This is a genomic window from Treponema rectale (assembly GCF_014202035.1).
Lineage (GTDB): Bacteria > Spirochaetota > Spirochaetia > Treponematales > Treponemataceae > Treponema_D > Treponema_D rectale.
Genome location: NZ_JACHFR010000005.1, coordinates 57,672 through 115,191, shown reverse-complemented (window position 1 = coordinate 115,191; position 57,520 = coordinate 57,672). Strand labels below are relative to the sequence as shown.

Here is a 57,520-nt window from a genome sequence, read left to right as displayed (position 1 = left end):
CCGTCATCAACAGTATATTCTCTTGTAAAAGGAACGATGCTCATGTCAGAAATACCTGAACCTGGAGCAAAAGCACCGGCTACTACATAAACCAGCGGATAAAATACTGCTATGGAAATCAAAACAAATACAACGTAAATAACCGTCTTATTAACAATATTACCTGCACGTGTCATTACAGTTCTCCTTCTTTGTAAGCCTTAGTATTCTTAAACTGATAGATTGCAAACGGCGCAAGTACGACAAAGATAAGTACGGCTATTACCGAAGCAAAATCGTAACGCATAAGATTCATTGTAAGTTTATAAATCCACGTTACCAGAATATCAGTTCCACCGGCCCTGGTTGTCGTCGTATCGGCAACAGTCGGTTCTCCGCCTGTAAGGAAGTAAATGATTCCGAAGTTATTAATGTTGTGGGTAAAGCTCATGATGATAAGAGGCATAGTCTGGAACAAAACAAGTGGAAGAGTAATGTGGCGCATTACCTGAGCATTGTTTGCACCGTCAATGCGGGCAGCTTCATACAGATCCTTTGGAATTGCCGTCATAGTTCCCATTGAGAGCATCATAAAGTAACCGAATCCGGCCCAGAGATTTACGACAATACACATTATCTGGGCAAGAGTTGCATCTCCAAGCCACGGAATTACCGTACCGTGCTTTACAATACCGAGAGCCCACAAAGTTCTGTTAATGGTACCGAAAGTTCCGTTAAGCATGTTCTTCCATACAAGCATCGTTATTACGGAAGGAACTGCGTACGGGAGGATAAAAATAAACCTGAATACCGGAGAAAATCTGATTCCGCTTTCCTGCAGCTGAATTGCAACGATAAGCCCTCCAAAGTAACAGGTAAAAGTAGAAAGCACGGCCCAGACTAAAGTCCATACTGCAATGCGTGCAAATCCTGCAGACCAGCCTGTTCCGCCAAAAATCAGGCTTATGAAATTATCAGCTCCTACCCAGTCTACAGTTTTTGCCGGAGTCAAATGATAAGGCGAACTGTAGTTTGTAAAAGCTACGGCAATACTAAATACCAGAGGAACTACAACAAATATAAGAAGCATTACTACACAAGGAGCAATGCCAAACGTAGGGAATGCGTTGTTAAGGCTCTCCGATATTTTCTGACTGGAATACCTGCCTGTCCTGCAGTAAATTCCATATGATTTTTTTGCACTCCGTACCGAAATAACATACAGGGCAACGAAAATGAAAATAAACGCAAGCACAAGAATTCCGTCAATAAGCATGTATGTAGAATTATCACGATAGCGGGCTGCAAGTTCCGGATGCGGATCTCCCAAAGTAATAAGATCTTTTATCTTACCTGCAATAAAAGGAATGCATCCGATAAATCCGATTTCAATAAGGGCAAAAATAATTCCCTTAAGGTATTCTTTCAAATAAAGCAGATGAGAAAGTCCCATAAAGCACACTGCTGTTCTTGTCACTTTCTTTTCTGAACTGCCGTTTAAAGCCAAAGTCATTGTGTTCCTCCGGAAAAAATTTTAATCACTTAGACAAAATCGTACGGTCACAGGCATTAAGTTCTGTCTGTACATCTGCACCGTCCCAGATGTTTTTTGATGCACTGTCCATGGAAGCCCAGAAAGCAGACATACGGTCAATGGAAGGCATCGGGAATGAATAATCAAGCTGTCTGAGGAATCCGCTGATATATGGACTTTCTACAGCTACATCTATTGAAGGGAGCGCACCGGTAATTTCAAACCTGAGCTGCTGCATTTCTGGAGAAATAAGGAATTTTGCAAAATCAGCAGCTATCTTTTCATGATTAGAAAAAGCACTTACATACATTGCACGGGTTCCGCTGAAAGAAGGAGAAGGAGTATCTTCCCCGGGAAGTGCAGGAAGACTAGCTACACCAAAATCAAGACCGGCTTCCTCAAAACTTTTTACATTCCACAAACCAGTTATATACATTGCAACTTTTCCAGAGCGGAATGAATCATCACAAGTGGCAGTTGTTAAATCCGCAGCAGGAACATCAAGAATCGCACTCCTCATATCCTGAAAAAAAGTCATTCCCTGTACGGCATCCTGAGTATTAAGATATGTATGTTCTGAATCCCGACCGTCTGCACCAAAAAGCCTGTTTCCGTTTTTAGACGCAAAAGTAATCGTATAGTATCCGGAACCTGCATCCATCATAAAACCGTATTTACCTGGATTTTTTGCATTAAACTCCCTGCACCAGTTAAGAAGGCTGCTCCACTTCTGAGGAACATCCTTCTCAGAAATATATTTTTTATTGTAGAAAAGCGCATAAGTTTCTGCACTGACAGGATAACCGAACATAATATCGTTGTACGTAACAGCCTGGGAACAGGAAGCAAGAACCTGTTCCTTTAATCTGTCCGGATCTTCCACGGCAAAAACCAGGCCCATATTATAAAGTTCACCAAGTTTATCATGAGGCGCTGCAAAAAGATCAGGTCCTACCCCTGCAGGAGCATCCAAAGCAACCTGACTTACCGCATCACCAAGTTCTACATTTACAAATTTAATCTTTACATCCGGATGAAGTTCTGAATAAGCTTCCCCCGCTTTTTTTATAAACTCATCCGGGCCGCCTAAAGATTCCCAGACTGTAATGGTAATCCTGCCGTCATCAGTTTTTTTCATATCCGGCAAAGAAAGCCATACAAGGGCAGCAAGAAAAATCACAGAAACAACTATAAACCTTCTGCTCATAATCTCCTCCATAAAGCAGATTTTTTAAATCAACACGTTTATTTTACACGTGTTGATTAAGAATTGTCAAATTTAAAATTATTTTTTTTTATTTCCTGAACGTATGAAAAGGTTTTCCTTGTATTCTGAAAAATTCTGGCATACAATTATAGAAAACCTAATTAAAAATACATGGATTTTTTTTGGAGGCTATATATATGGCGGAAGCAAGCATATCTCTTTCACAGGATGACCTGGATAAACTTTTTAGGGCTCACACTGCTGAAAAAAAAACTTCCGGAATTGTAACTGACTTTTGTGCAAAAATTCGCAAGAATATTAAACGGAATACAGCCAGGGCAGGAGTTACGGCTCCATCTGAAATAACCGGCTGCCGCGTAACCCAGGAAGAAGTTGATTCTCTTTTTAAGACCTGCATCTAAAAAAAATCCCGGAAACCTGAACTGATTTCCGGGAAAGTAATAATTCCTTCTATAAATAAAGTTAAAAAACCTTACTTTGACTGACCGTAATATGCATTAGGTCCGTGCTTTCTCAGATAATGCTTCTGAATGATGTAATCAGGAAGAGGAGCTGCAGCAGGATTAATTGCAAGAGTATTCATTGCCATGTGGCTTACTTCTTCAAGAACTGCCGCATTGTATACAGACTTATCTGCAGTAGCACCCCAGCAGAACGGACCGTGACCGCCTACAAGAACCATGTTTACTTCATTTGGATTAAGCTTAAGTGAACGGAAATGACTTACGATAAGGTTTCCTGTTTCTTTTTCATAATCATTCTGAACTGCTTCCTTTGAAAGATATGGAGTACATGGTACTTCAGTCTGAATGTGGTCAGCATGGGTTGTTCCGAAAAGCGGAACCGGCTTTAAAGCCTGAGCCCAGGATACTGCATAAGTTGAATGAGTATGAATGATTCCGCGGATATTTGCCTTATCTGCAACAGCAAATTCCTTATACAAAACTGCATGAGTAGGAGTGTCAGAAGAAGGCCTCAAGGTTCCTTCGACAACTTTTCCTTCAAGATCAACAACAACCATACTGTCTGCAGTAAGTTCCGGGTAAGGAACTCCGCTTGGCTTTATGGCAAATACACCCAGTGCAGGATCAAAGGCACTTACGTTTCCCCATGTATAAAGGGCAAGATGCTGTGCAGGAATCTGCATGTTTGCTTCAAATGCTTCTTCTTTTAAACTCTGATATTTTGACATTTTTTTCTTACCTCCGTCATTAAAGATTTTCTACGGCAGCTCTTTCTGCAGCAAGTCCCTTCTTATAGTTTTCAAGGAATGCATTGAATCCTTCAACATCTGCAGCTTCCGGTTTTACAGTTTCTATCTTTGCAGATGCAAATACTTTTGATTCAAGATAACTGCTAAGGGATTCTCCGCCTCCGTTAAGGACATAAGAAGCAAGAACTGCCATTCCCCATGGACCGCCTTCACCGGCAGTACTCATTGCACTTACAGGAGTGTGCATTGCAGCAGCCATAAACGGAAGACCGACGCCTTCTGTCTTAAAATAGCCGCCATGTCCCGTAAGACGTTCAAGAGGAACCTTTTCTTCAAAAAGAACATCCATTCCAACTCTGAGGGCTGCAAGAGCAGTAAAAAGCTGGCTTCTCATAAAATTGGCAAGGTTAAGCTTTGCATTCTGAGTGCGGACAAAAAGCGGACGGCCTTCAGTAAAGCCCGTAATGCTTTCTCCGGAAATATAATTGTATGGAACACATCCGCCGCAATCCTTGTCTCCGCTAAGAGCCGCTGTAAGCATGGCCTGATAAAGTTCGCCCTTATCAAATTTGGCACCAAGAAGCGTTGCAGCTTCTCCAAACATCTTAATCCATTTATCATATTCACCGGTACAGTTGTTTCCGTGAACCATGGCAACAGGTTTTCCGTCCGGAGTTGTAACAACATCTATAAGCCCCAGATATGTCTTTGCAAGAGGCTTTTCCAGAACAACCATGCTGAAAATTGAAGTTCCGGCACTTACATTACCAGTGCGTGGTGCTACGGAATTTGTAGCAGCCATACCTGTTCCGGCATCTCCTTCAGGAGGAGCAAGAACACAACCGGCTTCAAGAGTTCCGTCACGGTCAAGCCATGCAGCACCTTCCTTTGTAAGAACACCGGCTTCCTTTCCGGCAGGAAGAACTTCAGGAAGAATTCCCTCAAGTTTCCAGCTGAAATTTTTATCTGCAACAAGATTATCAAACTGAGCAATCATTGCACTGTTAAAGTTTCCTGTTTTGTCATCAATAGGGAACATTCCGGAAGCATCTCCTACTCCCAGAACTTTCTTACCTGTAAGGATCCAGTGAACATAACCTGCAAGAGTTGTAAAGAAAGCAACATCCTTAACATGAGGCTCATTATTAAGTATTGCCTGATAAAGATGAGCAATGCTCCAGCGTTCAGGAATCGGGAAATTAAAAAGCTCAGTAAGGGCTTTTGAAGCTTCACCGGTAATAGTATTGCGCCAGGTTCTGAATGGAACCAGAAGTTTATCGTTTGAATCAAAGGCAAGATATCCGTGCATCATGGCACTGATACCGAGAGCTGCAAGTTTTGTAAGCTTTACACCGTATTTTTCTGCCACATCTTTTTTCATTTCTGCAAAGGCAGTAGAAATTCCGTTATGGATTTCATCCAGTGAATAAGTCCAGATACCGTCTACAAGAGAGTTTTCCCAGTCAAAAGCTCCCCCTGCAACAGGTTCATGCTCACTGTTAATAAGAACAGCCTTAATTCTTGTTGAACCGAATTCAATTCCCAGAACAGCTTTTCCGCCGGAAATTTCCTCGATGATTTTTTCTTTAGTCATAAATCCCCCGTAAAATCAAAAAGTGACTGAAAATTTACTGCAGCCATTTTATGAAAACCTTTTCTTAGATTTTAATCCGTATAAAAATTTCCTTCAATATTAATTTTGAGTTTTCTTTACAGGAATATCAAAAAAAATCACTTTCCGGAGACTGATTTAAGGTATTTACAAAATAAGTTTCTTCCTCTATTTTACCCCTATGGAAGCTACAGTAAAAACAGGTCTGGTTCTTGAAGGCGGTGCAATGCGCGGTCTTTTTACAAGCGGTTGTCTTGATGTATTCATCGAAAACAACATCACCTTTGACATGACTACGGGAGTATCTGCCGGAGCTGCTTTCGGCTGCAACTTTAAATCCCGACAGACCGGAAGGGCATTACGGTATAACCTTAAATATGCCAGAGACAAACGCTACTCCAGCTGGCAGTCTTTCCTGAAAACCGGAAACCTTTTTAATGCAGAATTCTGTTACCATACCCTTCCAGAAAAACTTGACCCTTTTGATTTTGAAACCTACAGAAACAATCCCATGGAATTTTTTGCCGTTACAACAGACATTCTGAGGGGAACTCCAAGATATCACAAACTTTCTTCCTGTAATTATGAAGAGCTTGAACTTATGCGCGCATCTGCCTCAATGCCTCTTGTGTCAGTACCGGTAAAGGCGGAAGGAACCCTTCTTCTTGACGGAGGAATTACTGATTCAATTCCACTGAAATTTTCAGAAGGAGCCGGCTGTAAAAAAAATGTAGTCATACTTACCCAGCCGGAAAACTACAGAAAAAAGCCGTCAAAACTTTCTGCAGTAATGAACATAGCATTAAGGAAATACCCGGAACTTATAAAAGCCATTAAAAACCGCCCCGCAATGTATAATGCCCAGACCGAATACGCATTTCAGGCTCAGAAAGAAGGCAGGGCTCTTGTAATCTGTCCCGAAACCTCCCTTGGAATCAGCAGAACCTGCAAAAATGAATCTGAACTGAAGAGAGTATACAAGGAAGGTCGTAAAGCAGCAGAAAAGAACCTTAACAGAATAAAAGACTTTCTTTCCGCCAGTTAAATTCATTCCTCCAGCTCTTTTAAGGTGAAAATTAAAAAAAATACCTAAATTTCCTATTGACAAACTAGGTAATAGGGATTATATTTTTCTCATCAGGAGATTTCTGAAGCTTTATAACTTTTGAAATCTTAAGCATATCTACAAATTTAAGGAGGCACAGAAATGAAGTTTTATTTTGAAAAATTAGTTCGTGAAAATTTCCGCAACGGCGTCATGTGCCTCTGCTGTTCCCGCTAAGAAAAAATTACTCAATCAACAGATTATTACTCAAATTACGCACAGGCATACCGTACAGGAATGTCTTATGCAAAAAAATTAAACTTTATTCTATATAATGCACAATGATACGGCATTTAGAAAACAGGAGATAAAACTATGGCAGACAAGAAATTACATTTTGAAACATTACAGCTTCACGTAGGACAGGAACAGGCAGACCCGGCAACAGATTCAAGGGCTGTACCTATTTACCAGACGACTTCTTATGTATTCCACAATTCAAAGCATGCAGCAGACAGATTCGGACTTGCCGATGCAGGAAACATTTACGGCCGCCTTACAAACTCAACCCAGGATGTTCTTGAAAAACGCATCGCAGCCCTGGAAGGTGGTGTTGCAGCCCTTGCCCTTGCTTCAGGAGCAGCAGCAATTACTTACACGATTCAGGCCCTTGCTCAGAAAGGAGATCACATCGTAGCTCAGAAAACCATTTACGGAGGAAGCTACAATCTTCTGGCCCATACTTTAAGTCAGTTTGGTATCGAAACAACTTTTGTTGATGCCCATAATCTTGCAGAAGTAGAAGGAGCCATTAAAGAAAATACGAAAGCCGTTTACCTGGAAACCCTGGGAAATCCTAACTCAGACATTCCTGATATTGATGCAATCAGCGCAATAGCCCATAAACACGGTCTTCCTGTTGCAGTAGACAATACCTTCGGAACACCTTATCTTTTCAGGCCGATTGAACACGGGGCAGACATCGTAGTTCATTCTGCAACTAAGTTTATCGGAGGACACGGAACCACACTGGGAGGCATAATCGTTGATTCCGGAAAATTTGACTGGAAAAAATCAGGAAAATACGCTCCTATTGCAGCACCAAACCCAAGCTACCACGGAATCAGCTTTGCAGATGCCGTAGGACCTGCAGCATTCGTAACATATATCCGTGCAATCCTCCTGAGAGACCAGGGAGCTACAATTTCTCCGTTCAACGCCTTCCTTCTTCTTCAGGGAACAGAAACTCTTTCTCTTCGTCTTGACCGTCATGCAGAAAACACGAAAAAAGTAGTTGAATTCCTTAAAAACCATCCTAAGGTTGCAAAGGTAAATCATCCTTCCCTTGAAAACCATCCGGATCATGCCCTTTATCAGAAGTACTTTCCAAACGGAGGCGCTTCAATCTTTACATTTGAAATAAAAGGCGGAAAAGAAGCTGCATGGAATTTCATAGATCATCTTGAAATCTTCAGTCTTCTTGCCAATGTTGCAGACGTAAAGTCTCTTGTAATACACCCGGCAACCACAACACACTCTCAGCTTACAGATGAAGAGCTGGCTGACCAGGGAATCACCCAGAGTACGATACGCCTTTCTATCGGAACGGAACATATTGACGACATCATTGCAGATCTTGAAAAAGGATTTGCAGCAGTATAAACCGTTACAGGTGCGCAGTCACATTTAATGCAGTTTAATACGCTTTAATGTATTAAACTGCATTTTTTTACAAAAAAACTATCACCATAAACCTTAATTTTTCTTGACAAATATTTATGCCGAACATAGAATAAAACCATGGACTTAAGAACAGTATTAACACCAGAAACAGTAGATCTCCATCTGAAGGGAACTACAAAAGAAGAGATTATCGACGAATTGCTTGACATCCTCGTTAAAGCAGGAAAAGTTACAGATAAAGCTTCTGCAAAAGAAGTTGTACTCGACAGAGAGCGCAAGATGTCTACAGGTATGAAGCACGGCATCGCCATTCCTCACGGAAAGACAGATGCAGTTTCTGACCTTGTTGCATGTATCGGTATTTCAGACAATCCTGTTGATTTTGACAGTCTTGATCAGGAGCCATGCCGTATCTTTATCATGACTTTATCTCCTGTAAACAAGACAGGTCCTCACCTTCAGTTCCTTGCTGAAGTAAGCCTCCTCTTTAAATCAGCAGACAAACGTGCTCAGATCCTGAATACACAGGACAAAGCTGAAATCATTAAGATTTTAACAGAGTAGTTTCTGGCACAGAGAAAGAGAGCCTGCCTGACGTGGCGGGCTTTTTTTATTTTAAATCGTATAAAAAAAATCCGGCCGTTATAATAAAACAGACCGGATTTCAGAAACTCAGGTTTCAAAAATTAAATTCAGTTTATACAATCAGTAAGTACGTGTTTCAAGCACTTCATCAACATTAGTTATGTCGTAAAGAGATTCCTTAACGTTCATAATCTTTTCAGGTTCAATGCCCTTTTCTTTCTGATCAATGATATTCTTTACAAGAGGTCCGTGCATAGGATTGCATTCAACGTCACAGTTTATTACCCCCTGCTTTACAAGTTCCAGGGCACGTCTTCCGGCATCAAAAGAAATTATTATAATATCTTTACCAGGTTCCTTTCCGGTTTCGCGGATAGCTTCAACTGCACCGATAGCCATGTCATCATTTTCTGCATAAACAACATCAATCATGTCAATTCCAATAGAAGCAATGATTTTTTTCATTGCAATATAACCGCCTGACTCACTGAAGTTACCGTTATCAAATCCTAAAAGCTTCCATTCCGGATGATTGCGCAGACCTTCTTCAAGCCCCTGTGTACGTCCTTTTTGAGCAGAAGATCCCTTAGTTCCCTGAAGGTGAACGATAAAAGTACGTTCTTTTTTCCATTCAATTTCTTTAAGATAGTTTTCAAGCCAGTTTACTGCATTACGGCCTTCTCCGACAAAGTAGCTTCCTACCCAGCATTCATACAGGTTTGAATCTGCACTGATCTGTCTGTCACAGAGAATTACCGGAACATCAGCTTCCTTTGCTTCATGAAGAACTTCTTCCCATCCGTCTTCTACAACAGGTGCAATGACAAGATAGTCAACCCCGTCATCAAGAAGCTTTCTGATTACTTCTATCTGAAGATCACGACTTCCGTTACAGTCATGCATGTCAAGAATATATCCCGAGTCTTTACCAAATGCCTGTTCAAAAGATTCTGTGTTTGCAATGCGCCATGCTGATTCATGACCGGCCTGAACGAAACCGACGATAAGATCCTGTTTCTGACAGCCTGTAAACATAACGGCAGCTGCAGCGAGAGCTCCTAAAACAGCTGAAATCTTTTTCATCAAATTCCCCCTGAAAAAAAATAATCTATATCATAATATCAGTTTATAAGCTGTAAGTCGAGTTTTTACATGTAATTTCCGCAATATGACGCTCTGAGGCAGTCATTCATTGTATAAATATGCAACTTTACCCCAAAATAATTGATAAAAAATACATAAATCATTATAATCCCCTAATTATGATGAATCCATTAGCACAAGAATTAAATGACCTTCTTGCAGGAACAACACCTGGAGAACTGCTTTCTGATTTAGGACAGCGTCTTTACTTTCCTAAAGGAATTATAGCTCAGAGCGGAGAAGCTAAAAAACTCGGTAAAGTTGCAAACGGAACTATCGGAATGACCGTAATCAACGGAAAACCGGCCATACTTCCTTCCGTACGCAAATATGCACCGGAACTTCAGAGCGGAGAACTTGTTGCATATGCTCCTACAGCCGGAAATCCTGATCTTCGTGCCCTTTGGAAAGAAGAAATGTTAAAAAAGAATCCGGGGCTTGAGGGTAAGTCAGTTTCTCTCCCGGTACTGGTTCCAGGGCTTACGGCAGGAATTTCTTATCTTGCAGATCTCTTCCTTGACGAGACAAAAGGGCTTGTTGCTGCAGATCCATCATGGGACAACTACGTGCTTATCGCAGGAGCAAGACGCAATGCTCCTTTCGTTCAGTTTCAAATTTTTAAAGACGGAAAATTCAATGTAGACGGACTTGAGGAATGCCTCAGAAAACAGGCAGAAACAGGTTCTGTCCGCGTAATCCTTAACTTTCCGCAGAATCCATCAGGATATTCACCGACAAAGTCTGAAGCTGCCCGTATCGTAAGCATTATCAAAGACCTTGCAGAAAAAGGTACAAAAGTAATGGTATGGTGCGATGACGCTTACTTCGGCCTTAACTATGAAAATGACATCTATCCTCAGTCTTTATTTGCAGAACTCTGCGATCTTCACGAAAATGTTCTTGCTGCTAAAATTGACGGACCTACAAAAGAAGACTTTGCATGGGGATTCAGATGCGGCTTCATCACATTCGGCGGTAAAAACCTTACTGACACACATTATGACGCCCTTGTAAAGAAACTCATGGCTGCCATCCGCTCTTCTGTTTCCTGCGCATCTACACCTCCACAGTCAATGATCTTCAAGGCTTACAGAGACGGAGACATTCAGACAGAAAAAATCGAATTCCGTAAAGTTCTTGAAGCAAGATACAAGCTGGTAAAAAAATTCGTAACTTCGCATAAGAGTACGGCAATTTCTCCTCTTCCATTCAATTCAGGCTATTTCATGGCATTCCACCTTGATACTGTTGATGCAGAAGAACTCAGGCAGAAACTGCTGACAGAAAAGGGAATAGGAACAATTTCTATTGACTCCCATACCCTTCGCGTGGCATTCTCAAGTCTTGATGAAGAAAAGATTGAGACTGTTTACCAGGCAATTTACGACACAGCTGATGAACTTGCAAAAGCTTAAGTTTTTAATCATCCTTATGACTGCAGTACTGACATCCTGCAGCCGTAAGGCAAATGACTATCTTGTTATATGGACTGATACTCCTGCCCTTGCCTCTTTTGCAGAAGATTTTAATGCAACCCACAAAGATTCAAAGGTTGTAATCGTTTATAAGGAAAAAGCAGCCAGTTCCCTTCCGCCTTCAGCAGATGAACTTCAGCCGGATATTGTAATTGCAAGCTGGCTCATGAATTCTACCATCCGCCGGAATTTTGCATCTCTGGACTTTATGTTTAAATCAAAGCTTCTCAACAGAGATGACTTTTATCCGCAGATTCTGGAATACGGCATTATTGACGAAAAGCAGTACCTGATTCCCCTGAGTTTTAATCTTCCGATGATAATCTATTCAAATTCAAATGAATACATGCTTCAGGACGAACACCTGCTTACCCTGGACAGAATGGAAGAAATATCTGCTGCCTACAATGCAAAAAACAAAAGTGAAGCCTATACAGCCATAGGATATGCCCCGGGCTGGGACAAGGAATTCCTGTATGAAGCAAGCAAACTCCAGGGAGCTGACTATGCGGAACGGGGTAAAAGCTTTATATGGAATGAAAAAGCCCTTAAAGATACTATCCGCAGAATGAAAGACTGGACTACTAAGTTCAATACAGATTCTACTACAGAGAAAAACTTTCAGTTCCGCTACCTTTTTATGCCGAAACACAGGCAGGTAAGCACGGGAAGATGCCTCTTTGCTTCAACCCGCAGCGACAAATTCTTTGCCCTTGATGAGAGTCAGAATGAAGGACTGAATTTCAGGTGGCTTGCATCTGATGACAAAATTCCTATAGAAGACGACATTGTCTGCATAGGACTTTATAAGAAAACCCGGCATACAAGAAAAGCTGAGATTTTTATAAGCTGGCTTCTTAATGAAAAGACACAGAAACACCTGCTTGAACGCAAGCTTACAATGAAGCTTGATACCTCAACCTTTGGTCTTGCAAACGGTTTTTCTTCGATAAAGGCAACTAACGAAAACATTTATCCGGTTTATTACAGACAGCTTTTAGGAAGCCTTCCCGGAGAAAAAAACCTTGTAATGCCTGACATTCTGCCATACAGATGGGACAGCATTAAAGAAAAAATAATCCTTCCGTATCTTGAGGAATGTGTAACTACTGATTCTAAAAAAGAACCGGCCTCCCTTGAAGAAAGAATAGAGAACTGGAACAAGCAGTTCTACTAAAAAATAAGCAGATTTACTTAATATATGGTATAATAATACCGATACTAAATATGACGAGGATACGCTTATGTTTAGTAACGGTATTAATTTAAACGCATCAAGCTATAAATCTCTTTTCAGTTCATCAGGAGGAATCCTGAATGTTCCTGTAAACCCTAATGCCGTTATTTATTCTCAGTTTGATTATGTACATGGAATTGCTGCTGACAACGGTCAGAGAGGCGTACCTGTAAGCCGCGTAAGTATCCTGAACACTCTTATAAACCAGCTTGTCAACATGAAAAAGACACCGGCTTTCTCAAAGGAAGAAATAGGCGGAATGAATGACGAGCAGAAAGATGCCCTCATAAAACAATACCAGCAGCAGATTCAGACAGAAATAGCCGCTGCAGCCCAGGCACAGACAGGAAGCTACGGTCTTGCAGGAATAATGCCTGAAGCAGGTGCCGTTATTTCTTTAAGCATCTGACTTCAAAAATTTTACAGTTCTATTTTATTTCCACAAAAACCACAACAGTACAGCGTAAACGGCAGCCATTATGACAGCTGCGGGAAGAACATTTTTTACCCAGTCCAGAAGTTTTATTTCGCAGTTTTCTTTCTTCAGCACAGAAAGAGCTGACTGCATGGTTAAAGAAGTAAAGGGAGTAAAGCCTGTTCCGATACAGCTTCCCGCAACCATTGCCGCAGCAAGAATGTTTCCGGAAAAACCATAGGAATTAGAAACAATACCGATTACAGGCATCAGCAGTATAAGGTAAGGAACAATATCAAGGAATGCACCTGCAAAAACAGAAACTACGAATACAATAACAAATATACGGAGTCTCGAAGTTCCGCAGTGACTTACAATAATTCCCGCAAGGTCATCAAAAACACCGCTCTTTTTTAATGCGCCGGCAACGATAAAAATACCGATCATATAAAATACAGTATTCCAGTCAAGGTTTTTCAGGAAATCAAAAAATTCGGCAATAGTTTTTTTCTGAAAAAGATAAAACCATGCAAGTCCGAAAATAGCAATTATAAGAACGGCAAAGCCCGAAACATATATAAACCTGATGGGGGTCATGGAACAGGCAATAAGGACTGCAACTGTTAATGCTAAAAGCAGGACCGGAACAAGACTTACAATCCTTACTCTGGCCACAAAAAACTCCCCCTTTACCGTCCTTGAAAAATACAGGCCAAAAAACAGCGCACCGGCTAAAAGAGCAGCCTGTGCGATAAAAAATAAAGAAACTTTTCCTGAAACAATAAAAAAATGAAAGAGTGCCATTCCTGAAAACTCAGAAAACAGAAAAGAAGCAGGAGAAGCAAAATAAAAAGCACTTCCTTCAAGAGAACATACAGCTGCTACAGAAAGAAGAAAAAAAGCCGGATTAAATTTCAACTGCCGGCTGAAGGAAACAACTACAGGAGCCATTACAACTAGAGCCGGAAAAGCTCCGATAAATGCAGAAAGAAGACCTGCAGAAATAAAAACAAGAACCATAGAAAGAGCAGGAATTCTTACGGTCCCCAGCAGTAAAGATGAAAGTTTTTCCGGTACTTTTGAATACACCAGAAGTGCAGTCAAAATCATCACTCCTGTGTATATCATCAGAAGATTCCACTGAACGGCTGTTCCTATACTGTAAGCAAAGGCATACAGCCTCATGCCTGTCATGTCATCCATTGCAAGTATGTCTTTTGGAAGAACAAAAAGTTCTCCCGGAAAAATCATTCCCAAAAGAATTATAATAAATGCGGCCAGAGTAGAAAAATAAACCCGGCGGCTTCTGAAAGCAACTGCCAGTACATACATTACGGCTGCAATACACAGGGCAGCCCACTTCATCTGCATGATTTTCTCCTGAAGATTAAAACTAATAGAATCAATAAAAATACTATACCAATACCGCCCATTATTTTCCATAGAGGCAGATCATAAGGACTTAATCTTATTCCGGTATAAACTGAAGTAAAACCAAAGAAAGCAAACAGTACTGCGGAAAGTATTTTTATAAAAAAGGAAGAAAAATTCTTTTTAAGAAGAAGTCCGGCTGCAAGACCGATCATGTCTGCAAGAAAAAGTCCTGCTGAACAGGCTGCCCACACGAAAATGCACAGTTTTAAACCTTCATTTGCGCCAAAAGTGAGGGCTGCAAACTGAGTCTTATCCCCAAATTCTGCAATCATAAAACTGAAAAAAACAGCAGCAGCTGCTACTGCGGATTTTATTATTTTTTTATTTTCCTCATCTTCATCACTGCACAAAGATGTAACTGAAAAAAATAAAAACAAAATTCCGGCAGAAAGCTTTACAATCCATAAAGGTATGAGACTGCCTGCAAAAGATCCCAGCATAACGGCCAGTGCATTAAGAACAAGAATCGCAGCACCGGTTCCGCAGACTATATCACGAACTTTATATTTTGAAGAAAAAGCAACAAGAAGCAGCTGTGTTTTATCTCCCATTTCGGCAATAAAAACCGTAAGCAGAATTGTAAAAAATTTAAAAACCATACTAACCTCTCAAAAAAAATTATTTAAAATACCTGGCCGTAAGGGCATCTGCCAGAAACTGTGCCTTTCTGAATGTTTGAAGCATGAGCGGTACAAACAGAGGAATAAGTATTTTTATTTTCTTAAAACCTTTAGCATTTGAAAAGGTTCCCCGGACAATCTGTGTTTTAATTATTGCAGAAAGTTCATCTAATAAAAGCGGCATGAACCTGAAAATTATTCCCGTAACAAGAACAAGATATCTGACAGGAATTCCAATTTTTGCAAAAGGAAGAAGAAGTCCGGATAGTCCGTCAAGAATTTCCCTCTCGCTTGTGGAACTGATAAAAGTTGCAATACAGGTTACGGAACAAAGGGCACGTATTAAAGTTTTTACTGCAAGAAATATTTTGTATTCAGAAAGAACAAAAAACTTCCATCTGAATATTTCTTCATCTCCAGTATGTACGGGATAAAAAACAAATTCAAGAATAAGGAAAAATAATATCAGCGGAAGAAGTTTCTTCAGCGTTACAAAAACTTTTCGTAATGGAAATGAACTGAGTTTTGCATAAATAAAATTCATACAAAGCATAAGTGCACAAAGCCCCACCGACTGAACCGCAAGAGAAACGCAGAATATAGACAGAAATAAAAAACTCTTGAGCCATGCAGGCAATGGACCGATTACAGAAGCCGGAACTTTAGCCGGAGCAGAAAGCGCCCCTGTAAGTTTTTGAATTGCAATAAGAAGCCCTGAACTGGAAGAAGCTTCAACAGGCTTTAAGTTTTCGCTGCAGACAGTTTCTGCTTCATCAGATTTTTTTTCCGTAAGTTCAGACCACAAAAGATGTGTATCTGCAATATCCGCTTCTTCAAGTCTGTGCGTGCTGAAAAGTACAGTCTTTCCTTCGTCAGCAAGTTTTCTCATTGCAGAAAGAACTGTTTTTCTTGAAACACCGTCAAGGGCAGAAGTAGGCTCATCAAAAATAAGAACATCTTTATTAAGGGCAATGATTCCGGCTATAGAAAGCTTTCTTTTTTCTCCGCCGCTTAAATTAAAGGAAGATCTGTCCGCATAAGTTTTATAATCAAGCCCTGCCATCGCCATTGCATGCTTTACGCAGCTTACAAGCTTTTTTCCCCTTACTCCTGAATTTGCCGCACCAAAAGCTACATCGTCAGCAGCATAACGTTCAAATAAGGCTGCTTCACTTTCCTGAAGGGCAAGAGCCGGAATACATTTACTTTCTATTGTTCCTGAAGACGGCTTCTTCAATCCTGCAAGACATTCAAACAGAGTTGACTTACCGCAGCCTGACGGACCTGTAAGGGCAGTAAGAGTTCCTTTTTTTAATTCGAATGAAAGATTTTTAAATACATCATATCCTTCATAACTGAAGGAAAGATTTTTTACTTTAAGGAATGTTTCTTTTGTTTCTGCAGGCTTTTCTTTTTTTATATCCTTTAATGAATATTTATCAAAAAGCATGTCATGTATTTCAGATGTGTTCTTAAAGTCCTGACTTGAACCGTCAAATATTTTTTTTCCTTTATCCAGCACAATGACACGGGAAGCAGCAAGCACTTCATCTTCATCATGTGTAACGTGAATTACAGTATGACCTTTTGCATTCCACTGACGGATAAATTCAACAAGTTCTTCCCGGGCATGAGGATCAAGCATTGCAGTAACTTCATCCAGTATAAGAAGGGATGGAAACAGTGCAAGAATTCCGCTGAAGGCAAGACGCTGGGTCTGTCCCAAAGAAAGTTCAAAGGTCCGGTTAAGAGCCTTGTCTGCAATTCCCACAACCGTAAGGCACTCAATGGTACGAAGTTCAATTTCTGCCTTTGACATATTAAGATTCTGGGGACCGAATGCAGTATCCCGTTCTACGATTCCTGCAACAATCTGTTCCTTAGGCTGCTGAAACACAATCCCCGGAAGAAGATTTTTTTCTAAAGAAAGCTCTCCAGATTCAGGCTCAATAAAACCTGCAATCATACGTGCAAGAGTTGATTTTCCTGAACCGTTCAACCCTGCAAGTGCAATGTATTCACCGCTATTGATTTCAAAACTTATATCGTTAAGGGCTTCTTCCCTGCTTTGAGGATATTTGTAATGTACGCTCTTAAGGCTTACTAAAGACATAGAGCACATTCTACCTTTTTTAGGCAACTTCTTCAATTTGAAACGTAATATAACCATTTCCGCTGCAGGTCATTATTTTCTTGACAGAATTTTCCGGGGGGGGGGTACACTTGTATAGATAAATTTTATTTTCAGGAGATGAGTATGAAAAAATTTATTGCATTGGCAATGGGAATGGCTCTGGCTGTAAGTTCAGTTACAGCAGAAAAGAGTTCTACAATCGGCGTAAGGGGAGACCTTTCTTTCAGCGTCGGCTCAGAACTTGGCAGCGACATGAAGGATGCCCTTGTAGTTGATTTAGATCCGACAACTGAAGTCGGCGGAGGAGTAACTCTTCTTATTAAGAATACATTCTCCAACAACATTGTACTTCAGGGTGAATTCGGTTTTGCTCACAATGTCGTAGGATTTGAAGGAGACGGTGTTGAAATAACATTCAGCTGCAACACCTTTAACATCGCAGCCCTTTTCGGCTATGACATCCTTCTGGCACAGAATACAGTAGCCCTTACTCCGTTTGTAGGAATCCAGTCAGGAATCATTCTGGGAGACTGTGATTCAGAAGTTAAATTTGGCGGTACTACTCAAAGCGACAGCGGCTCTGTAGACACCATTGCCCTTTCAAGCCTGCTGTTTGGCGTTGAAGCTCTTGTAAGTGTAGGTCCGGGACACATCGTACTTGACGGCCGTTACAATTTAGGACTTTTCCCGGTTATGGATGACAGTAGTGAAATTGCAACATTCAGAGCACTTCAGCTTAGTGCCGGATATTCATGGAAACTGAATTAATATAAAATGCAAAGAGGGGATGACCAATAAGTTTACTTCCTAGTGTATAGAACTAGATGTGTTTCAGCATGAGTCATTGCCGTGCTCGACAGCCTGTCATTGCCGCACTTGATGCGGCAATCTCTTGTATTGAGGGGGTAGTACAAACCCTCAAAACGTCGACGTATTGTAATTAAATAGATTTTCGGGTCGTGCCCGAAAATGACATTTTTTGAACTTTTTGGTCGTCCCCATAACATCATCTTGCAAACTTATCAGTCAGTAATGACATTTACTTTTCAAACCACAGTTTTTTCTGTAAACTTACGCTATTATGGTAATCGCTTCTATTGATATGAAAGACGGACACGTAGTCCAGCTTAAAAACGGAAAAGACCTCGTACTTCAGCGTGATGATGCACAGGCGCTCATTGAAGATTTCAATATGTACGGGGAAGTTGCAGTCATTGATCTTGATGCTGCAATGCGCAACACAGACGAAAAAGGAAATACTCCAAATACAAAACTTTTAAAATCCCTTCTCCATAAAGGCAATGTTCGCGTCGGAGGAGGAATCCGTGATGTAAAAAAAGCAAGGGAACTCATTTCTCTTGGTGCAGAAAAAGTAATCATCGGTTCTGCTGCATGGAATTCTGAACGCACCAGTGACAGTGATCCTATACTTAATACACAGTTCCTTGAAGAACTCTGCAATGCCATCGGAAAACAGAGGGTAATCATTTCTGTTGATGCAATTAACGGAAAAATTGCAGTAAAAGGCTGGAAAGAAACTGTAAACATAAGCCTTATTGAAGGAGCAAAAGAAGCTCAAAAATATGCCTCCGAACTTCTGTTTACCTGCGTAGAAAAAGAAGGCTGCATGCAGGGAACTGACATGGAACAGGTAAAGGCTCTTCGTGAAGCAGTATCCTGCCGCGTTGTTGCAGCCGGCGGAGTAAATTCCCTCGAGCAGATTTCTGCCTTAGAAAAAATGGGCTGTGACGTTCAGCTGGGAATGGCACTTTATACAGGAGCCGTAAGCCTCAAAGACTCGTTCATAAGTTGCCTTGACTTTGAAAAAACAAACGGAATGATTCCTGTAATTGCACAGGACGAAAGAAGTTCTCAGGTAATGATGATGGGCTATGCAAATAAAGAAGCCTTTGAAAAAACTTTTGCGACAAAAAAACTCACTTTCTTCAGCCGCACCCGTAACTGTCTGTGGACAAAAGGAGAAACCTCAGGTCACTTCCTTGAAGTTGTAAAACTTCGCGCTGACTGCGACAGAGATACGGTTCTTGCAACAGTTCGTCCTATAGGCGGTGCATGTCATACAGGAAGCTGGACTTGCTTCGGCAGTGATCCTGATGAACGTTCAACACTGGAAAGACTTTACGGAACAATTGCAGAGCGTTTTGCCAATCCAAAACCTGGAAGTTATACGGCAACACTTAACGACAAGCGTGTACGTGAAAAAGTAATGGAAGAAGCAGAAGAACTTACAGATGATGCAGAAACAAAAGAAGACATTATCTGGGAAGCAGCAGATCTCCTCTACTTTGTAAGCGTTCTGATGTACAAGGAAGGCGTTAACTGGCAGGACGTATACAACGAACTGGATAAACGTCATAAAGAAAAATAAATTTCATTAAATACGTCGAGTCAAGGCACGCTAACGCTTAAAGCCTTGACTTCGCCGTTTTTAGGTTTTGTATTAAACCCTAAATAAAAAAAATGGTTCCGGCGGAAAAACAAAACCTTCTGTCAGAACCATTTTTTTGTACCGTTTTTATTCATGAAGCTTAAAGTCTACATCATCATCAATAATCTCAAGCATTATTGTTGCAAATACAGGATCAAACTGACTGCCCCTTCCCTTTTCTATCTGTTCCCTTACAACGGACTGAGTAAGATGACGGCGGTAACTTCTGTCTGAAGTCATTGCATCATAAGCATCTGCAACTCCGATAATTCTTGCAACTTCAGGAATACCTGTTTCTTTAAGACCGTCTGGATATCCCCTTCCGTCCCAGCGTTCATGATGCCATCTTGCTCCTACCACAACTTCAGGAACAGCAGTAATTGACTTGAGAATTTCGCTGCCGATTACAGGATGAGTCTTTATGACTTCAAATTCCTCACCAGTAAGTTTATCCGGCTTACTTATAATTGAATCAGGAACACCTATCTTTCCTACGTCATGAAGAAGTCCGGCATAGAAAATTCTTTCAAGTTCAGCTTCTGACTTTCCGGCTTTGCGGGCAATCATCACTGCATATTTTGATACACGGTTTGAATGACCGTTGGTGTACTGATCCTTTGCATCAATTGCTACAACAAGAGCAGAAATTACCTGGCTGGTAAATTCTTTATTTCTTTTCTGCTCCCTTACAATATCTTTATAACGGTAAAAAATCAAAGCTGCCGTTGCGAGTACGATTATTCCTCCGATAAGAAGCCTGAACCACAGCAGATTCCATATATACGGTTTCTTTATAATAGTTACAACGTAAGAAGGTAAACTCTTTACTTCATCTCTTGTCATCGCAAACACAGTAAACTTGTAAGTACCGTGGGGGAGGTTTGTATAAGAAACATTCCTTTGAGTTGTCCACTCTGAAAACTTTGAATCATACCCTTCAAGTTTATAACTGAACTTTACCTGCTCTGAAGAAATAAAACTCAGCCCCGTAAACTTAATACTCAGACGCTTACTGTCAGGACCAATTTCCACAGGAGAGCCGTCATAAATAAAGTTTTCATCATCAATGCTTATTTCCTGAATCTGAACAATTGGAGCTTTCGTATTTGCCTTTCCACGGACAGGATCATAAAAAGCAACTCCGTCCACAAGAGTAAACCATAAACGTCCGAAAGAATCCTTTGAAGACTTTGAAGTCGAAGTTACTCCGGCAGTTACAATTCCGTCTGAACGTCCGTAAAATTTTGAGAAGATCGAATCATCCTTTCCGTTAAATACATTTTCAAAATCCCTGTAATGTACAGAAAAAATTCCCTTATTGGACGTAAACCATACAGTTTCCGTATAATCAATCAGTGCCTGAAAAACTCCGTCCGTACCAAGTCCGTTTCCGGAATTAAAATTATAAATCTTCAGGCTGCCGGAATCTTCTTTCATAACAGAAAGACCTGTACCGGTACAAATCCACTTCTGCCCCGGAACTGGTTCTGAAATCTTAAAAATAATGTTTCCTGCAAGTCCGTCTTCTGTTGTGTAAGTTTTTTTTATTTCATAAGTTTTTGAATCAACAACAAATATTCCGCCGCCGTCCGTTCCGCACCATACGTTCCCCTCAGAATCTTCATGGAGTGTCATAATAAAATCAGAGGAAACCTCAGAACTTTTCTGAATGGTTATAATTTCTCCGTCTTTGGAAAAACCTTTTACAATATTAAGACCGTTGGTTGTTGCAATATAAAGATCACCTCCGGAATGCAAAAGAGTACATCTGGTTCTGTTTCCGGTAAGTCCGTCTTTTTCCGTCCAGGAAATAATCTTACCATCACGAGTGTATTTTATGACACCAAGCTGAGCATAAGTACTTACAAGAACGTCTCCGGCATCCGTAATGTTAATATCCCGAACCCTGATATTTTCACAATACTCAGTAAGGGGATTCTCGATAAACTTTTTCTGATCATAACAGCGTACCCCCTTATCAGAAGCAAGCCATATAACCTTTCTGAAAGTATCTTCCACAACGGCATTTATAGTTTCATTATTTTTTATTATCCTGAACTGACTCTGGCTGAGTTTTTCTATACCTCCGCGGTCAGTACCGATCCAGATATTACTTTCACGGTCCTCCATTATTTTTACGACTTTATCGTCAACAAGTCCCTGCTTTTCCGTATAATAGGAAATCTCTCCCCCAGAAATCACTCCGAGCCCCGTATCCGTAGAAAACCACACATTTCCGACTGAATCATGAAAAATGCAGTTTACAACCGTTCCTTTCTGTGAAATACCGCCGCCATCAAATAAAGTTTCCTCTTCACCATTCTTCTTTAAAAGATAATAAGGGCTTACTCCAAACCAGAAGGCTCCTGCTGAATCCTGGGTAACATAATTAACGGAAGGATTCTTTATAGAAGTTATTCCGTCATATACAGAAAAACGTCGACCTGAATAAACATAAAGCCGGTTCTGCAATGCAGTACATATCCATATACGTCCTGCAGAATCACAAAACAGATGCTTTACAAGAATGTTATTATCTTCTATCAGATCTTCCAGTCCTTCCGGAATAAAGACTTTTCCCTCCGGAGAAATAAGAGCTATACCGGAAGAAGTTCCAACCCATATATTTCCTTCCCTGTCCTCGCAAAGATCACGAATTGAATTATTAGGAAGACCGTCCAGAGTAGAAAATTTTCTGACACTGTCATCTTTTCCAATACAGAATACACCTTCGTCATTAGAACCGTTCCATAAGTTTCCCCTGGAATCAATAAAAAGAGAGCGGGCACTTACAAAATTATATTTTTTATCATACTTTTTATTGATTACTGTAAATTCTATTCCGTCAAACCGTACCAGACCTTCATAAGTTCCGATGTAAATATAGCCTTTTGTATCCTGAACAATATCAGTTACGGAATTTCCCGGAAGTCCGTCTTCTGAATTCCAGCTGGAGGGTACAAAATTATTGAAAAACTGTATGCCCTCTGCAAAACAAAACTGCACCATAAATAAAGCCTGCAGTGACAAAAAGATTTTTCGTAAGGTTTTCATATTATCTTCTATTATAAAACAGAATTTTCATTACGACAAAATTTATTCTTGTTTTTACGTATCATTTAAGGTATTATTTTGTTTAGTAAGGTAGTGGACAAAAATCACTTTTTTCGTGAATTGTCCGGAAACTTTATGTTCTGCCTTTTTATTACGGAGGATTCTAAATGAAAAAGACAAACTTATTCTTGGCTGCTGTTATTCTTTCAGCAGGATCTTATCTTTCAAGCTGTGCTTCTACAAATGAAGCTAGCACTCCTTCCATTACAACAGGTTCATCTGTTACAAGAGAAACAATTGACTGGAAAGGAGCCGTTGTTAACCGTGAACCTCCAGTATGGGTTTATGATGCACTTGCTTCTGACTATGAATCTCTTGAAAATGGTGAACTTGCAGGCAAAATCAAGGACAAATATTACGTTGTAGTAAGCGGTTCAAGAGTTAAGAAAACTGACCGTGACCTTAAGCTTCTTGAAAGCAGCGTTTCAGCAAACTACATGGTTCAGATTGCCCAGACCCTTAACAACGGGGTTGACCAGCGCTTCTCAGGTTCTCTTTCTACAAACGAAGATACACAGAAACAGCTCACTGCAACTGCAACTGAAGCTAAATTCACAGGTTTCATGAAAGTTGGTGACTACTGGCTTCTTCAGCGCGTAACAGATAAAAAGACTGATAAAACAACTGAAAACTACACAGTAGTTCAGGTTTATGCATGTGAAAAAGACCTGTGGCAGCAGCAGGCAGCAGCTTACATCCAGCAGCTGGGGCTTAACACGGACAGTGCTGACCTTAAAAAAGCAGGACAGATGGCTGACGAAATCGCAGCAAGCCTTAAACCTGCAACTTCAGCAGCCGTTTACGGAGATACAGACGGAGTTTACTTTACAGCTGAGTAAACCGGAGCTTTACTTAAAAGCATAAATACAAATTAGAAAACCGTACTGATAGTGAACTTCATTAACAGTGCGGTTTTTTTTATGCCCTGCCCTTTTTTCAGCAGATAACTGCTTTTTGATCAGTCCAGTCTCCTTATATTTTCACTTCTTATTAAATATGCTACAATACAGACCTATGATTAAGATTCAGAACAGTAATGAAATAGAAGAAACTTTTTTTAACGGAAGAGACTTTGGTGACTCCATCCAGACTGTACGGGACATCCTGAAAGACGTACAGGACAGGAAAGATGAAGCTCTCCGCGAATACAGCAGAAAATTTGACGCAGCTACTCCTGATGAATTTGAAATTCCCCGGGAAACCTTAAAAGCTGCTGCAGATAAACTCAAGGCAGAAAATCCTGACCTTTACAAGTCTCTTTGCTATTCAAGAGACCTGGCATTACGTTTTGCAAAAAAACAGAAGGAATCTTTTGACGATTTTGAAGTAGAACTTGAACCTGGAATTTTTACAGGACAGAAAAACATTCCTGTTGACATTGCAGGCGTCTACGTTCCGGCAGGAAGATTTCCTCTTGTAAGTACAGTAATCATGACCGTAACCCCTGCTGTTGCAGCCGGAGTAAAACAGGTTGTACTGTGTACCCCTCCCCGTAAAAACCCGGACGGTTCAAATAAAGCTTATGCAGATGAAAACATTATGGCTGCGGCATATATCTGCGGAGTAACAAAAGCATTTGCATGCGGCGGTGCACAGGCAATCGGTGCAATGGCTTTCGGAACACAGAGTATTCCTAAAACGGACGTCATCGTAGGTCCCGGCAATAAATTCGTTGCAGAAGCAAAAAAACTTGTATACGGAACAGTCGGCATTGACATGGTAGCAGGTCCGACAGAAGTATTCATCATAGCAGATTCCAGCGCAGATCCTGAATGGGTTGCAGCAGACCTTCTTGCACAGGCAGAACATGACATTGTTGCCCAGCCTGTACTTGCAACTCCAGACAGAGCTCTTGCAGAAAAAGTTGCACTGGAAATCGAACGACAGCTTGAAACCTTAAGCACAAAAGAAACCGCTTCCCAGAGTATTGCAAACTGCGGAAGAATAATAATTACAAAGTCTCTGGAAGAAGCAGCAGAGCTTGCAAACAGAAAAGCTCCTGAACATCTTGAGCTTGCAATGGAAGCAGGGACTCAGCGGGACAAAATAGAAGCAATGGTTCACAACTACGGATCCCTCTTTATCGGACACAGTTCCGCAGAAGTTTTCGGTGACTATGCAGCAGGACTTAACCATACCCTGCCAACATCAGGAAGTGCCCGCTTTACAGGCGGATTAAGCGTAAGGGTATTCCTTAAAACAGTAACAACTTTGAAAACAAAACCCGGAGAAAAAGGAACCACTGCAAGTGCAGAGGCAGCCGGATTCCTTGGTGATGCAGAGGGACTTGCAGCACATGCAAGAGCAGCAAGGCTTCGTCTGAACAAAAACTAAGGGGAGAAAAAAAATGAGAATATGTAAAATTGGTGAAGAAATCTTAAGCCGACAGTGTGAGCCTGTTAAGCCGGAAGAAATCGATGACAGCTTCCGTGCAATCCTTAACGAAATGTTTGATACAATGATAAGTGCAAACGGAGTAGGACTTGCAGCACCTCAGGTTGGCATTGCAAAACGTTTCTTTGTACTCATGTCCGATGATGATGTAAAAAGAGTTTTCATTAATCCTGAAATAACAAAAACTTCTGCAGAAACAGCAGCTTATGAAGAAGGCTGTCTTTCTATTCCGGGAGAATCAGAATCAATTGTCCGCCCTGTAAAAGTTTCTGTAACGGCTCTCAACGAAAACGGAAAGCGCTTTACTATAGAAGATGCAGACGGTCTTCTTGCAAGAATCATTCAGCATGAAAACGACCATCTTAACGGAGTTCTTTACATCGATCGCGGTGACAAAGACTTTAAAGAAAGCATAATAGAAAAATTTAAAAAGAAGGCAGAAAAGGCTGCTAAAAAAGCGGCTGAGAAAGCTGCTAAAAAAGCAAGCCTGGAAGCAAAACTTGCTGCAAAAAAACATAAAGGAAACTAAATGCTCAGAGTAATTTACGGCGGAAGTCCGGCAGATTCTGCAAAGACACTTGAGCTCATCCTCAAGGACAGCGTAATGTCTGCCAGCATTCCGGAACACGAATATAAAGTTGTAGGAGTTCTCACTAATCCACCGTCTGCCCACGGCCGCCACAAGGAACTTATTCCTACGGAAGTAGAAACCTATGCCCGCATCTGGAATGAAGCCAGGGAAGACGACATTAAAATCTTTACTCCGGAACACATAGGTCAGGCTGAACGGGAACAGATTGCAGCCCTAAAGCCGGATATTTTTGTCTGCTTTGCCTACGGTCATATTGTAGGGCCAAAGTTCTTTTCTATTTTCAGGCTCGGTGGAATAAACCTTCATCCTTCCCTTCTTCCTAAATACAGAGGGGCTACACCAGTACCTGCCTGCATTCTTAATCAGGATACAGAAACCGGCTTCAGCGTACAGAAAATGTCCCAGGAAATTGACGAAGGCGACCTTCTTTATCAGCAGAGGATTTCACTTACAGGAACAGAAACTGCAGGCATGCTGTTAAAAAATGCAGCCCTTTACGGAGGAACGGCAATTACAAACATTCTTCGCGAAACTGCAAAAACAGGAGTTCTTCCACAAAGCTGGAAACAGACTGGAATGCCGAGTTACTGTGCAATGATGCGCAAATTTGACGGAAAAATTAACTGGAAGGATTCAGCCCTTAAAATAGATGCTCAGATCAGGGCCTATACACCATGGCCGGGTTCATATACGGAATCAAACAAACAGCAACTGAGAATCTTAAAGGCAGCAGCCGCAAGTAAAGTTGCAATTCAGGATACAAACATTCCGCAGAACACTTCAGCCGTTCCGGGAACAGTCCTTGACTACAACAAACAGCGCGGCATACTCATACAGACAGGAGACGGAATCCTCATAGTAACGGAATTACAGTGGCAGTCTAAAAAAGCCATGGACTATAAATCATTTATGAACGGTGCCAGAAATTTTATCGGCACGGTCTTAGAATAAAAATGGAGAATACAGATGAAGTTCAAGAATCCTATTGAATTCCTTAAATCAAAAAAATCACTGAGAGTGTTCATTGAAAAACAGACACAGGCCATTGAAAATTCCGGAAAAGCACTTATCTTTACCGTTGTCGGTTCAATCATACTCATGTTTGCAGCAGCCCTCGCCATTTTCTTTACTAACGTCCAGGGAGAAGAAAAGGTCATGGTTCCTGATGTTGTGGGAAAAAACATCTACACAGGTCTTTTTGAACTTGAGCAGAAGGAACTCTACGGAAAAATCCAGTTCCGTGATTCTGAAACAGGCGGTGACGAAGGAAAAATCATCGCTCAGGATCCTGTTGAAGGTTCAATCGTAAAAGCCTACAGACGCATCACGCTTACAGTAAGCCGCGGAGCTACCCTTGATAATCTTCCGGATTACACCGGTTCAAACTACAATGATACAGTAAATAAAATCGAACTCCACTACGCAGGTGAAGTTCCCCTCATCAAAATTAAGACTCCTATATATCTTACAAGCGAAAAAAATGCAGGAACAATCATTGCGCAGTATCCTGAACCAGATACGGCAATCATAGACCCTGTTGAAGTTCAGTTTATCGTCAGCGCAGGTAATGAAGTTCATCAGGTAACAGTTCCAGAAGTTGAAGGCAAATCAATCAGCCAGCTTCTTGAACTTATGAAAACTTCAAAAGTTGTTTTTGATTTTACAAATACATACAAACACGAAAAGAAATTTAAGGCTTCCTGTGAAAATGCAGGAAAAAAACTTGATCCTTATTCCCGTGTAAAGGCTGAGCTTTCATTCAAGATTAAAGAAGATGCAGATAAAACTACATCAGGTATTTTTTCTTTCAACCTTCCGGAATATCCATTCCCGGTTCCTGTAAAGCTGGACTGCCTTGATCCGGAAGGAATCGAAACAACAGTCATTGATTTTACTCATCCGGGTAAATCAATAACAATTCCGTATGAAGTAAAGAAAGGTTCAACACTGTCTCTTACAGTAAACGGAGAAATGCTTAAAAAAGAAGTGGTACAGTAACTTCCTGGAAGGGGCCGTCCAATAAGTTTACATCCTAGTGTATAGAACTAGATGTGGTGTAGATGCTGAAACACACATTCGTAGCAGGTGCGTGCGAATGTGGCGTAGCGTTCAATATGAGTCATTGCCGTGCTCGACACGGCAATCTCTTGTATTGAGGGGGTAGTACAAACCCTCAAAACGGCGAAGTCAAGGCTTTAAGCGTTAGCGTGCCTTGACTCGACGTATTGTAATTAAATAGATTTTCGGGTCGAGCCCGAAAATGACATTTTTTGAACTTTTTGGACAGCCCCTGAACTGAAGCAGAGTTTTTACTGAATCAGTTCAGGGGCTGTTTTTTTTACATGCTGGCTGTATCAGAACTTACATTCTTTCTACGGAACCGTCTGCATGTGCAATAAACACAACCGGCACGTTTTTTGTAAAGAATCCGCACTCAACTACACCGGTAATATCATCTATCACTTCTTCAAGTTCAGCAGCATTTACCTTCTGCTTCCAGCGGCAGTCGATAATCATGTTTCCGTTGTCCGTAATTACAGGACCTGCTTTTTTTACTCCTTCACGGAGAACACATTCCGCACCAAGTTTTTCGAGAGCCTTAACTACAGGAACACGGGCTTCAGCAATAATCTCTACAGGAAGTGCAAATCCGGTTCCGTGTCCGTCTACCTTTTTTGATTCATCAGCAACAATGGCAAAATGCTTTGCGTTATAAGCAATAATCTTTTCACGAAGTAAAGCTGCTCCGCCACCCTTTATCAAAGTTTTTTCAGGAGCAACTTCATCTGCACCGTCAATTGCAAGATCAAGCTGTCCGCCTATTGCACGGTCATTAAGAGTATACACAGGAATTCCAAGATCCTCACAGGCAAGTGTTGTCTGGAAACTTGTTGCAACAGCCTTTATATCCTTAAGCGTTCCGTCTGCAATACGTTCTGCAAGACGCTTAACGGCAGGCATTGCCGTACTTCCTGTTCCAAGACCGATTTTCATTCCACTGAAAATAAGTCCCTCACTGATTAAAGAATCAACTGCAGTTGTTGCAGCCAATACTTTCTGTTCACTTTGACTGAGTGCCATCGTACTTTTCCCCCGTAAATAATTCAAACTGTTCGTAGCCCTGATATTTTAGCATATTATAACCATTACAAACCTTACAGCCGGCCTGAGAAGCCCTTTCCATAACCGGCGTTACAGCAGGTACATAAATGATATCGAATAAAATCTCGTTTCCAGTAAAATTATAAAAATAAATCGGATCATTAGATTCGTTTGCAGGTTCTAATGAATTCATTCCTTTAGAGGTTGTCTGAATTATAATGTCACTAAATTTATTAAGCTTGTCACCGGACTCAGGTCCAAGAGAAGCAAAATCAAAACCATATTTTTCTGCAAGTATTTTTGCCTTTCCTACGGTCCTGTTAAATACACAGGCATGACCGTGAAGATTTTTTACAGCCCAGGCAATTCCTTTAGCGGCTCCACCGGCACCAATTATTGCAACCTTTTTATGCCTCAGATTTTTTAATCCTGTAAACTCAAGAAGGGAGCGGGTAAAACCAGGTGCATCAGTGTTATAGGCATACCATTTCCGGTTGGTCTTTACCATAGTATTGCTTGCACCGATGTCACGGACTTTTTCATCTACAAAATCTGCAGAAGAAGCAGCTGACTCTTTGTGAGGAATGGTAACAGAAAATCCCTGAATTCCCAAAGCTCCGGCAAAACGCAATGCCTCGTCAAATTTTTCTGCACGGAAAGGAATGTAAATACAATTCATTTTTTTTGTCGCATATCCGTGATTATGAAGAACCGGACTGGAAGTAGCAGCAAGCGGCCATCCCGTTATTCCGAAAATCTTAGTATCTGAATCAACATTCCTTATACGGTAAACATCATTTACGGTTACAGGATCAAGATGAGCAAGTTCAGAAATTTTAGAATTACCGTCAGGGGCAGAAACATAAGTCAGATAATTCTTCATTTTATTTCCAAGAAGCCTTGTAGGAACTCCCAGCGGCCCCATGGCAAGAAGAATGTGATTATTGTCTTTTAAAGAAACTGCAGCCTCATAAAGTTCACGGACATCATCGAGAGTCTTCGGCATTATTGCAATTTTTGGAATTTCAAAACCTGTCGTACAAAGGGAAGCAAGACGTTCCTTAATATTTGCAATAGGTGAATGCATGCTGTGAACACTGCGGATAATTTTTGTACCGAAGGCAAGAGCAGCATCCTGAAGGCTTGAGACTCTGAAATCTTCTTCAAAATCTACATATTCAAAATTCATGCCCTTTTCTTCTTCTGCAAAAGAAAGTGCCATTGCAAAAAGCGTAGCCCTGGCCCCTTCCCCGTCACGGAATTTTCCGCCGTCAATTTCTCTTCTTATTGTAAGGAGGCATGGAATTCCGGCAAGTCTCGGAAACTCCCTTATGCGAAGCCTCTCGTCATCTTCAAGAAGGTCAACTCTCAGCTCCGCAAGATCAATGTAACTTCTGTATTTTTCAATTAACTCAAGGTCTTCTGCAATCGTAGAACCTGTAAGCGTTAAACATATTTTTGTTTTTTCCATATCAACTCCATGCTACCATCTGCCGCTTGCCTGCGAAACAAAAACAGAAGGATTCCGTAATCTTTTTACGTGCATTATATTTTTTATAAAAATTTCCTGTTCAACATTAAGTTTTTCTATATAAATCCTTACACTGGCTTCATCATATTTTTTGTTAAAGGATTTTATCTGACCCAAGAGTTTTTCATTTCCCCTGAGGCTTATAAGAAGCAGATCATTGTTTGCCATTGCCGATTCTATCACGTGAATCTTTCCAGTATGATCCATGGCGGAAGCTTCCTTTATCTCAAGGCGTACGCTTTCTGCCCTCAGCTGTTCTTCCGTTAGAATAAGATTGCGCTGTATCCTGTCTTCAAGACCATCCCTCTGTTCATCCGTAAGTTCCATGGAATCAAGTTTTGACAGCAAGTTCCGGCGGAAATCTTCTGCATAAGAAATACTTTCTTCATCAGGATTTTTTTCTGAACCCTCTTCACACGAAAACGAAATATTATTTTCCCGCAATTTTTGAAGAACAAGCTGAACATTATCACGGGCAGAAGTTTTTAATTCACCAATGAACTCAAGCCCGCTTTTTTCTATAAAAGCCTGTGCCGTACTTCTGTCTTCAAAATCAAATAAATAAACTCCCGGTGCAAGAATTTTCAATATATGATTTTCAAGAACAGGATTTTTTTCTACCTGAATTCTCTGCTGCGGATCATTCACTTTCAGAATGAATCCAAAATATGACTCCGTTGAAGAAAAACTGTCATGCCATTCATTCAGGTTAAGGAGAAGGTTTTGAGGAATATCATACAAAGAAAAAGCATTTATGAGTTCACAGATATTTGTAACACCGCTTCCCGAATTAAATGCCCTCAATGCACTGTGTCTGTTTATTTCAAAAGAACAGACAGTATCAAAATGTACCGGCTGCATGAACTTTACAAGACGTACAAGATTTTTTAAATTAAGTCCCGGCATTATATTAACTCCGCCGGCAGGAGTAAGATTTAAAACTTTACACTCAGTTCCTTCACGGATATTCTGATGTGCAGTAGAAAAAACTTCCCTGTCAGTTTCCAAATCTTTTCCCCTGACGATAAGCCCGAGAGCAAGAGCCTTTTCCAGAATCAGCTCCATAACCTGAAAAGAAGATTCTGACGTCTCGAACACTCTGGACATCATTGAAGAAAAACGTCCTGCAGTAAAATTATCAGCCCCGGAACCTTCCTTAAGCAGAAAGCCCAGCTGAAGAATTTCATCTGACGTATAATAGGAGCCGGAAAGTTTTACAAGAATATTTTTCAGAAGCTCTGCATACATTATGAGATTAGACCTGGAAAATTTAACTGAAGCACTTACACAAAGATAGCAGAGGACATCAAAAAAACTTCTGTCCGAAAACGCTTCCATACGGTCCCAGTCAACTTCATAACCTCTGTCTGATTCATAAAGAATGCTGAGATTTTTTAACGCCTCAAGTACGGACATAAACAGAGGAATTCTGTCCTCTCCGAATATTTCATTTAACTCTGCATAATTTTTTTTCTTAAGGGAACCGTCATTTTTCAAACAGTCCCCGTGATCTGCCACATAAGAAAGGAGGGCTGCAATAAACTCCTGGCTTACTAAAGAAACTGATTCATCCTTCTGTACGTGAACAGCATTTTTAAAAAGCACACCCGGTCCGGCATACATATTAATTTCATCCCGAAGCATGGGATTTATTTTTAACAGAATGGAATCATCCTGCTGGCTCTTTACGTGATAAATGATAAGACGGTCTTCAAGATTGGCAAGTTTTTCGTAAACAGATTCACTGTTGAAAAACTGATAGAGTTTCTTTGCAGTACATCCGGGAATAATTTTTACAGCCGAAATTATTTTTACATCATCTTCAGTAAGGTAAGAAAGAAGAATCTTTTTATTTTCATCTTTTCTAAGAACATTTGAAATCAGCTTTACGACATTCTGTTTGTTAAAAGGTGTCCTTACGGCTCCAAGGTAGATACGGACTATTTCAAAAAAATAGTCATCACTGTAAGAAGCAAGGGCTTCCTGCCACTCCATTATGTTCTTTACCTTTTCGTCTACAACCATCGTTAACTCCATTCAAGCAACGGGGAATCATCAAGCTGATCAAAATCTGAAGAATCATTATAGCGTATAATTCTGTAACTGTATCCCTGTTCCGCAAGAAATTTCTGACGATTATTTCCAAAATCTTCTTCGACTGTATTACGAGTTATCAGGGTAAAAAATCTTGAAGTCTTTTCTTTAGGACGGAGAATTCTTCCAAGACGCTGGGCTTCTTCCTGACGTGAACCGAAAGTTCCGCTTACCTGAATTGCAAGACTTGCATCAGGGAGATCTATGGCAAAATTGGCAACCTTACTTACGACAAGAACCCTTATAACGGAAGACCTGAAATCTGAATATATTTTATCCCGTTCGGAATTAGGGGTCTTTCCTGTGATTATCGGAGCACCAAGAAGCTTTGCAATTTCATCCAGCTGATCAAGATACTGTCCGATTACAAGAATTTTATCTTCCGGATATTTTTCTACAAGCTCTTTTACAACCCTGTACTTCATGGAATTAAGACTTGCAATCTTAAACTTTTCCCTCTGAGTTGCAGCTGAATATTTAAGAAGACTTTCTTCAGGAAGATCCAGCCGGACTTCAACACATTCTGCATGAGCAATCCAGTCACTGCGTTCCAGTTCTTTCCAGGGAACATCATAACGTTTTGGACCTACAAGAGAAAAAACATAACCTTCACAGCCGTCTTCCCTGACAAGAGTTGCAGTAAGACCCACCCGGTGAACCGCCTGAAGTTCTGCAACTACGCGAAAAACCGGAGCCGGCAGCATATGAACTTCATCATAAATTACAAGTCCCCAATTGTTCTCTCTGAAAAGAGAAAAATGCGGATACGGACCAGTTTTATCAGGCCTCCAGGTAAGAATCTGATATGTTGCTACTGTTACAGGCTTTATGGTTTTGTTTTCGCCGGTATATTCCGCAATATCATCAGGAGAAAGATTAGTCTTATCGATAAGTTCATTTATCCACTGATGTACGGCAGAAATATTAGTCGTAAGAATAAGAGTATTGTTTTTTATGCGGGACATAATTTCCATGCCCACAACAGTTTTTCCTGCACCACAAGGCAATACTATCGTTCCATAACCTGTACCCGGACCACCGTTTCCTAAAAGAGCATCCGCAGCTTTTTTCTGATAATCCCTGACTTCAAATTTTTTTCCGGCGGAGTTTTCAGTTTTAAGCTGAACATCCAGAGGAGTACCGTCTACAAGAGGAACCTCATCCTTTACAGGCCAGCCGATCTGAAGAAGATTCTGCTTTACAGTTCCGCGGTCAGTAATTGGAAGAATAAAACAGAAGCGCTTTTCGTTTGGAGTTAGATTTTCTGCATATTTTAAAGTCTCAGGGCTCTGTGTAAAAGTATAGGGAACCAGATGTTTTTTTATTACAGGATGGACCGTCAGCTCTTTATGAACATAAGGAGAATCCGTTACAAGAAAAAGATATTCCGTTTTTATTTCGTTCTCCGTAATCACAGGTCCCGGAACAAGACGAAGTTTTCCGAATCTGGAAGAAGTTTCTTCAATCCATACACATACTGATTCAGGAACATCATAGCGGGCATATTTCTGCAAAACTCCCACAGCATCCTTCCAGGTAAAACCGGCACTGGCTGCATTCCACAAAGAAAGCGGAGAAAGCTGGTAAGTATGAAGATGCTCTGGAGAACGGATAAGTTCTGCAAAAGGAATAAGGGCATTTCTGCATTCTTCCGCAAGCGGAGCATGAACATCCAGTAAAAGAGTCTTATCAGATTGTACAATCAGTGGATTTTCAGGATTTACCATAATCTGCAATTATACATTTTTGAAGAAGGATTGAAAACTCATCATTTCTATTTTCTGAACAGACTGAATCCGCCGCCGGCTTTTTTACTTCCAGGCTTAACCCATGATATGGATTTTCTTGCAGTCAGTTTTGATTTAAGTTCATCCAGAGAATCAAGAAATCCACCAAGCCACCTTGAAAGTACATCATCCTTGCGGGCTTCTTCCATAGAAGAATCTCCCCTTACAAGAACGATATTAACATAAGGCTCATCTCCATAAAGGGCTGCAATATTTTCTGCAAAAGAGGCAAAGGCACTGGCTGCAGCAGCAACAAGAGGTGAAGCAACTGAAACCGTACCGTTTTTTATGGCAGGAGAACGGAGAACATCAAGAACGTTTGGTCCTTCTTTCAAAATGAATGTGAGGGCAAAGGGTCTGTCCGTATATTTTTTCTCGAAGCGGGAAAGGACTTCTACTGCAAGATACTGAAAACCGAGAATAAGTTCATCACAGGTTTTAGAAATCTCTGATGCATCCATTTTTTCTGCCCGGGAAGCATAGAACTCTTCATCAAAATAGAGAACGGCTTCATCAAGAGATCCGAAAAAGTTTTCTGCCTGAAGTACAAGATTTCTTGCGCTCAATGCAGAAGCCTTGTTCCATTCAAATGTACAGATACCGCTCTGGGACTGCACGGTTTTTTCTTCCTCAAAAGCGGCAAGCTCTGCTTTTCTTTCTGCAATAGTCTTGCGCACCGGTTTTTCATCCGGAAAGACAACTTCTTCTGTTTCTACTATCTGGCGTGAAAGCGAGACAAATCCTTCACTGAATCTGTCTGCATCTCCTGAATTTTTTCCTGCAACTAGAACGGTTTTACTCATAATGTGAAAGTATACCACAGCAGACTTTATTTGCAAACAGCAGGGAAACTCAGTATAATTCTTCCCATGAAAATATGGATGAAATATACAATCGGAATCGTCATCGGCATAATGCTTACCTTGATTTTTCCATTTAAAAGCGAAACTTCACTTACCCTCTTAAACTTCTGCAGCGATCTGTTCATTCATTTCGGCAGATTCATTATTCTTCCGCTTTTATTTTTTACAGCATCTACTGCCTGGTTTACCCTCAGGGATGAAAAACGCCTGCTCAGAACTTTTTTATGGACCGCAGGTGTAATTATAGCAGCCTCTTTATTACTTACAGTTTTCGGACTTATTACGGCCCTTATGATTCACCTTCCGAAAATTCCAATGTCCATTGAAAATTCAACGGAAATACCAACCCTTAACCTTCAGGAACTTATCCTTAAACTTTTCCCTTATTCAGGATTTTCTTCCATTCTTGAAGATTCATATCTTTTACCATGCTTTGTATTTGCAGGCTTTGCAGGTTTTGCCGCTGCTGCTGAAAAAAATGATTCTAAGGCTGCAGTTTCAGTATTTACATCTTTTGCAGAAATCTGCTGGACAATACTCAGATTCTTTACGGAAATATTCTCCATCGGAATGATTGCCCTGACCTGCAGATGGCTCCTTAACTTTATTCCCCTCTGGAATTCCGGAATCTTTAAGTCCCTTATAAAAATGCTTACGGTAGACCTTCTCATCATAACCTTCGTCATCTACCCTATTACCCTTAAACTTACATGCCCGGAAGCTAAAATACTGAAAGTTCTCTATTCCTGCATTGCACCGTTCTTTACGGCATTCATCACAGGAGACTCAAACATTTCCTATTCAGTTAACATGAGGCACGGACGGGAAAGTCTCGGAATAAAAAGTGAACTTGCACGTTTTTCTTTTCCGATGTTTTCTATTTTCTCAAGAGGCGGTTCTGCCCTCATTACGACAATCTGCTTCATTCAGATAAACAGATTCTATTCAGGCAGCTATGGAATTCCTTTCTCTGACGTACTCTGGATCGGAGCAAGTGCATTCCTCCTTTCTTTTGTACTTGCAGAACTCCCTGCTGGCGGAGCATTCTTTGCAATCACGATTTTATGTTCTATGAAAGGAAGCGGTTTTACAGCCGGATACCTTCTTCTTAAAGAAACAGCTCCTGTTGTCTGCTGTTTTGCTGCCGGAATTGATGCAGTAACAGCGATGTTCGGCAATTATATAATCGCCTACAAGACAAAGCTTCTGCATAGTGTAGAAATTAAAAAATTCATATAAATACAGGCCTGATACAAATCAGACTTCATCAAAAAAAAGGACTGCCCTTAAACTTTTACAGGACAGTCCTTTTTATTTCTTTTTTAATATGTCAGAACGACTTCACTTTTATTACTCTTCAACATCATAACAGTTGATGTGAAGATCTTTAAGCTGCTGCTCGTCAACTGCAGAAGGACATTCATCCATCGGAGAAGCAGCAAGATTATTCTTAGGGAATGCAATTACTTCATGGATAGAATCTTCATGACACATAAGCATGATAAGACGGTCAAGACCAGGAGCAATTCCACCATGAGGAGGAGCACCAAACTTAAATGCCTGTACAAGGAAGCCGAATGCCTTTTCTGCACGCTCGTTTGAATAGCCGACAATCTTAAAGATACGCTGCTGAAGGGCAGGATCGTTAATACGCATAGAACCGGATGCAAGTTCATAACCGTTAAGAACGAGGTCATAAAGATCACCTTTTACGGCACCCGGATCACTTTCGAGAGTATCCCAGTATTTTTTCTGAGGAAGAGTAAACATGTGATGTTCTGTTTCCCAGTGGTTTTCTTCTTCATTCCATGCAAAATAAGGGAAGTCGATAATCCATGCAAAGTGGAATTCATCCTCAGGATTATACAGGTTAAGATCCTTACCCAGCTGCTTGCGGACAGCACCGAGAGCAACGCAGGCAACCTGCCATTTTTCGTCACTTACAAAAAGAAGAAGGTCATTTTTTTCTGCACCAAGCTTTGAACAGATTTCACTTTCTTTTCCGGCATAGAATTTTGAAATTCCGCCTTCGAAAGTTCCCTCTGCATTAACCTTCATCCATGCAAGACCTTTTGCATGATTGCGTTTTGCAACATCTTCCAGAGCTTCAATCATTTTGCGGGAGTACTTGTCTGCAACATTCTTTACAACAAGTGCCTTAAGGCCGCTTCTCTTATGACGCTCAATAGACTTATCTGCATTAGCAGCACCTGCTTTAAATGCACCGAAATCAGAAAGTCCTGCCATAAATGCGGCATCCTGCATCTTAAGATCAAAACGAAGATCCGGCTTGTCACTTCCATAATAATCGAAAGCATCATCCCAGCTGATACGGTCAAATTTTGCAGGAAGTTCATAATTAAGAGTCTTCTTGAATACATACTGCATCATGCCTTCTGTAGTCGTAAGAACTTCTTCGCGGTTTGTAAATGACATTTCCATATCAATCTGAGTAAATTCAGGCTGACGGTCACCGCGGGCATCTTCATCACGGTAACATCTTGCAATCTGGAAGTACTTATCAAAACCGGAAACCATGAGAAGCTGTTTGTAAAGCTGAGGGCTCTGAGGAAGTGAATAGAATTTTCCAGGATGAACACGGCTTGGAACAAGATAGTCTCGTGCTCCTTCCGGAGTTGATTTTATAAATGTAGGAGTTTCAATTTCAAGAAATCCCTTTGACGTAAGATATTCACGAACAGCAAAAGCAACCTGAGACCTGAGGATAATGTTATGCTGCATCGGAGCACGGCGAAGGTCAAGGTAACGGTACTTAAGGCGGAGGTCTTCGTTTGCAAGAACAACAGTTCCGTCCTTCTGGCGAACCTCTTCTATAGAGAAAGGAAGTTCCTGTGAAGTCGTAAAGATTTCAATTTCTTCAGCTTCAACTTCAATGGCTCCTGTAGCCATGTCTTTATTAACATCCTTTTCTGAACGTGCAGCTACAACGCCTTTTACTGCAATACAATATTCGCTCTTCAATGAAGCAGCTGTTTTTTTAACATCATCAGAAGCTTTATCACCAACAACAACCTGTGTGATTCCATAACGGTCACGAAGGCTTATAAAACAAAGTCCTCCCAGATCACGGGAGCGGCTGACCCAACCATTTAATACTACATTCTTACCAACATCTGCGGCTGTCAGTTCACCGCAAGTAACGGTTCTCTTTGAGTTTTCCATAATATAACGATTTTAATGATTTTAAATTTTTTTTTCTACGTTTACAGACGGTTTTATTTTATGTATTCTTGTAATTATGGTCGAAGTAAAACTAGAAGAAGAAAAAAAAGTAAGATGCATGCTCATCGGTGCTCCGAATAAAAAAGCAGAAAATCCTCAGCCGGAAGAACTCATCGGTCTTGTAAAAACCCTGGGAATGGAAGTGGCAGATGTAATGGTACTTGCCCGCATAGAACCGACACCAGCTTACGGAATCGGAACAGGAAAGGCTCAGGAAATTGCCGACCGTTCTAAAGATGTTGAAGCCGACTGCATAATCTTTGACTGGGAAATAGATCCTTCAAAACAGCGCAACTGGGAACGTCTTGTAACAAAACCTGTATTTGACCGTAATGAAGTAATAATAAGAATATTTGCACAGAGAGCACAGACAAAAGAAGCCCTTCTTCAGGTAAACCTTGCAAAACTGACCTATTCCCTTCCCCGCTTAAGCCACATGTACGGTGACATGGCACGCCAGCGAGGCGGCAACTACGGCTCTAAAGGAAGCGGAGAAACTCAGGCTGAACTTGACCGCAGACAGATTGAAGAAAAAATCCTTCAGATAAAAAAAGAACTGGCACAGGTTCAGATAAACAGAAACATTCAGAGAAAGCAGAGGGAACGCACATCAACCTTCAGCTGTTCTCTCGTAGGATATACAAATGCAGGAAAATCCAGCCTGCTGAATGCACTGACCGGAGCAGACGTATTTGTAGAAAACAAACTTTTTGCAACCCTGGATCCGACAACAAGAAAACTTGCCCTCAGTGAAGCATCCACAGTTCTTTTAACGGATACTGTTGGTTTTATTTCTAACCTGCCTCACACCCTTATAGATGCTTTCAAGTCAACACTGGAAGAAACTGCATTATCAGACCTGCTTCTTATAACCGTTGATGCCTCTGACGAAAACTGTGTTTTTCAGTATCAGCAGGTTTTAAAAGTACTCAAAGAAATAAATGCAGACATGATTCCTCAGAAAGTCATACTCAACAAAATTGACGCCGTTAAAGATGACCACTCCCGCATTGCCCTGCTTAACTCAGAATTTCCTGATGCCATAAAAGTAAGTGCAAAAACCCAGGAAGGTTTTGAAGAACTTCTTGCCTGCATTACGGAAAACCTTCTGGGAACTTTAAGGGAATACATATTCCCGATAAACAGAAGTGACCTTGTGGAACTGTGCCGCAAAAACGGAACGATAGAAAAAGAAGAGTGGCTTGCAAATACAATACGGATTTCTGCCCGTATTCCCGGAACAATAAATGAAGAAGGAAAAGCTTCAACAAGAACTCTGTCTTTAGTCCAGGACTATATTTTTGAATGAGGTCAGGCAAATGCTTAAATATTCAGAATGGAATAAATCAACTAAAATACTTACAGGAATAATCGCTGCAATTCTTCTTGTAATTCTTTTTGTAACGGCAACAGCCCTTGCTTCCGGAAACTTTGCACCCGGAAAAAACCTCAGGCGTTCAGATCCTACTCCTGCCCAGGTACTAAAGCGTCCTGAATCAAGCAGACTGAATGCGTATACAGACTTCGGACAAATCAGGACACAGACAAAATCAAAAAACAACGATACACCCGGAACGGTTGTTGTCATCGCCCCGTGGTTCTCTTACGAAAAAGCTGACACAGAATTATTTGAGGAACTTTCCAATAAAGAACTCTTTATAGAGAATCTTATTTCTGATTACTTCAAAAACTTTACGGAAGACCAGCTGGTTGAAAAAGGAGAAGTAGAAGTAAAGACTGAACTGCTGGAACTTATAAATAACAATCTTGTCCTCGGAAAAATCCGGGGCATATATTTCCAGACCTATATATTCATTCAATAATCTAAAACAGGAACATTAAAACCTGACTGTAAAATTCAATCCTGCGGGTACCGGCGTAATCTGCAGGGTCGAAGAAGAATCCAGACTCTTTTTATACATAAGCTTATGCAGATAAGGAATTCCAATTCCATACAAAGTTCCTATGGCAGCTCCCCCAAGCACATCCGTTAAAAAATGATTTCCGCTGAGCATACGGAATGCTGCTGTAGAGCCTGCAATTGCATAGGAAGCAATTCCTACAGGAACACACCATTTAGATTCCGGAAAACATTCATGAAAAACATAAGTTGTAAAGGCAGCACTCATAAAAGCATCAGAAGTATGTCCGCTTGGAAATGAACAGTATCTGTCCTTAACAGATTCATCAAAAAAATCAACATCACCATAATAAGCATAAGGTCTTGGCCGCTGCACAATGTTCTTAATAATGTTTACGGTCCCTTTAGTGTAAAGAAAACTTTCTACATACATAAGTCCGATGGTAACAAGATCCTGCCCGCTTATATCATCATTAAGGTAGCTGCATGAAAAAAGAAGTTCCGGAGCAAGAAGAACACCGGCACCATAACTAATGTTTCCTGCATATCCGAAAGACTTGCTGTATCCTTTTACACTCCATCTGTCTAAAGGATTTATATCATCCTTATCAAGAACCTCCGGATAATCAAATTCTACATATTCATCCATAAGCATGCCGGCTGTAAAAACTGCAGCCCCTGCCGTAAAAATAATTCCGTCTTTAAGAGCATCCTTTTTAAAAGGAATCTCGGCATTTAAATTTGAAGCGGAAAACAGAAAGAACACGCTGAAGGCAGAAAATAAAATCCTTTTTAACACCATGCTACTTCCTCATCTCATACATAATGATTGAAGCTGCCTGTGCAACGTTAAGACTGTCAACTTTAGGGCCGTCACTGCCGGCTTCCATTCCTGAAAAAGGAATTATTACAAGATGATCACAGTTTTTCTTTACATCATCACTGATTCCATGTTCCTCGTTTCCAAGAACAACAATTGCAGCTTTTGCACCGCACAGGGATTTTATATCTGCACTGGATTTTTTTGCATCAAGTGAAGTTCCTATGCGGACCATTTTTCCTTCCATATCCTTAAGCAGTGCCGGAATTGATTTTATGGAATAGATATGTACGAATTCCATTCCCCCTTCCGCAACCCTATAGGAACTTGTAGTTATGGAAGACTGAGCCTCATCAAGAGGAATGACTATATTTTTGATTCCAAAAAAAGCAGCACTTCTTACAATAGCACCAAGATTATTTGCATTGCCTACACGGTCAAGCAGCAGGGCACTTTCATTATTACGAACCCAGTTTGCAGTGATATCTGAATTCAACGAAAGAATTTCAGGAGGTTCAATCATTGCAACAACCCCCTGATGATGAACACTGCCGCAGAGTTTTTCAAGTTCAGAAATATCCTTTACCTTATTATAAGGTTTCTTGTCTGCAGAAAGTTTTTTGCACAGGCCGCCAAACAGAGGAGCCCTTTCTTCAGAAAAATAAAGGCGCTTGATTCTGTGATAATTTATTTTTTCAAGAAGTTTTACTGCAGCAAATCCACATACTGCAAGTTCATTATTTTTAGTGTTTTTCATAATACAAAGTATACCATGCCTGTATTTTAAATTATAGTCGGAATTCAGAAGGAGATTTTCCGTATTTTTTTGTAAAGCAGTTTGTAAAGTAAGCAGCAGATTCAAAACCGCACTGGGCAGAAATCTGCTTTACAGAAATTCCAGTCTGCTCAAGAAGTTCCTTTGCACAGTTAAGCCTGAATAAATTCAGATATGTCCACAAAGGTATCCCCATTTCAAGATTAAAAATCTTACTGAGATAATCATCCGTGACGCCAACCTGATCCGCAAGATTTTTTCTTGTAAGTTTTTTAGAAAAATTTTTATTTATAAAAAGAATCGTATACTTAACGATATTTGCAGTCTTTACAGGAAGCGTTTTTTTCTTTCCTTCAAGAATTTCCATCAGACCTTCATAAAAAGATTTTTCCAGTGCAAGTTTTTCGTTGCAGATTAAAACCCTCGGAAAATCAGAAATTGAATTAAGATTGTTTTCTTCCTTAAAACTTTCCTGAACAATAAGAACAAGAGTTTTTTTCAGCATCTCATTTTTACGCAGTTCCCTTAAATCCGCATCTTTTATTTTCAGAAACACAATAAGATCCGGAACAAAGCGACCGCCCATGGAAAAAAGAAAGGACAGGGAAGAAACAACTTCCGTTTCATTGTCTCTTGCCCATTCCTTGAGAAGTCTTGTTTCACTGCCTACAAATACAATCCGTTTAGAACTATACCTCTGCATAAGGAACACAACCCCATAAAGAATCCTTATACGAAAGAAATTCTTCTACAATCTTTTTTGCTTCAGTGTTGATTTTCGATATTCTCTCAAAGCGGTTAATCTCAACCTGAACAAGAGGATCCACATATCTTTTCTTTACATCAAGAGAAACACACCAGCAGCCGTCCAGTTCCTTGTCGGAATGAATCACTTTCTTCATATTACGGAAAGTAAGATAAAGTTTAGAAAATTCACAGCCCGGATTTTTTGAAGCATAGTCATCAAAATACTCAATCAGTTCACTTTCGCCCTGAACATAAAGATCAATTTCATGAATGATGTTTTCTTTTAAAGCCGCACTTATTACATCAGCCATAAGCTGCATTGCGGCTTTATCTTCATTATGCTGAAGGATAAGACTTACATCACAAAATTTTTTTATGTAATCAAGGGCAATGCTTTCTGTTTTAAAACCCAGTTCCGGAAGAAGTTTTTCATTCCTTAAAACAGCAATATCAGAATAAGTACTTTTTATTTCCTCAAGAGTCCACACTTCATTAAGGGCAGCTCCGCTGGGAAACATATATTCAAGTCTGTCCGCACTCAATCCCGGGCATTCATTATCATCAATCGGATACTTATGATAATCATTTACTTCCTGAAGATTAAAACCGTCCCTCTCAAGAAGTTCCTTTAAGAAAGCATTTTCATTTATCATCTGAATATTAAGTTCTTCAGTAGACTCCTGATGAAGGGCATCTCCGTTCCTGAAATCGCTCACATGGGAAAAAGCAGGAGTAGAAACATCATGAAGCAGTGCAGCAATCGCCTGTTTTTTACTTTTAGAAAAATTCCATGCAATCAGTGCAGTTCCTATAGAATGATCCAGACGGGAATAATAAAATCTGTTTCTAAAAAGTTCAGTCCAGTCCGTACCGCACAAAAGGCCGATACCGCTGAGCCGCTGAACAAGAGGAAGTTCAATATAATCTTTTAAAAACTCAGGAATCCTGCTGCACAGAATCTTATGATACTTTTCCGTACTCCACTCAAAACCGGAAGCATCTTTATCAAAATAACTGCCGTTCCAATAATCATAAAGATTCATAATCAACTCACCTTTTCAAATTCGCTTTTTATGGAAACATATTCCTTTTCTATATCAGCCATATCATCACTGCACAGCACAACTTCAAGATAGCCTTTTTCCCTCTCCTGCCTGGCTGCAAGATTTTCTATCTGATGCACATAGCACACATGTTTTCTGCCGCTTATATTTTTTAACGTATCTTTCTCCTGAAGGGGAAGCTTAAAATTAACGGCATGCATCATTTTTCCGTTGACATCCTTTTCCTTCAAAAGTCCAAGAGCATTCTCAAGGAGAAGTTCCACCGGAGATTTTTTTAATGCAGCGGCATAAGTCCAGCTCATTCCGCTTAACCGGGGATTTATCTCAATGACAAACCACCTGCCTTCACTGAAAACCAGATCAACCTGAAACACTCCGCTCAGTTTTAATTCTGCTGCAATCTTTTTTAAAAGAACTTTCAGTTCTCCAATCTTATATTTTTCATCCGTTACTGGACCTTTTTTTATACTCAGCTTCGGACTGGTTATTCCATATTTGTTTACAGAAAACTCCAGGGGATTAAAAACAATGCAGTCCTTTTGTCCGCAATAAACTTCCGTCCCAAACTGCTGACCACAGATAAGCTGTTCTACGACACGGTCAGAGTTATTTCTTTTTGAACATAAAAATCTTTTTACTTCATCAAAAGACGTACACACTTCCATTCCGTAAGAACTTAATCCTGTTGTATCCTTTATCACCACAGGAAACTTAAGCTTTGCAATTTCAAACAGAACGGAATCTTTATATACATTCTCCCGAACTTTTCCTTTATTGCCCGCACACCAGAAAAGCTGATGATTAACATAAACGGAAGGAGCAACATCAATACCGGCCTTTTGCAAAACTTCATGAGTCCGGGCCTTATCAAAACATACGAGAGAACTTTTTACAGGATGAGCAAAAACCTTAACTCCATTGCGCTCAAGAATTTCTGCAGTCATAGAATCCTTCATTCCCTGCCAGTCAAAAGGAACCGTCCAGAAAGTCGCAGCTATGGCAATATCCGGATTACACTTCAGGACAGCAGCTGCCGTCTCTTCCGCAGAGATTCCGCTGTCAACAATATAAGTAACCCCTTCACATTTTTCTTTAAGTTCACTTCCGTCAAGATCCAGAAGAAAATCACCGGGCTTCTGGGTAACACAAAAAAATTTATGTTCAGGAAAACGCTTTACTATTGCATCAAAGTTTTCTTTACAGGAAGGAATCTGAGTAACCTTAAGTTTTTCTTTTTCAAAATGAATTGCACTTGTACTGAAAAAAACTATATTCACGGAAGATACTCCGGTTTTATTTTACGAAGAGCGTTAAAAAGATGTTCCTTCAGAATACGGTCCCCGTCCGTAAGATAATCAAGTTTTTTTCTTGCTGCTTTTCTGGCACTATTATCCTGAAAAGTGCAGGTACAGGTAAAACCGTAATACCCCGTTTCTTTTGCATGCTCGATTATTACATCCTCAGGGGTATAGCACAAAGGCCTGATAAATGTCACAGGAAAATTTTCAAGCTTAAGCTTAGGAATCATCGTACTGAGCTCAGCCTTCTGAAGTGCATTCATTATAACTGTAGCAAGAATATCATCCAGATGATGTCCCAGTGCAATCTTATTATAACCGTGTTCCTTTGCATAAACCAGAAGTTCCTTACGGCGCTGGCTGGAACACCAGTAACAGCTCATTTTTTTTCCTTCCGCAAGCCGTCCCTGAACATCAATTTCTATTTTCTTAAAATCAACATTCCACTTTTCAAAAAGCATACGTATGTTTTCAGGAATCGGACCGCCGAATTCTGACTGAATATGAAGGGCTGTAAATTCAAAATCTGAATTCTTACGAAGTTTTCTCGAAGCAAAATATTCTATGAGTGCAGTAGAATCCTTTCCGCCGGAAGCACCTATAAGAATTCGGTCTCCTTTTTCTATAAGAGAATAATCATAAACAGCTTTATCTATCAAACTGTAAATATACGGATTTGCCACTTGAGTTACTTAATCAGAAGATTATAAATTCTATCAAGGTCATCTTTGCTGAAATAACTGATAGTAATGCTTCCTTTATCGAAGTTTCCTTTTAACTGAACCTTTGTTCCAAGAGATTCAATTATTGCCTGTTCAAGAGCAATGTAATTAGGATCACGATTATCCTGAACCTTACTCTGTCCCACAGGAAGTTTCTGATGAGCATCTTTCATGTCACGGGCATAAGATTCTGCTTCACGAACAGACATTCCCTGTCCCATTATCTTTGCAAAAAGAATTCTCTGATCCGCAGCATTCTCAACACTCAGCAGTGCACGGGCATGACCTGAAGTAAGTTCACCTTCAATAAGAGCCCTCTGAATATCTTCAGGAAGCTTGAGAAGTCGCAGACAGTTTGCAACAGTCGAACGGTTCTTTCCGACACGCTGGGCAACTTCATCCTGAGTAAGGTTTCCGATTTCCATCAGCTTGTAATAAGCCTGGGCCTCTTCAACAGGATTAAGATCCGTACGCTGAATATTTTCGATAAGTGCAACTTCAAGTTTCTTTACGTCAGAATATTTTCTAAGCTGAACAGGAACCCTCTTAAGGCCTGCAAGACGGGAAGCCCTGGTACGGCGTTCACCTGCAATAATATAGAAGGTTCCGTCTTCTGCATCTTCAATCATAATAGGAGACAAAACGCCTTCCTGCTTGATTGATTCAGCAAGTTCCTTAAGTTCATCCTCATTAAAATACTGACGCGGCTGTCGCGGATTCGGTTTTAACAGATTAGGATCAACCCACAAAGTTCCATTTTCGTCAGCATATACACCGGCAGGAAGATTTGGTTTTATCTGAACTCCAGTCCTCAGGGAAGAAGCCCCCTCTGCAGCATGAAGCAGGGAAGCCTCAGGTTTTTCAGAAGAAGTTCCTCCGTGAATAATATCGTTAATTGAATCAGGAGACATACCTTCGCTTGCAAAAACGGCACCCATTCCGGCACCAAGACCGCCTTTTTTAGCCACGATTAATCACCTCTTCCGCAAGTTTCTGATAACTCTTAGCACCGATACAGTTTGGATCATAAAGACAAATCGGTTCCCCATGAGACGGCGCTTCTGAAAGACGGATATTTCTAGGAATGATAGTATTGAAGACAACGTCCTTAAAATAACTCTTAACCTGCATTACTACATCCTGAGCAAGACGAGTACGGCTGTCATACATTGTAAAGAAAATACCGCCGATTTTAAGAGAAGAATTAAGTCCTTTCTGAACCTGCTGAATTGTCTGAAGAAGAAGGGTAATTCCTTCAAGAGCAAAGTATTCGCACTGCATAGGAACAAGCACTTCATCTGCTGCACAAAGTCCGTTAAGAGTAAGCATTCCCAAAGAAGGCGGACAGTCAACAAGAATGTAGTCGTATTTGTCACGGATCGGATCAAGAACCCGCTTTAAGAAAAAGTTACGGTCCTGCTGGTTTACAAGTTCCATTGCAGCACCTGCAAGATCTATGGAAGCACTGATAACATCAAGATTTGCAACCTTAGTATGTTTGATTGCCTGTTCAGCAGTAGCAGTTTCTGCCATCAGTTCGTAAATAGTAGGTTTTTCCTTGCTGACCCCTACACCGCTGGACATATTGCCCTGAGAGTCAAAATCAACAAGCAGAACTTTCTTGCCGGCTACAGCAATATAGGCACCGATATTTATGGAAGAAGTTGTTTTTCCAACCCCACCCTTCTGATTAACAAATACAAATACTTTTCCCATGTGAAACATTCTAACAAAAATTTGTTTCACATACTAGAGCTTTTTTCCTTTTCTTTTATTATGAAGCAGCACGTAAATGCAAACCCGCTTTCCATGGTTCCGCCTGCGCTCCATCGTCCTCGCCCTGCTGCGGTCGACGCTTACGCGCCATTCCAATCGGGGCTGGTTTGTTTATTTACAGAAATATTCTATAATACAAGCATGATTTTAAGCATTACGTTTTCTAAGCCTGTAAAAAATATTCAGGAACAGGAACTGTTAGACAGAGACTATATAAAAATCCGCATTCAGAAAAATCCGTCCTCTTCACTTACTGCAAAAGCAGCTTATAGCGCAGAATTCTTTACCCAGAAACAGGCCTTTCATAAAAGTATGACACAGGCAGAAGCAGAAGACTTTTACAAAAAACATGCAGGTACAACTTTTAAAAATACTGTATGCCGTACAGAATCAGAAGAAATAACAACCATGGCAAACCGTCACGGAGAAATTAAAACAATCACTAAAAAACTTTCTGCCCGGGACGCCACTAAAGAAAATAATAAAAGCCTTTTTAACAAAAAGAAAAACTATATTTTACAGGAAGGGATTCCTGTTCCTTTTCTTGTAAAGCTTGGAGTTATGACTAAAGAAGGAAAAGTCATTGCACAGAAATATGACAAGTTCCGTCAGATAAACCGCTTTCTTGAATTTATAGATGATATAATTCCGGATGTAACAAAACTTTGCACAGGCGATACTGGCTTTACAGAAGAACGCCCCCTGCACATAGCAGACTTTGGCTGCGGAAAATCCTACCTTACCTTTGCAGTTTACTATTTTTTAAAAGAGCTAAAAAAAATTCCTGTAGAAATTACAGGCCTTGATCTTAAAGAAGATGTAATAAAAGAATGCTCTTCTCTTGCAAAAGAATTCGGTTACACCGGGCTTAATTTTTATATAGGAGACGCTGCAGAGTTCAGTTATAAAAATCCACCGGACATAATGATAACCCTTCATGCCTGTGACACTGCAACTGACTATGCCCTTAACTATGCTGCAGGTCACGATGCAAAAGCAATTCTCAGCGTACCCTGCTGTCAGCACGAAATTAACCTTCAGCTGGAAAAAACAAAACTTACGGAAGACAGTCCCTTTGCAAGCCTTAACCGCTGGGGCATAATCCGGGAACGCTTTGCAGCTCTGGCAACAGATGCCCTCAGGGGAGAACTTCTTGAACAGGCAGGTTACTCAGTACAGATGCTTGAGTTTATAGACATGAGCCATACTCCCAAAAACATACTTATCCGTGCAGTAAAAAAACAGGGTCAGGCAAATCAGGAAGCAGCAGAAAAAAGTCTCGTCCGAAGCAAAAGCCTTCTGAAAGAACTCAAAGCAGAACAGACACTTGTAAAGCTTTTGCAAAAATAATAAAACAAGCCGCCCCATACTGCAACTGCTTAAACCGCAAACCGGCTTGACCGGTTTTCCGGCTTTATAGCTTTGTTATGTGATTATCTGTCGTAGTCAGCAGGTTCTACATCAGGGGCTTTTGATAAAACTGCCATAAATTTATCTCGAGAACCTCTTTCTGCTCTTTCTTCCAGATAATTCTGAGTTTCCAAAGCGGAAATTTTCTCTGCAACAGCGGATATAATGAACTGATTTATTGAGATGTTATCTTTTGTAGTTATCTCTTTTACCATTGTATGGTAAGAATCTGGTAGCCTTAAACTTAATGTAGCCATTTTTACACCTCCATTTCTTCCAAAAATTCTTTTGGGGTCTTAATCTTTATTCCTAAAGTCTCTGCTTCCTGAAAGTCTTTCTTATTAAAGGTAACAATTGTTTCTGCTCCTGCGTTTATTGCAAGTTCAAGAACATGGTCATCAAACGGATCTCGCAAATAAGGTCTCCAAAGATAAAATATTTTCGTTCTAATTCCGACACTACAAATGTAGTCAATAAAATCTTCAATGTCGGAGTCTGAAAAAATATTTCTGTCAAGGTGATTTTTCAAGATTGCCTCATATTCCAAAATAAGTGGAACTGAAATTGCAAAGTCAAATAAACCACTACCAATTTTTGAAATCAATCCAAATGATTTTCCGTTTTTGCTTTGCAAAGCTGACAGAACTACATTTGTATCGATTACGATAGGATGTTTCATTAATAGTATTATATGTGATACCACACAGTATATCAAGTAATTTTTTTTACCTTTTCTACACACGGTTTTTTTAGAACATTTCTATGATTTTATATTATCTATTATGAATTTAAATAAATCTGGCAACGGTAAATTATATACTTCCTGAATATCAACTCTATAAGTTGATTTCACTTTATCAATAATCCCTTGTTCTATTTTCTTTTTCTTATCATCATCATATTCGCAATAAAAAAGAGGATAGTCAGACAAATCTAAATCTACTTGTTTATTTTTATTCTGTAATGTAAACGGAATCATTAGGTTCTTAATGTTCATATTCTACCAAAATACGCGCCAGTGAGGGTGTCCACATAACAATGAGTTAAACCGCAAACCGGCTTGACCGGTTTGTCGGCTTTGAACTTCTTGTTATGTGTTCTCATTATCACCAAACAAGATTCTTACAAAATCTCGCCTTGAATACATAATTCTTATTACTTTTACAAACTCATCTTCTATTCTGTAAAAAATAGAATAATTATTTGCAAGAACAAATTTATAATCCGTTGGAAATGAAACATATCTTTCTACAGGAATCCCTATTTCTGGATAGTTTGCTAAATCTTCATAGGTTTCTACAATTTTCTCTACAGTATTATGGGCTGCAATAGAATTCTGCAATTCAGTTTCGATATAGTTTTTTATTTCGAGCAAATCTTGTGCCGCCTGTGGTGAAACTTCTACAGTAAACATCAGAGTCCTACCATCGAACGAACATCTTTTGTGCTAAGCCAGCCTTTTTCTTTTGCGGAATCTTCTCCTTTTTTAAGTTCAGCAAATAAAGTTTTTGTAGCTGTAAGTTTTTCATAATCCTTTATTGAAATCACTGCATAGCAACCTCGTCCATTTTTTGTGAGAAAAACAGGAGATTCATCTGCTACATCCTGCAGAACTTCATTATAATTTCGCAAATCTGAAACCGGTTTTATTGCAATCATATACACCTCTAAATAATTCGTAATATATTACGAATTATATTATCTAATATTTTGTAACAATCGTCAAGAGTACAAAAAAACGCGGTTTGACTGCGTGGTTTATGCATTGGTTACTATATTTTATGGATTGTAATTATTATAAAATCTTCTTTTCTCCAAAACCAATTATTTGTAGGTTCTATAGTTATTGAATACCCCATAGGAGAGTCATAACTAAAACCTGGTGAAAGTTTATAATGACCCATTTTCAGTCGAACCGATTTCGTTTTTCCAATTTTAAGTCTGCGTATATAGAATTCTTCATCTCCCATGGAACTTACACATATGTGAAATGGAATCTCTATTATTTTACCTTTAGAACTTCCTGTTTCATCATTCCAGATTATTTTTAAGTTACGAAAAAACGTATTTTCCATTGCTTCTTTGCGTGCTTTTTCTTTAATAACAATAGACGAAAACACAACAATACAAGTTAGCGAAAAAAATACTAAAATCGAACTAAATAAAATTTTCTTTTTCATTCTTTTTTTCCTAATACCAAAAGCGCCCCAGTGCGGGTGTCCACATAACAAACATTTACAAGGCCCCTGTAAATCAGTAAAATCTTGAGAAAACGAGCAGTGACTTTTCTGAAAGCCGCTGCAAATCCGGGGTAAGAAAATGAAAAAAATTATCAGTGGAAAAGTTCGTGAAGTTTACGATCTTGAAGACGGAAGAATGGTTATCGTTACGACAGACCGCATCAGCGCATTTGACGTAATCCTTCCTACCATGATTACAGACAAAGGAAAGGTTCTTAATGCCCTTTCAAATTTCTGGTTCGGTCTTACAAAAGATATCGTAAAGAATCACATGATTTCTTCAGACCTTAAAGACATGCCTGCAGAATTCCAGAAAAGTGAATACGAAGGACGCACAATCCTCGTAAAGAAACTTAAGATGATTCCTTATGAAGTAATCGTACGCGGATACATGTTCGGTTCAATGTATGAGGCATACAAAAAAGGTGAACCATTCCTCGGACACAGTTTTGACAAAAAATACGAACAGGCAGAAAAACTTGAAGAGCCTATCGTTACCCCTTCAACAAAAGCAGCAGAAGGTCATGATATCAACGTAACTTTTGACTACATGAAAAAAGACCTTGGTGAAGAACTGGCAACTAAGATTCAGAATGCTGCTCTTGCAATTTACAAAAAATGCTACGACCATGCTTACAAAAACGGAATCATCATTGCCGATACAAAGTTTGAATTCGGTCTTGATGAAAACGGAGAGCTGGTTCTTGGCGATGAAGTTCTTACTCCAGACTCAAGCCGCTTCTGGAATCTTGATACCTACAAAACAGGAACAAGTCCTGCAAGCTATGACAAGCAGTTTGTACGCGACTGGCTTAAAGACAATAACCTTGCCGGAGATCCTAACATTAAATCAATTCCGGAAGATGTTGTTGCAAAGACAAGCGCACTCTATCATGAATGCGTTAAAAAAATTACTGGAAAAGACCTCTAGAACAACATGCCGTTTTTAGAACGAACTGATGTTATACTTGCAAGAAGAGGTTTTTCTACCAACAAAAAAATCCGCCGTTTTCTTCAGCGTAATGTTTTTGAAGTAAACGGCATCAGGATTTTAACCGGCGGTACAAGAATCAATCTTTTTGAAGATTCAATAACTATAAACGGCATTCCTTCTGATTTACGGCCTGACATCTACATCATGATGAACAAAAAGTCAGGCTGTATATGTTCAAACAACAGAGATTCAAATTTAAAAACAAATCCTCCTTTAGTTTTTCAGGATATTCCACAAGAGTTAAAAGATGAAGCAGAAAAATTTAATCTGGGAACTTTGCATACAGTCGGACGGCTGGATGCTGATACAGAAGGGCTTCTTATAATTACGACAAACGGTGACTACAGCCACAGAATTACCATACCGGAATTTCACTGTGACAAAACCTATTATTTAAAACTTAAAAATCCCTGCTCCGAAGAAGAACAGAAAGAATACATAAAAAAATGCAGCGAAGGATTTTTTATAGAAGCAGAGCACAATTATACTTCTGCAGGTTACAAGCCGGCCTTTACCTGCAAGCCTTCAGTACTGAGTTTTATTTCTTCCGATGAATGCACCCTTACAATCAGCGAAGGAAAATTTCATCAGGTAAAACGCATGATAAAAACCTTAGGCAATCACGTTTCTTACCTTAAGCGTACTGTTATGGGAAACCTGCACCTGGACCCCGCCCTTCTTCCAGGACAGTGGAGGCACATGACGCAGGAAGAAATCCTGAGTGTGCTGAAATAAAAAAAATTTAACGGTTAAGACTCTTTAAATCCCGTTTCAGATTAGCGCTGTCAGGATAATTTTTAAGTCCCAATTCAAGAACCGCTCTTGCCTCTTCATACTTTCCGGCATTTGCAAGTTCCGCAAAATTATTATGAACACAAACTCCATAATTTCTATAAAATGTATCAGAATATTTTTTCAGCTCGCGTACAGAAGGATTATCTTTATAAGCAGAAGCAGCAGCTTTTGCAGCAGTCAGATATCTTTCTTCCTGAGACATCTGTGCATATTTCCCTTCGGTACTATTCAAAATTTTATCAAAAAAACTTTCATTCCAGCCGAGAATCATCATGTCATTGGCTTTGTTAAAACCTTCTATCGATACGTACTTTCCGCCATCATGCCTGTGAATAAAAGCCCAGCCGCCTTCAAAATCCCTGTTGTTATAAAAGCGGGCCATGGCATTATAATAAAAATCATCATAATCTTTTGAAATGGCTCTCCTGACTCCGTAAGAATCCATTAAATTCTCAAGAAGTTCCAGGGACTGCTCAGGCTTCCCGGCACGATCAAGAGTAACAGCATGATTTCTGACACACAGAATATAATCATTTAAAGCTTCTTCTTTTTCTGCCTCACTGCACTCTGAAAGATAATCCATCCGCCTTAAAGCAAGTTCCTCTGCTTCTTCATCCATACTTCTGTCAGTAAGAGAAGACATAAGGTTTCTTGCAGGCAAAGAAGCAAGCATCTTAGTACTTACTTCTTTTCTTCCATTATAGTAACGTTTTGGAACAGTAACATAATGAGTCATGTTTGCATTTTTAGCTACAGCCTTTTTTACGCCGGGATTAAAACCGTAAGGATTAGTAGTTTCAACATCAATTTTTTTTGTTCCGGTATAAAGCGTTATAAAACAGTGGTCTTTAGTAACCTGAGCCCTCACATCAAGCCCCGCACTTTTTGCAAAAGCCGCATATATGATGCTGGAACTCACGCAGTTATAAACTCCCGTAGAAAAAGCTCTGTCTACAAAACTCTGATTTAACTGATAGTTTCTTAAAACGTTGTCATAAACAAAGGTAAGTATTATTTCTGCAAGTTCTTCATCAGAAAGGGAATCATCAGAGGTAACAGTTTCGTTAAGGGTAGCAGTAAAAAGCTCAAAATCTTCAATGGCCGCCGTAAATTCAGAAGAGTCCCTTTCTACTCCGCACAGTGTCATCGAATCTTCAATAAGGGCCCTGGCTTCTGCAATATCAGAAACTTCATCTGCAGATACCGCCGCACAAGAAAAAAATACCACTGCTATAATGAAACAAATCTTTTTCATTACTAAATTGTATTATGATTCAGGACCATATTCCACAAATCCGGGAATATTCTTTGCAAGTTTCTGCATCCTGCTGTCAGTATTCCAGATTGTATCGGCAATATTCTTCAATTCCACATCAACATCATCCGGCATTGAATAATCCTTTTTATAATGAAGCTGATGTTCAAGACTGGCCCAGAAATCCATGGCAATAGTACGGATCTGAATTTCAACAGGAATTTCCCGCTTCTGGTCACTAAAATAAACGCCTACTTTTACAATTACATGAAGGCTTCTGTATCCGTTAGATTTCGGTTCCTTAATATAGTCCTTCATTTTTATCAGCTTGATGTCTTCCTGATTCAAAAGCATCTGCATTACGTGATAAACATCACTTACAAAAGGACAGGTTACGCGGATTCCGGCTATATCATGAAGACGGTTCACCATATTGTCTATGGTAAGATCCAGTCCCTTACGCTGAAGTTTTTCTGCAATACTCAAAGGGTCTTTTATCCTGCTGGAAATCGTACTTATAGGATTACGCTGATGCTTGCTTTCAAATTCATCCTCAAGAATTTCAAACTTCGTTGTAATCTGCTTGATTCCGCTTTCATACAGCATAAGAAGCTGCTGAAACTCAAGGGCTGTATTTATTACTTTTGCAGGGGTAAAATCCGACATTCCACCCATGGCATTCTTTACTACAAGTTCTTTATCCATATCTGACAATATACCTATTTTTAAATCATTCAGGCAAATTTTATTGTAAATTAAGTTGCGTTGTGATATCTTTTGATATGCAAGTCGCAATATTTTTCGGTTCTAAATCCGACACAGAAACAATGAAAAAGGCCGCCGCTGTTCTTAAAGAATACGGCGTGGATTACAAGGCACACATCCTGTCCGCACACCGCTCAGGAGAACTTCTTGCCCAGACAGTGCGTCAGGTAGAAAAAGAAGGTGCAAAGGTCATTATAGCAGGTGCCGGTTTAAGTGCCGCCCTTCCTGGTGTAATTTCAAGTCTTACCGTTCTTCCTGTTATCGGCGTTCCTCTGGAATGCGTAACTCCCGGAGTTTCTAACGGGCTTGGGGGAATGGATGCTCTTCTTTCTGTAGTACAGATGCCTCCTCAAATTCCTGTTGCAAGCGTAGGAATAAATAATGCTAAAAATGCGGCTTACCTTGCACTTCAGATTCTTGCACTTAATGATGAATCTTTAAGAAAGCGTCTCGTTGAATTCCGTGAAGGTCTTGCAAAAAATGCAGTTTCCGGCTTAAACGTAGATCTGTAATTATATATTATATAGAGGAAAATCACTATTTCAGGAAATAAAAATGAACTGTGGCTGCAATAATAACAATTATAACCCTTTTGATGTTCTTGAGGATGATAAATTCCATGATGAATGTGGAGTTGTAGGAATCTATCTGAACCAGAAATCAGCTGCCAAAAAAAGTAAAGAAAAAAAAGCAGGAACTAAAAAACAGGAAGCCTATTCTGCCAGCGGATTTAATGCAGCAACTCAGGCTTACTTCGGTCTGTACGCTCTCCAGCACAGAGGTCAGGACAGCGCCGGTATTGCCGTAAGTAACGGAGAAGACATTACCATGCACAAAGCTATGGGAACCGTTGCAGAAGCTTTTACAAAAGAAAACCTTGTTAATCTTACCGGATACATTGCCTGCGGTCATGTCCGCTATGCAACAGCAGGAAGCACATCTCTTGAAAATGCACAGCCTATGCTCCAGAAATCAAAACTGGGCGGTATTGCCGTAGCTCACAACGGTCAGCTCATAAACTATGAGCAGCTGAGGGAAATGCTCGAAGAAGCAGGCAGTACTTTTGCCTCAACCAGTGACACTGAAGTTATTGTAAAGCTCATCGCAAAATCCTACAAAAAAGGTCTGGAACGTGCCCTTACGGATACAATCCAGATGATAAAAGGTTCTTTTGCCCTTGTCGTAATGACAGAAAAAGCCCTTATCGGTGCAAGGGATCCTAACGGAATACGTCCTCTGTGTCTCGGAAAAACAGAAAACGGCTGGATTCTCGCAAGCGAAAGCTGTGCCATCGACGCCCTTAACGGAACTTACATCCGTGACATTCAGCCTGGAGAAATCGTAATCATAAACGAAGACGGGGTTCTTTCTTTTGAATTTGGTGAACACACATCAAAACGTACCTGTATTTTTGAATACGTATATTTTGCACGTCCTGATTCAAACATAGACGGAATTCCTGTAACTCTTGCCAGAGAAAAAATGGGTGAATGCCTTGCAAAAGAAAGCGGAGTGCCGGCAGATGTTGTAATAGGTGTTCCGGACTCAGGTCTGGGAGCTGCACAAGGATATGCAAAAGCTGCAGGTATTCCTTATGCCAGCGGAATCGTAAAAAACAAGTACATCGGCCGAACCTTTATTGCCCCTACCCAGCAGGAACGGGAAAACATGGTTTTCGTAAAGCTCAATGCAGTACGCTCTGTTGTTGACGGAAAGCGTGTCGTTGTTATTGATGACTCGATTGTCCGCGGAACTACAAGCCGCCGTCTTGTTCAGATTTTACGCCGTGCAGGTGCAAAAGAAGTACACTTCCGTATTTCTTCACCGCCTGTAAAATTTCCGTGCTACTTCGGAATCAATACTCCTACCAGAAATGAACTTATTTCAAGTCAGCACAATGAAGAACAGATTTGTAAAGAAATAGGAGCAGATTCCCTTGCCTTTATCAGTGCAGAAGGAATGCTGGAAGCCTGCCGTGAATGCAATCCGGAACAGTACGGTTTCTGCAAAGGCTGCTTTACAGGAGAGTATCCTATTTCCGTACCGGGCGAACTTAACGGTAAGCCCTGCAAAAACTAAAGCTCGTCAATAATACTGAACTCTGCCTTTAAAGGCAGATGATCTGAATAACCGCTTCCGTTCCATAGTTTAAATGCTTTTGGGACGGAAGTTTTTTTATCACACCATTCACCGCAGACAGGTTCAAAATTTTGAAGTTCAAGAGTACCTGCATAAAAAATATTATCAATACAACTCCATTCTTCCTTATAAAAATAACTTCCCGGTTCTGCAAGACTTCCATTATGACTCCACGCAGTTTTTACAAAAGTTCCTTCTTCTGACTGCATAAGATTTTCATATCGGCGCAAAAGAACTCTGCCTGTATTTCTGTAAAAACAAAAATTTTCTAAATCACGGTTAAAGTCTCCTAAAGCGATTACATTTTTTTTGCATAAAAGATTTCTGCTCACTGCAGCTTCAAGAATACTTTC

At 40.2% G+C, this 57,520-nt stretch carries 55 protein-coding genes (2 of these 55 only partly in view); 22 read left to right on the top strand and 33 right to left on the bottom strand.

The window, feature by feature from the left end:
- The 3 genes in view from HNP77_RS12415 to HNP77_RS12210 are tightly spaced (at most 25 nt apart) and all read right to left on the bottom strand, a layout consistent with a single transcriptional unit that may run on beyond the window.
- Positions 1–176, bottom strand: the 5' portion of a protein-coding gene (locus HNP77_RS12415; protein ID WP_246428944.1) for a sugar ABC transporter permease. It extends 1,072 nt beyond the left edge of the window; 176 of the gene's 1,248 nt are visible here — the first part of the coding sequence; it begins with the start codon at positions 174–176; the stop codon falls past the left edge of the window.
- Positions 176–1,492 (bottom strand): carbohydrate ABC transporter permease, encoded by a 1,317-nt coding sequence (locus HNP77_RS12215; RefSeq protein ID WP_184653790.1) that lies wholly within the window; start codon positions 1,490–1,492, stop codon positions 176–178. The genes HNP77_RS12415 and HNP77_RS12215 overlap by 1 nt, the downstream gene beginning before the upstream one ends.
- A gap of 25 nt (positions 1,493–1,517) precedes the next feature.
- Positions 1,518–2,720: a sugar ABC transporter substrate-binding protein gene (locus HNP77_RS12210; RefSeq protein WP_184653788.1), complete on the bottom strand. Its 1,203-nt coding sequence runs from the start codon at positions 2,718–2,720 to the stop codon at positions 1,518–1,520.
- A gap of 197 nt (positions 2,721–2,917) precedes the next feature.
- On the opposite strand from HNP77_RS12210, the gene HNP77_RS12205 reads away from it, so the two are divergent.
- Positions 2,918–3,142, top strand: a complete 225-nt coding sequence (locus tag HNP77_RS12205) for a hypothetical protein (protein ID WP_184653787.1) — start codon at positions 2,918–2,920, stop codon at positions 3,140–3,142.
- Between the two features lie 71 nt (positions 3,143–3,213).
- Here the strand turns inward: HNP77_RS12205 and araD are convergent, their stop codons facing one another.
- Positions 3,214–3,933, bottom strand: coding sequence for an L-ribulose-5-phosphate 4-epimerase AraD (gene araD, locus HNP77_RS12200; protein WP_184653785.1), 720 nt, complete (start codon positions 3,931–3,933; stop codon positions 3,214–3,216).
- Between the two features lie 19 nt (positions 3,934–3,952).
- Entirely contained in the window at positions 3,953–5,548 is a 1,596-nt protein-coding gene (locus HNP77_RS12195) for a xylulokinase (protein ID WP_184653783.1), read from the bottom strand.
- 199 nt (positions 5,549–5,747) lie between these two features.
- Between HNP77_RS12195 and HNP77_RS12190 the strand changes: the two genes are divergently transcribed.
- The 3 genes from HNP77_RS12190 (at position 5,748) to HNP77_RS12180 (ending at position 8,858) form a co-directional block, all read left to right on the top strand.
- The gene (locus HNP77_RS12190; protein ID WP_184653780.1) at positions 5,748–6,611 is read left to right on the top strand and encodes a patatin-like phospholipase family protein; all 864 of its coding nucleotides are present in this window, start codon (positions 5,748–5,750) and stop codon (positions 6,609–6,611) included.
- A gap of 375 nt (positions 6,612–6,986) precedes the next feature.
- The gene (locus tag HNP77_RS12185; RefSeq protein WP_184653773.1) at positions 6,987–8,273 is read left to right on the top strand and encodes an O-acetylhomoserine aminocarboxypropyltransferase/cysteine synthase family protein; all 1,287 of its coding nucleotides are present in this window, start codon (positions 6,987–6,989) and stop codon (positions 8,271–8,273) included.
- A 138-nt stretch (positions 8,274–8,411) separates the two neighbouring features.
- Positions 8,412–8,858 (top strand): PTS sugar transporter subunit IIA, encoded by a 447-nt coding sequence (locus tag HNP77_RS12180; RefSeq protein ID WP_184653772.1) that lies wholly within the window; start codon positions 8,412–8,414, stop codon positions 8,856–8,858.
- A gap of 141 nt (positions 8,859–8,999) precedes the next feature.
- Here HNP77_RS12180 and HNP77_RS12175 read toward each other — a convergent pair whose 3' ends face one another.
- Positions 9,000–9,962, bottom strand: coding sequence for an ABC transporter substrate-binding protein (locus HNP77_RS12175; RefSeq protein ID WP_184653771.1), 963 nt, complete (start codon positions 9,960–9,962; stop codon positions 9,000–9,002).
- A gap of 179 nt (positions 9,963–10,141) precedes the next feature.
- Here HNP77_RS12175 and HNP77_RS12170 point away from each other — a divergent pair, with 179 nt between their 5' ends.
- The 3 genes from HNP77_RS12170 (at position 10,142) to HNP77_RS12160 (ending at position 13,143) form a co-directional block, all read left to right on the top strand.
- Positions 10,142–11,437, top strand: coding sequence for an aminotransferase class I/II-fold pyridoxal phosphate-dependent enzyme (locus HNP77_RS12170; protein WP_184653769.1), 1,296 nt, complete (start codon positions 10,142–10,144; stop codon positions 11,435–11,437).
- A gap of 16 nt (positions 11,438–11,453) precedes the next feature.
- A complete protein-coding gene (locus HNP77_RS12165) occupies positions 11,454–12,674 on the top strand; it encodes an extracellular solute-binding protein (RefSeq protein ID WP_246428943.1) in 1,221 nt (406 codons plus the stop codon).
- 67 nt (positions 12,675–12,741) lie between these two features.
- A complete protein-coding gene (locus HNP77_RS12160) occupies positions 12,742–13,143 on the top strand; it encodes a hypothetical protein (RefSeq protein ID WP_184653766.1) in 402 nt (133 codons plus the stop codon).
- 24 nt (positions 13,144–13,167) lie between these two features.
- Here HNP77_RS12160 and HNP77_RS12155 read toward each other — a convergent pair whose 3' ends face one another.
- From HNP77_RS12155 to HNP77_RS12145, 3 genes are read right to left on the bottom strand one after another with little or no spacing between them, the layout of a single operon-like run.
- Positions 13,168–14,520 carry an ArsB/NhaD family transporter gene (locus HNP77_RS12155; protein ID WP_184653764.1) on the bottom strand — a complete coding sequence of 451 codons (1,353 nt, stop codon included), beginning with the start codon at positions 14,518–14,520 and terminating at the stop codon, positions 13,168–13,170.
- Positions 14,511–15,182, bottom strand: coding sequence for a TMEM165/GDT1 family protein (locus HNP77_RS12150; protein ID WP_184653762.1), 672 nt, complete (start codon positions 15,180–15,182; stop codon positions 14,511–14,513). The genes HNP77_RS12155 and HNP77_RS12150 overlap by 10 nt, the downstream gene beginning before the upstream one ends.
- 19 nt (positions 15,183–15,201) lie before the next feature.
- Positions 15,202–17,316 carry an energy-coupling factor transporter ATPase gene (locus HNP77_RS12145; protein ID WP_184653760.1) on the bottom strand — a complete coding sequence of 705 codons (2,115 nt, stop codon included), beginning with the start codon at positions 17,314–17,316 and terminating at the stop codon, positions 15,202–15,204.
- A gap of 144 nt (positions 17,317–17,460) precedes the next feature.
- On the opposite strand from HNP77_RS12145, the gene HNP77_RS12140 reads away from it, so the two are divergent.
- Positions 17,461–18,105: an outer membrane beta-barrel protein gene (locus HNP77_RS12140; protein WP_184653758.1), complete on the top strand. Its 645-nt coding sequence runs from the start codon at positions 17,461–17,463 to the stop codon at positions 18,103–18,105.
- Between the two features lie 313 nt (positions 18,106–18,418).
- Complete coding sequence (gene hisIE / locus HNP77_RS12135; RefSeq protein ID WP_184653756.1) at positions 18,419–19,726, top strand: bifunctional phosphoribosyl-AMP cyclohydrolase/phosphoribosyl-ATP diphosphatase HisIE; 1,308 nt, start codon at positions 18,419–18,421, stop codon at positions 19,724–19,726.
- 147 nt (positions 19,727–19,873) lie between these two features.
- Here the strand turns inward: hisIE and HNP77_RS12130 are convergent, their stop codons facing one another.
- Positions 19,874–22,795 carry a two-component regulator propeller domain-containing protein gene (locus HNP77_RS12130; protein ID WP_184653754.1) on the bottom strand — a complete coding sequence of 974 codons (2,922 nt, stop codon included), beginning with the start codon at positions 22,793–22,795 and terminating at the stop codon, positions 19,874–19,876.
- A 212-nt stretch (positions 22,796–23,007) separates the two neighbouring features.
- Between HNP77_RS12130 and HNP77_RS12125 the strand changes: the two genes are divergently transcribed.
- The 5 genes from HNP77_RS12125 to HNP77_RS12105 all read left to right on the top strand — a co-directional run bounded on the left by HNP77_RS12125 (position 23,008) and on the right by HNP77_RS12105 (position 27,884).
- The gene (locus tag HNP77_RS12125) at positions 23,008–23,739 is read left to right on the top strand and encodes a hypothetical protein (protein WP_184653752.1); all 732 of its coding nucleotides are present in this window, start codon (positions 23,008–23,010) and stop codon (positions 23,737–23,739) included.
- A gap of 175 nt (positions 23,740–23,914) precedes the next feature.
- Positions 23,915–25,234, top strand: a complete 1,320-nt coding sequence (hisD, locus tag HNP77_RS12120; protein WP_184653750.1) for a histidinol dehydrogenase — start codon at positions 23,915–23,917, stop codon at positions 25,232–25,234.
- A gap of 13 nt (positions 25,235–25,247) precedes the next feature.
- Positions 25,248–25,823: a peptide deformylase gene (gene def / locus HNP77_RS12115; protein WP_184653748.1), complete on the top strand. Its 576-nt coding sequence runs from the start codon at positions 25,248–25,250 to the stop codon at positions 25,821–25,823.
- Positions 25,824–26,837 (top strand): methionyl-tRNA formyltransferase, encoded by a 1,014-nt coding sequence (gene fmt / locus HNP77_RS12110; RefSeq protein ID WP_184653746.1) that lies wholly within the window; start codon positions 25,824–25,826, stop codon positions 26,835–26,837. It abuts the gene before it with no gap.
- A 15-nt stretch (positions 26,838–26,852) separates the two neighbouring features.
- Positions 26,853–27,884 (top strand): PASTA domain-containing protein, encoded by a 1,032-nt coding sequence (locus HNP77_RS12105; protein ID WP_184653744.1) that lies wholly within the window; start codon positions 26,853–26,855, stop codon positions 27,882–27,884.
- Between the two features lie 363 nt (positions 27,885–28,247).
- Here the strand turns inward: HNP77_RS12105 and rpiA are convergent, their stop codons facing one another.
- From rpiA to HNP77_RS12080, 5 genes are read right to left on the bottom strand one after another with little or no spacing between them, the layout of a single operon-like run.
- Positions 28,248–28,967, bottom strand: coding sequence for a ribose-5-phosphate isomerase RpiA (rpiA, locus tag HNP77_RS12100; protein ID WP_184653742.1), 720 nt, complete (start codon positions 28,965–28,967; stop codon positions 28,248–28,250).
- The gene (locus HNP77_RS12095; RefSeq protein WP_184653741.1) at positions 28,948–30,459 is read right to left on the bottom strand and encodes a type I 3-dehydroquinate dehydratase; all 1,512 of its coding nucleotides are present in this window, start codon (positions 30,457–30,459) and stop codon (positions 28,948–28,950) included. The genes rpiA and HNP77_RS12095 overlap by 20 nt, the downstream gene beginning before the upstream one ends.
- A gap of 12 nt (positions 30,460–30,471) precedes the next feature.
- Entirely contained in the window at positions 30,472–32,544 is a 2,073-nt protein-coding gene (locus HNP77_RS12090) for an LSm family protein (protein WP_184653739.1), read from the bottom strand.
- Between the two features lie 2 nt (positions 32,545–32,546).
- Complete coding sequence (locus HNP77_RS12085; RefSeq protein ID WP_184653737.1) at positions 32,547–34,340, bottom strand: DNA repair helicase XPB; 1,794 nt, start codon at positions 34,338–34,340, stop codon at positions 32,547–32,549.
- Positions 34,341–34,387: 47 nt separating this feature from the next.
- Positions 34,388–35,203, bottom strand: coding sequence for a hypothetical protein (locus tag HNP77_RS12080; protein WP_184653735.1), 816 nt, complete (start codon positions 35,201–35,203; stop codon positions 34,388–34,390).
- Between the two features lie 66 nt (positions 35,204–35,269).
- Here HNP77_RS12080 and HNP77_RS12075 point away from each other — a divergent pair, with 66 nt between their 5' ends.
- Positions 35,270–36,502: a dicarboxylate/amino acid:cation symporter gene (locus HNP77_RS12075; RefSeq protein ID WP_184653733.1), complete on the top strand. Its 1,233-nt coding sequence runs from the start codon at positions 35,270–35,272 to the stop codon at positions 36,500–36,502.
- Positions 36,503–36,613: 111 nt separating this feature from the next.
- Here HNP77_RS12075 and aspS read toward each other — a convergent pair whose 3' ends face one another.
- The gene (gene aspS / locus HNP77_RS12070) at positions 36,614–38,446 is read right to left on the bottom strand and encodes an aspartate--tRNA ligase (RefSeq protein ID WP_184653731.1); all 1,833 of its coding nucleotides are present in this window, start codon (positions 38,444–38,446) and stop codon (positions 36,614–36,616) included.
- A 76-nt stretch (positions 38,447–38,522) separates the two neighbouring features.
- Between aspS and hflX the strand changes: the two genes are divergently transcribed.
- Positions 38,523–39,815: a GTPase HflX gene (hflX, locus tag HNP77_RS12065; protein WP_184653729.1), complete on the top strand. Its 1,293-nt coding sequence runs from the start codon at positions 38,523–38,525 to the stop codon at positions 39,813–39,815.
- Positions 39,816–39,825: 10 nt separating this feature from the next.
- On the top strand, positions 39,826–40,329 hold the full coding sequence (locus HNP77_RS12060; protein WP_184653727.1) for a flagellar basal body-associated FliL family protein: 504 nt from the start codon (positions 39,826–39,828) through the stop codon (positions 40,327–40,329).
- A gap of 15 nt (positions 40,330–40,344) precedes the next feature.
- Here HNP77_RS12060 and HNP77_RS12055 read toward each other — a convergent pair whose 3' ends face one another.
- Genes HNP77_RS12055 through HNP77_RS12020 form a run of 8 tightly spaced genes read right to left on the bottom strand, consistent with a single transcriptional unit; the run spans position 40,345 to position 47,509 of the window.
- Positions 40,345–41,169 (bottom strand): phosphatase PAP2 family protein, encoded by an 825-nt coding sequence (locus tag HNP77_RS12055; protein ID WP_184653725.1) that lies wholly within the window; start codon positions 41,167–41,169, stop codon positions 40,345–40,347.
- Position 41,170: 1 nt separating this feature from the next.
- Complete coding sequence (locus HNP77_RS12050; RefSeq protein ID WP_184653723.1) at positions 41,171–41,944, bottom strand: TrmH family RNA methyltransferase; 774 nt, start codon at positions 41,942–41,944, stop codon at positions 41,171–41,173.
- Positions 41,945–41,975: 31 nt separating this feature from the next.
- A complete protein-coding gene (locus tag HNP77_RS12045) occupies positions 41,976–42,665 on the bottom strand; it encodes a helix-turn-helix domain-containing protein (RefSeq protein WP_184653721.1) in 690 nt (229 codons plus the stop codon).
- Positions 42,652–43,752: an HD domain-containing protein gene (locus HNP77_RS12040; protein WP_246428942.1), complete on the bottom strand. Its 1,101-nt coding sequence runs from the start codon at positions 43,750–43,752 to the stop codon at positions 42,652–42,654. Before HNP77_RS12040 ends, HNP77_RS12045 begins: the two co-directional genes overlap by 14 nt.
- 2 nt (positions 43,753–43,754) lie before the next feature.
- A complete protein-coding gene (locus HNP77_RS12035; protein ID WP_184653719.1) occupies positions 43,755–45,050 on the bottom strand; it encodes an ATP-grasp domain-containing protein in 1,296 nt (431 codons plus the stop codon).
- Positions 45,047–45,754, bottom strand: coding sequence for a tRNA 2-thiocytidine biosynthesis TtcA family protein (locus HNP77_RS12030; protein ID WP_184653717.1), 708 nt, complete (start codon positions 45,752–45,754; stop codon positions 45,047–45,049). Before HNP77_RS12030 ends, HNP77_RS12035 begins: the two co-directional genes overlap by 4 nt.
- Positions 45,755–45,759: 5 nt before the next feature.
- Positions 45,760–46,761 carry a ParB/RepB/Spo0J family partition protein gene (locus HNP77_RS12025; protein ID WP_343042578.1) on the bottom strand — a complete coding sequence of 334 codons (1,002 nt, stop codon included), beginning with the start codon at positions 46,759–46,761 and terminating at the stop codon, positions 45,760–45,762.
- Positions 46,754–47,509: a ParA family protein gene (locus tag HNP77_RS12020; protein WP_184653715.1), complete on the bottom strand. Its 756-nt coding sequence runs from the start codon at positions 47,507–47,509 to the stop codon at positions 46,754–46,756. Before HNP77_RS12020 ends, HNP77_RS12025 begins: the two co-directional genes overlap by 8 nt.
- A gap of 201 nt (positions 47,510–47,710) precedes the next feature.
- Between HNP77_RS12020 and HNP77_RS12015 the strand changes: the two genes are divergently transcribed.
- Positions 47,711–48,919, top strand: a complete 1,209-nt coding sequence (locus HNP77_RS12015) for a class I SAM-dependent methyltransferase (protein ID WP_184653808.1) — start codon at positions 47,711–47,713, stop codon at positions 48,917–48,919.
- An 83-nt stretch (positions 48,920–49,002) separates the two neighbouring features.
- Here the strand turns inward: HNP77_RS12015 and HNP77_RS12010 are convergent, their stop codons facing one another.
- From HNP77_RS12010 to HNP77_RS11985, 6 genes are all read right to left on the bottom strand, one after another.
- Positions 49,003–49,236, bottom strand: coding sequence for a hypothetical protein (locus HNP77_RS12010; protein ID WP_184653713.1), 234 nt, complete (start codon positions 49,234–49,236; stop codon positions 49,003–49,005).
- A gap of 2 nt (positions 49,237–49,238) precedes the next feature.
- Positions 49,239–49,658 (bottom strand): putative toxin-antitoxin system toxin component, PIN family, encoded by a 420-nt coding sequence (locus HNP77_RS12005; protein WP_184653711.1) that lies wholly within the window; start codon positions 49,656–49,658, stop codon positions 49,239–49,241.
- 81 nt (positions 49,659–49,739) lie between these two features.
- Positions 49,740–49,958: a hypothetical protein gene (locus HNP77_RS12000; RefSeq protein ID WP_246428941.1), complete on the bottom strand. Its 219-nt coding sequence runs from the start codon at positions 49,956–49,958 to the stop codon at positions 49,740–49,742.
- Between the two features lie 111 nt (positions 49,959–50,069).
- Positions 50,070–50,393: a type II toxin-antitoxin system RelE/ParE family toxin gene (locus HNP77_RS11995; protein WP_184653707.1), complete on the bottom strand. Its 324-nt coding sequence runs from the start codon at positions 50,391–50,393 to the stop codon at positions 50,070–50,072.
- Positions 50,393–50,638: a type II toxin-antitoxin system prevent-host-death family antitoxin gene (locus tag HNP77_RS11990; RefSeq protein ID WP_184653705.1), complete on the bottom strand. Its 246-nt coding sequence runs from the start codon at positions 50,636–50,638 to the stop codon at positions 50,393–50,395. The genes HNP77_RS11995 and HNP77_RS11990 overlap by 1 nt, the downstream gene beginning before the upstream one ends.
- Positions 50,639–50,751: 113 nt before the next feature.
- Positions 50,752–51,159 (bottom strand): hypothetical protein, encoded by a 408-nt coding sequence (locus tag HNP77_RS11985; protein WP_184653703.1) that lies wholly within the window; start codon positions 51,157–51,159, stop codon positions 50,752–50,754.
- A 139-nt stretch (positions 51,160–51,298) separates the two neighbouring features.
- On the opposite strand from HNP77_RS11985, the gene HNP77_RS11980 reads away from it, so the two are divergent.
- Entirely contained in the window at positions 51,299–52,150 is an 852-nt protein-coding gene (locus HNP77_RS11980; RefSeq protein ID WP_184653701.1) for a phosphoribosylaminoimidazolesuccinocarboxamide synthase, read from the top strand.
- A gap of 6 nt (positions 52,151–52,156) precedes the next feature.
- Positions 52,157–52,948, top strand: a complete 792-nt coding sequence (locus tag HNP77_RS11975) for a pseudouridine synthase (protein WP_184653700.1) — start codon at positions 52,157–52,159, stop codon at positions 52,946–52,948.
- A 7-nt stretch (positions 52,949–52,955) separates the two neighbouring features.
- Here HNP77_RS11975 and HNP77_RS11970 read toward each other — a convergent pair whose 3' ends face one another.
- Together HNP77_RS11970 and HNP77_RS11965 are read right to left on the bottom strand one after the other, a co-directional pair.
- Entirely contained in the window at positions 52,956–54,263 is a 1,308-nt protein-coding gene (locus HNP77_RS11970) for a hypothetical protein (RefSeq protein ID WP_184653698.1), read from the bottom strand.
- A gap of 12 nt (positions 54,264–54,275) precedes the next feature.
- Positions 54,276–54,968 carry a GTP pyrophosphokinase gene (locus HNP77_RS11965; protein WP_184653696.1) on the bottom strand — a complete coding sequence of 231 codons (693 nt, stop codon included), beginning with the start codon at positions 54,966–54,968 and terminating at the stop codon, positions 54,276–54,278.
- A 77-nt stretch (positions 54,969–55,045) separates the two neighbouring features.
- Here HNP77_RS11965 and purE point away from each other — a divergent pair, with 77 nt between their 5' ends.
- On the top strand, positions 55,046–55,540 hold the full coding sequence (gene purE, locus HNP77_RS11960; RefSeq protein ID WP_184653694.1) for a 5-(carboxyamino)imidazole ribonucleotide mutase: 495 nt from the start codon (positions 55,046–55,048) through the stop codon (positions 55,538–55,540).
- Positions 55,541–55,583: 43 nt separating this feature from the next.
- Entirely contained in the window at positions 55,584–57,107 is a 1,524-nt protein-coding gene (gene purF, locus HNP77_RS11955; RefSeq protein WP_184653692.1) for an amidophosphoribosyltransferase, read from the top strand.
- On the opposite strand, the gene HNP77_RS11950 is transcribed toward purF, so the two are convergent.
- Positions 57,104–57,520 carry the end of an endonuclease/exonuclease/phosphatase family protein gene (locus HNP77_RS11950; RefSeq protein WP_184653690.1) on the bottom strand. The gene runs 576 nt beyond the window's last position, so only the last 417 of its 993 coding nucleotides appear in the window; its start codon lies off the right edge, out of view; the stop codon is at positions 57,104–57,106. The genes purF and HNP77_RS11950 overlap by 4 nt on opposite strands.

Excerpts from the sequence above, each read along its gene's own strand:
- HNP77_RS12215 (WP_184653790.1), bottom strand. The coding sequence starts at position 1,492 with ATGACTTTGGCTTTAAACGGCAGTTCAGAAAAGAAAGTGACAAGAACA.
- HNP77_RS12210 (WP_184653788.1), bottom strand. The coding sequence starts at position 2,720 with ATGAGCAGAAGGTTTATAGTTGTTTCTGTGATTTTTCTTGCTGCCCTT.
- HNP77_RS12205 (WP_184653787.1), top strand. The coding sequence starts at position 2,918 with ATGGCGGAAGCAAGCATATCTCTTTCACAGGATGACCTGGATAAACTT.
- araD (WP_184653785.1), bottom strand. The coding sequence starts at position 3,933 with ATGTCAAAATATCAGAGTTTAAAAGAAGAAGCATTTGAAGCAAACATG.
- HNP77_RS12195 (WP_184653783.1), bottom strand. The coding sequence starts at position 5,548 with ATGACTAAAGAAAAAATCATCGAGGAAATTTCCGGCGGAAAAGCTGTT.
- HNP77_RS12190 (WP_184653780.1), top strand. The coding sequence starts at position 5,748 with ATGGAAGCTACAGTAAAAACAGGTCTGGTTCTTGAAGGCGGTGCAATG.
- HNP77_RS12185 (WP_184653773.1), top strand. The coding sequence starts at position 6,987 with ATGGCAGACAAGAAATTACATTTTGAAACATTACAGCTTCACGTAGGA.
- HNP77_RS12180 (WP_184653772.1), top strand. The coding sequence starts at position 8,412 with ATGGACTTAAGAACAGTATTAACACCAGAAACAGTAGATCTCCATCTG.
- HNP77_RS12175 (WP_184653771.1), bottom strand. The coding sequence starts at position 9,962 with ATGAAAAAGATTTCAGCTGTTTTAGGAGCTCTCGCTGCAGCTGCCGTT.
- HNP77_RS12170 (WP_184653769.1), top strand. The coding sequence starts at position 10,142 with ATGATGAATCCATTAGCACAAGAATTAAATGACCTTCTTGCAGGAACA.
- HNP77_RS12165 (WP_246428943.1), top strand. The coding sequence starts at position 11,454 with ATGACTGCAGTACTGACATCCTGCAGCCGTAAGGCAAATGACTATCTT.
- HNP77_RS12160 (WP_184653766.1), top strand. The coding sequence starts at position 12,742 with ATGTTTAGTAACGGTATTAATTTAAACGCATCAAGCTATAAATCTCTT.
- HNP77_RS12155 (WP_184653764.1), bottom strand. The coding sequence starts at position 14,520 with ATGCAGATGAAGTGGGCTGCCCTGTGTATTGCAGCCGTAATGTATGTA.
- HNP77_RS12150 (WP_184653762.1), bottom strand. The coding sequence starts at position 15,182 with ATGGTTTTTAAATTTTTTACAATTCTGCTTACGGTTTTTATTGCCGAA.
- HNP77_RS12145 (WP_184653760.1), bottom strand. The coding sequence starts at position 17,316 with ATGTCTTTAGTAAGCCTTAAGAGCGTACATTACAAATATCCTCAAAGC.
- HNP77_RS12140 (WP_184653758.1), top strand. The coding sequence starts at position 17,461 with ATGAAAAAATTTATTGCATTGGCAATGGGAATGGCTCTGGCTGTAAGT.
- hisIE (WP_184653756.1), top strand. The coding sequence starts at position 18,419 with ATGGTAATCGCTTCTATTGATATGAAAGACGGACACGTAGTCCAGCTT.
- HNP77_RS12130 (WP_184653754.1), bottom strand. The coding sequence starts at position 22,795 with ATGGTGCAGTTTTGTTTTGCAGAGGGCATACAGTTTTTCAATAATTTT.
- HNP77_RS12125 (WP_184653752.1), top strand. The coding sequence starts at position 23,008 with ATGAAAAAGACAAACTTATTCTTGGCTGCTGTTATTCTTTCAGCAGGA.
- hisD (WP_184653750.1), top strand. The coding sequence starts at position 23,915 with ATGATTAAGATTCAGAACAGTAATGAAATAGAAGAAACTTTTTTTAAC.
- def (WP_184653748.1), top strand. The coding sequence starts at position 25,248 with ATGAGAATATGTAAAATTGGTGAAGAAATCTTAAGCCGACAGTGTGAG.
- fmt (WP_184653746.1), top strand. The coding sequence starts at position 25,824 with ATGCTCAGAGTAATTTACGGCGGAAGTCCGGCAGATTCTGCAAAGACA.
- HNP77_RS12105 (WP_184653744.1), top strand. The coding sequence starts at position 26,853 with ATGAAGTTCAAGAATCCTATTGAATTCCTTAAATCAAAAAAATCACTG.
- rpiA (WP_184653742.1), bottom strand. The coding sequence starts at position 28,967 with ATGGCACTCAGTCAAAGTGAACAGAAAGTATTGGCTGCAACAACTGCA.
- HNP77_RS12095 (WP_184653741.1), bottom strand. The coding sequence starts at position 30,459 with ATGGAAAAAACAAAAATATGTTTAACGCTTACAGGTTCTACGATTGCA.
- HNP77_RS12090 (WP_184653739.1), bottom strand. The coding sequence starts at position 32,544 with ATGGTTGTAGACGAAAAGGTAAAGAACATAATGGAGTGGCAGGAAGCC.
- HNP77_RS12085 (WP_184653737.1), bottom strand. The coding sequence starts at position 34,340 with ATGGTAAATCCTGAAAATCCACTGATTGTACAATCTGATAAGACTCTT.
- HNP77_RS12080 (WP_184653735.1), bottom strand. The coding sequence starts at position 35,203 with ATGAGTAAAACCGTTCTAGTTGCAGGAAAAAATTCAGGAGATGCAGAC.
- HNP77_RS12075 (WP_184653733.1), top strand. The coding sequence starts at position 35,270 with ATGAAAATATGGATGAAATATACAATCGGAATCGTCATCGGCATAATG.
- aspS (WP_184653731.1), bottom strand. The coding sequence starts at position 38,446 with ATGGAAAACTCAAAGAGAACCGTTACTTGCGGTGAACTGACAGCCGCA.
- hflX (WP_184653729.1), top strand. The coding sequence starts at position 38,523 with ATGGTCGAAGTAAAACTAGAAGAAGAAAAAAAAGTAAGATGCATGCTC.
- HNP77_RS12060 (WP_184653727.1), top strand. The coding sequence starts at position 39,826 with ATGCTTAAATATTCAGAATGGAATAAATCAACTAAAATACTTACAGGA.
- HNP77_RS12055 (WP_184653725.1), bottom strand. The coding sequence starts at position 41,169 with ATGGTGTTAAAAAGGATTTTATTTTCTGCCTTCAGCGTGTTCTTTCTG.
- HNP77_RS12050 (WP_184653723.1), bottom strand. The coding sequence starts at position 41,944 with ATGAAAAACACTAAAAATAATGAACTTGCAGTATGTGGATTTGCTGCA.
- HNP77_RS12045 (WP_184653721.1), bottom strand. The coding sequence starts at position 42,665 with ATGCAGAGGTATAGTTCTAAACGGATTGTATTTGTAGGCAGTGAAACA.
- HNP77_RS12040 (WP_246428942.1), bottom strand. The coding sequence starts at position 43,752 with ATGAATCTTTATGATTATTGGAACGGCAGTTATTTTGATAAAGATGCT.
- HNP77_RS12020 (WP_184653715.1), bottom strand. The coding sequence starts at position 47,509 with ATGGGAAAAGTATTTGTATTTGTTAATCAGAAGGGTGGGGTTGGAAAA.
- HNP77_RS12015 (WP_184653808.1), top strand. The coding sequence starts at position 47,711 with ATGATTTTAAGCATTACGTTTTCTAAGCCTGTAAAAAATATTCAGGAA.
- HNP77_RS12010 (WP_184653713.1), bottom strand. The coding sequence starts at position 49,236 with ATGGCTACATTAAGTTTAAGGCTACCAGATTCTTACCATACAATGGTA.
- HNP77_RS12005 (WP_184653711.1), bottom strand. The coding sequence starts at position 49,658 with ATGAAACATCCTATCGTAATCGATACAAATGTAGTTCTGTCAGCTTTG.
- HNP77_RS12000 (WP_246428941.1), bottom strand. The coding sequence starts at position 49,958 with ATGATTCCGTTTACATTACAGAATAAAAATAAACAAGTAGATTTAGAT.
- HNP77_RS11995 (WP_184653707.1), bottom strand. The coding sequence starts at position 50,393 with ATGTTTACTGTAGAAGTTTCACCACAGGCGGCACAAGATTTGCTCGAA.
- HNP77_RS11990 (WP_184653705.1), bottom strand. The coding sequence starts at position 50,638 with ATGATTGCAATAAAACCGGTTTCAGATTTGCGAAATTATAATGAAGTT.
- HNP77_RS11985 (WP_184653703.1), bottom strand. The coding sequence starts at position 51,159 with ATGAAAAAGAAAATTTTATTTAGTTCGATTTTAGTATTTTTTTCGCTA.
- HNP77_RS11980 (WP_184653701.1), top strand. The coding sequence starts at position 51,299 with ATGAAAAAAATTATCAGTGGAAAAGTTCGTGAAGTTTACGATCTTGAA.
- HNP77_RS11975 (WP_184653700.1), top strand. The coding sequence starts at position 52,157 with ATGCCGTTTTTAGAACGAACTGATGTTATACTTGCAAGAAGAGGTTTT.
- HNP77_RS11970 (WP_184653698.1), bottom strand. The coding sequence starts at position 54,263 with ATGAAAAAGATTTGTTTCATTATAGCAGTGGTATTTTTTTCTTGTGCG.
- HNP77_RS11965 (WP_184653696.1), bottom strand. The coding sequence starts at position 54,968 with ATGGATAAAGAACTTGTAGTAAAGAATGCCATGGGTGGAATGTCGGAT.
- purE (WP_184653694.1), top strand. The coding sequence starts at position 55,046 with ATGCAAGTCGCAATATTTTTCGGTTCTAAATCCGACACAGAAACAATG.
- purF (WP_184653692.1), top strand. The coding sequence starts at position 55,584 with ATGAACTGTGGCTGCAATAATAACAATTATAACCCTTTTGATGTTCTT.